At 45.8% G+C, this 55,454-nt stretch carries 61 protein-coding genes, 1 other RNA gene and 1 pseudogene (2 of these 63 cut by a window edge); 25 read left to right on the forward strand and 38 right to left on the reverse strand.

The window, feature by feature from the left end:
* The 4 genes from AC5SLM_RS09705 to AC5SLM_RS09720 all read left to right on the forward strand — a co-directional run.
* A protein-coding gene (locus tag AC5SLM_RS09705) for a hypothetical protein (protein WP_495250753.1) crosses the window boundary here: on the forward strand, nt 1-149 show its 3' portion. It extends 451 nt beyond the left edge of the window; the window shows 149 of its 600 coding nt (coding positions 452-600); the start codon falls outside the window, past its left edge; it ends in the stop codon at nt 147-149.
* A 2-nt stretch (nt 150-151) separates the two neighbouring features.
* A complete protein-coding gene (locus tag AC5SLM_RS09710) occupies nt 152-1,147 on the forward strand; it encodes a DUF262 domain-containing protein (protein WP_495250754.1) in 996 nt (331 codons plus the stop codon).
* Nucleotides 1,148-1,392: 245 nt separating this feature from the next.
* Nucleotides 1,393-2,208 carry a KilA-N domain-containing protein gene (locus tag AC5SLM_RS09715; RefSeq protein WP_495250755.1) on the forward strand — a complete coding sequence of 272 codons (816 nt, stop codon included), beginning with the start codon at nt 1,393-1,395 and terminating at the stop codon, nt 2,206-2,208.
* A gap of 121 nt (nt 2,209-2,329) precedes the next feature.
* Nucleotides 2,330-3,286, forward strand: a complete 957-nt coding sequence (locus AC5SLM_RS09720) for an ORF6N domain-containing protein (RefSeq protein ID WP_495250756.1) — start codon at nt 2,330-2,332, stop codon at nt 3,284-3,286.
* Between the two features lie 96 nt (nt 3,287-3,382).
* Here the strand turns inward: AC5SLM_RS09720 and AC5SLM_RS09725 are convergent, their stop codons facing one another.
* Both AC5SLM_RS09725 and AC5SLM_RS09730 read right to left on the reverse strand, forming a co-directional pair.
* Nucleotides 3,383-3,805: a type II toxin-antitoxin system VapC family toxin gene (locus AC5SLM_RS09725; RefSeq protein WP_495250757.1), complete on the reverse strand. Its 423-nt coding sequence runs from the start codon at nt 3,803-3,805 to the stop codon at nt 3,383-3,385.
* Nucleotides 3,802-4,026: a DUF6364 family protein gene (locus AC5SLM_RS09730; protein ID WP_495250864.1), complete on the reverse strand. Its 225-nt coding sequence runs from the start codon at nt 4,024-4,026 to the stop codon at nt 3,802-3,804. The genes AC5SLM_RS09725 and AC5SLM_RS09730 overlap by 4 nt, the downstream gene beginning before the upstream one ends.
* 100 nt (nt 4,027-4,126) lie before the next feature.
* On the opposite strand from AC5SLM_RS09730, the gene AC5SLM_RS09735 reads away from it, so the two are divergent.
* Nucleotides 4,127-4,456, forward strand: coding sequence for a DHCW motif cupin fold protein (locus tag AC5SLM_RS09735; protein WP_495250758.1), 330 nt, complete (start codon nt 4,127-4,129; stop codon nt 4,454-4,456).
* Between the two features lie 141 nt (nt 4,457-4,597).
* Entirely contained in the window at nt 4,598-5,929 is a 1,332-nt protein-coding gene (locus tag AC5SLM_RS09740) for a dihydrolipoyl dehydrogenase family protein (RefSeq protein ID WP_495250759.1), read from the forward strand.
* On the opposite strand, the gene AC5SLM_RS09745 is transcribed toward AC5SLM_RS09740, so the two are convergent.
* The 11 genes from AC5SLM_RS09745 to AC5SLM_RS09795 form a co-directional block, all read right to left on the reverse strand.
* Complete coding sequence (locus tag AC5SLM_RS09745) at nt 5,930-6,928, reverse strand: metal-dependent hydrolase (RefSeq protein WP_495250760.1); 999 nt, start codon at nt 6,926-6,928, stop codon at nt 5,930-5,932.
* Between the two features lie 100 nt (nt 6,929-7,028).
* Nucleotides 7,029-9,155, reverse strand: coding sequence for an L-lactate dehydrogenase (quinone) large subunit LdhH (gene ldhH, locus AC5SLM_RS09750; protein WP_495250761.1), 2,127 nt, complete (start codon nt 9,153-9,155; stop codon nt 7,029-7,031).
* On the reverse strand, nt 9,152-9,715 hold the full coding sequence (locus AC5SLM_RS09755) for a LutC/YkgG family protein (RefSeq protein ID WP_495250762.1): 564 nt from the start codon (nt 9,713-9,715) through the stop codon (nt 9,152-9,154). Before AC5SLM_RS09755 ends, ldhH begins: the two co-directional genes overlap by 4 nt.
* 144 nt (nt 9,716-9,859) lie before the next feature.
* Entirely contained in the window at nt 9,860-10,588 is a 729-nt protein-coding gene (locus AC5SLM_RS09760; protein WP_495250763.1) for a hypothetical protein, read from the reverse strand.
* Between the two features lie 121 nt (nt 10,589-10,709).
* Nucleotides 10,710-11,321, reverse strand: coding sequence for a TetR/AcrR family transcriptional regulator (locus AC5SLM_RS09765; protein ID WP_495250764.1), 612 nt, complete (start codon nt 11,319-11,321; stop codon nt 10,710-10,712).
* Between the two features lie 208 nt (nt 11,322-11,529).
* Entirely contained in the window at nt 11,530-12,096 is a 567-nt protein-coding gene (locus AC5SLM_RS09770; protein ID WP_495250765.1) for a YceI family protein, read from the reverse strand.
* A gap of 223 nt (nt 12,097-12,319) precedes the next feature.
* On the reverse strand, nt 12,320-13,024 hold the full coding sequence (locus AC5SLM_RS09775; RefSeq protein WP_495250766.1) for an inorganic diphosphatase: 705 nt from the start codon (nt 13,022-13,024) through the stop codon (nt 12,320-12,322).
* A gap of 114 nt (nt 13,025-13,138) precedes the next feature.
* Entirely contained in the window at nt 13,139-13,618 is a 480-nt protein-coding gene (locus tag AC5SLM_RS09780; RefSeq protein ID WP_495250767.1) for an OsmC family protein, read from the reverse strand.
* The gene (locus AC5SLM_RS09785) at nt 13,608-14,780 is read right to left on the reverse strand and encodes a cobalamin-independent methionine synthase II family protein (RefSeq protein WP_495250768.1); all 1,173 of its coding nucleotides are present in this window, start codon (nt 14,778-14,780) and stop codon (nt 13,608-13,610) included. Before AC5SLM_RS09785 ends, AC5SLM_RS09780 begins: the two co-directional genes overlap by 11 nt.
* Before the next feature lie 10 nt (nt 14,781-14,790).
* Nucleotides 14,791-15,606, reverse strand: a complete 816-nt coding sequence (locus AC5SLM_RS09790; protein WP_495250769.1) for a phosphate/phosphite/phosphonate ABC transporter substrate-binding protein — start codon at nt 15,604-15,606, stop codon at nt 14,791-14,793.
* Nucleotides 15,607-15,626: 20 nt separating this feature from the next.
* Nucleotides 15,627-16,751: an acyl-CoA dehydrogenase family protein gene (locus AC5SLM_RS09795; RefSeq protein ID WP_495250770.1), complete on the reverse strand. Its 1,125-nt coding sequence runs from the start codon at nt 16,749-16,751 to the stop codon at nt 15,627-15,629.
* A gap of 307 nt (nt 16,752-17,058) precedes the next feature.
* Here AC5SLM_RS09795 and AC5SLM_RS09800 point away from each other — a divergent pair, with 307 nt between their 5' ends.
* On the forward strand, nt 17,059-19,215 hold the full coding sequence (locus AC5SLM_RS09800) for a heavy metal translocating P-type ATPase (protein ID WP_495250771.1): 2,157 nt from the start codon (nt 17,059-17,061) through the stop codon (nt 19,213-19,215).
* 105 nt (nt 19,216-19,320) lie between these two features.
* On the forward strand, nt 19,321-20,532 hold the full coding sequence (locus AC5SLM_RS09805) for a glycerophosphodiester phosphodiesterase family protein (protein ID WP_495250772.1): 1,212 nt from the start codon (nt 19,321-19,323) through the stop codon (nt 20,530-20,532).
* 34 nt (nt 20,533-20,566) lie between these two features.
* Here AC5SLM_RS09805 and AC5SLM_RS09810 read toward each other — a convergent pair whose 3' ends face one another.
* From AC5SLM_RS09810 to AC5SLM_RS09850, 9 genes are read right to left on the reverse strand one after another with little or no spacing between them, the layout of a single operon-like run.
* Entirely contained in the window at nt 20,567-21,298 is a 732-nt protein-coding gene (locus AC5SLM_RS09810; RefSeq protein ID WP_495250773.1) for a cytochrome b/b6 domain-containing protein, read from the reverse strand.
* Nucleotides 21,299-21,325: 27 nt separating this feature from the next.
* Entirely contained in the window at nt 21,326-22,702 is a 1,377-nt protein-coding gene (locus tag AC5SLM_RS09815; RefSeq protein WP_495250774.1) for a sensor histidine kinase, read from the reverse strand.
* Nucleotides 22,703-22,712: 10 nt separating this feature from the next.
* Complete coding sequence (locus tag AC5SLM_RS09820; protein ID WP_495250775.1) at nt 22,713-23,387, reverse strand: response regulator; 675 nt, start codon at nt 23,385-23,387, stop codon at nt 22,713-22,715.
* A 20-nt stretch (nt 23,388-23,407) separates the two neighbouring features.
* Nucleotides 23,408-23,899 carry a hypothetical protein gene (locus AC5SLM_RS09825; protein ID WP_495250776.1) on the reverse strand — a complete coding sequence of 164 codons (492 nt, stop codon included), beginning with the start codon at nt 23,897-23,899 and terminating at the stop codon, nt 23,408-23,410.
* 1 nt (nt 23,900) lies between these two features.
* Nucleotides 23,901-24,428 (reverse strand): YceI family protein, encoded by a 528-nt coding sequence (locus AC5SLM_RS09830; RefSeq protein ID WP_495250777.1) that lies wholly within the window; start codon nt 24,426-24,428, stop codon nt 23,901-23,903.
* Nucleotides 24,421-25,419 carry a hypothetical protein gene (locus AC5SLM_RS09835; RefSeq protein ID WP_495250778.1) on the reverse strand — a complete coding sequence of 333 codons (999 nt, stop codon included), beginning with the start codon at nt 25,417-25,419 and terminating at the stop codon, nt 24,421-24,423. The genes AC5SLM_RS09830 and AC5SLM_RS09835 overlap by 8 nt, the downstream gene beginning before the upstream one ends.
* The gene (locus tag AC5SLM_RS09840; RefSeq protein ID WP_495250779.1) at nt 25,406-26,974 is read right to left on the reverse strand and encodes a hypothetical protein; all 1,569 of its coding nucleotides are present in this window, start codon (nt 26,972-26,974) and stop codon (nt 25,406-25,408) included. The genes AC5SLM_RS09835 and AC5SLM_RS09840 overlap by 14 nt, the downstream gene beginning before the upstream one ends.
* On the reverse strand, nt 26,949-27,581 hold the full coding sequence (locus tag AC5SLM_RS09845) for an ABC transporter ATP-binding protein (RefSeq protein WP_495250780.1): 633 nt from the start codon (nt 27,579-27,581) through the stop codon (nt 26,949-26,951). The genes AC5SLM_RS09840 and AC5SLM_RS09845 overlap by 26 nt, the downstream gene beginning before the upstream one ends.
* A complete protein-coding gene (locus AC5SLM_RS09850; RefSeq protein ID WP_495250781.1) occupies nt 27,578-28,660 on the reverse strand; it encodes an ABC transporter permease in 1,083 nt (360 codons plus the stop codon). Before AC5SLM_RS09850 ends, AC5SLM_RS09845 begins: the two co-directional genes overlap by 4 nt.
* A gap of 136 nt (nt 28,661-28,796) precedes the next feature.
* Between AC5SLM_RS09850 and AC5SLM_RS09855 the strand changes: the two genes are divergently transcribed.
* From AC5SLM_RS09855 to AC5SLM_RS09870, 4 genes are all read left to right on the forward strand, one after another.
* Complete coding sequence (locus tag AC5SLM_RS09855) at nt 28,797-29,411, forward strand: class I SAM-dependent DNA methyltransferase (RefSeq protein ID WP_495250782.1); 615 nt, start codon at nt 28,797-28,799, stop codon at nt 29,409-29,411.
* Between the two features lie 46 nt (nt 29,412-29,457).
* Nucleotides 29,458-30,366, forward strand: coding sequence for a helix-turn-helix transcriptional regulator (locus AC5SLM_RS09860; protein WP_495250783.1), 909 nt, complete (start codon nt 29,458-29,460; stop codon nt 30,364-30,366).
* A gap of 76 nt (nt 30,367-30,442) precedes the next feature.
* The gene (locus AC5SLM_RS09865) at nt 30,443-31,225 is read left to right on the forward strand and encodes an SDR family oxidoreductase (protein ID WP_495250784.1); all 783 of its coding nucleotides are present in this window, start codon (nt 30,443-30,445) and stop codon (nt 31,223-31,225) included.
* A 61-nt stretch (nt 31,226-31,286) separates the two neighbouring features.
* The gene (locus AC5SLM_RS09870) at nt 31,287-31,628 is read left to right on the forward strand and encodes a nuclear transport factor 2 family protein (RefSeq protein WP_495250785.1); all 342 of its coding nucleotides are present in this window, start codon (nt 31,287-31,289) and stop codon (nt 31,626-31,628) included.
* A 189-nt stretch (nt 31,629-31,817) separates the two neighbouring features.
* Here the strand turns inward: AC5SLM_RS09870 and AC5SLM_RS09875 are convergent, their stop codons facing one another.
* Nucleotides 31,818-32,384, reverse strand: a complete 567-nt coding sequence (locus AC5SLM_RS09875; protein ID WP_495250786.1) for a TetR/AcrR family transcriptional regulator — start codon at nt 32,382-32,384, stop codon at nt 31,818-31,820.
* A 161-nt stretch (nt 32,385-32,545) separates the two neighbouring features.
* On the opposite strand from AC5SLM_RS09875, the gene AC5SLM_RS09880 reads away from it, so the two are divergent.
* Nucleotides 32,546-33,082, forward strand: coding sequence for a carboxymuconolactone decarboxylase family protein (locus AC5SLM_RS09880; RefSeq protein ID WP_495250787.1), 537 nt, complete (start codon nt 32,546-32,548; stop codon nt 33,080-33,082).
* A gap of 16 nt (nt 33,083-33,098) precedes the next feature.
* On the opposite strand, the gene AC5SLM_RS09885 is transcribed toward AC5SLM_RS09880, so the two are convergent.
* Nucleotides 33,099-34,283, reverse strand: a complete 1,185-nt coding sequence (locus AC5SLM_RS09885; protein WP_495250788.1) for an MFS transporter — start codon at nt 34,281-34,283, stop codon at nt 33,099-33,101.
* A 1,019-nt stretch (nt 34,284-35,302) separates the two neighbouring features.
* Between AC5SLM_RS09885 and AC5SLM_RS09890 the strand changes: the two are divergent.
* The 3 genes and pseudogenes from AC5SLM_RS09890 to ppnP all read left to right on the forward strand — a co-directional run bounded on the left by AC5SLM_RS09890 (nt 35,303) and on the right by ppnP (nt 37,124).
* A pseudogene (locus AC5SLM_RS09890) lies at nt 35,303-36,350 on the forward strand (LTA synthase family protein).
* Nucleotides 36,351-36,376: 26 nt separating this feature from the next.
* Nucleotides 36,377-36,736, forward strand: coding sequence for a diacylglycerol kinase (locus tag AC5SLM_RS09895; protein ID WP_495250789.1), 360 nt, complete (start codon nt 36,377-36,379; stop codon nt 36,734-36,736).
* Nucleotides 36,737-36,815: 79 nt separating this feature from the next.
* Complete coding sequence (ppnP, locus tag AC5SLM_RS09900) at nt 36,816-37,124, forward strand: pyrimidine/purine nucleoside phosphorylase (RefSeq protein WP_495250790.1); 309 nt, start codon at nt 36,816-36,818, stop codon at nt 37,122-37,124.
* A gap of 19 nt (nt 37,125-37,143) precedes the next feature.
* Here ppnP and AC5SLM_RS09905 read toward each other — a convergent pair whose 3' ends face one another.
* Together AC5SLM_RS09905 and AC5SLM_RS09910 are read right to left on the reverse strand one after the other, a co-directional pair.
* Nucleotides 37,144-37,530 (reverse strand): DUF6858 family protein, encoded by a 387-nt coding sequence (locus AC5SLM_RS09905; RefSeq protein ID WP_495250791.1) that lies wholly within the window; start codon nt 37,528-37,530, stop codon nt 37,144-37,146.
* Nucleotides 37,531-37,551: 21 nt separating this feature from the next.
* Nucleotides 37,552-38,520 (reverse strand): SLAC1 anion channel family protein, encoded by a 969-nt coding sequence (locus AC5SLM_RS09910; RefSeq protein WP_495250792.1) that lies wholly within the window; start codon nt 38,518-38,520, stop codon nt 37,552-37,554.
* 124 nt (nt 38,521-38,644) lie between these two features.
* Between AC5SLM_RS09910 and AC5SLM_RS09915 the strand changes: the two genes are divergently transcribed.
* The 5 genes from AC5SLM_RS09915 (at nt 38,645) to AC5SLM_RS09935 (ending at nt 42,408) form a co-directional block, all read left to right on the forward strand.
* A complete protein-coding gene (locus AC5SLM_RS09915) occupies nt 38,645-39,238 on the forward strand; it encodes a DUF134 domain-containing protein (RefSeq protein WP_495250793.1) in 594 nt (197 codons plus the stop codon).
* Nucleotides 39,239-39,328: 90 nt separating this feature from the next.
* Nucleotides 39,329-39,907: a LysE family translocator gene (locus AC5SLM_RS09920; protein ID WP_495250794.1), complete on the forward strand. Its 579-nt coding sequence runs from the start codon at nt 39,329-39,331 to the stop codon at nt 39,905-39,907.
* Nucleotides 39,908-39,967: 60 nt separating this feature from the next.
* Nucleotides 39,968-40,304, forward strand: an RNA gene (gene rnpB / locus AC5SLM_RS09925) — RNase P RNA component class A.
* A 56-nt stretch (nt 40,305-40,360) separates the two neighbouring features.
* Complete coding sequence (locus AC5SLM_RS09930) at nt 40,361-41,590, forward strand: putative DNA modification/repair radical SAM protein (protein ID WP_495250795.1); 1,230 nt, start codon at nt 40,361-40,363, stop codon at nt 41,588-41,590.
* Nucleotides 41,587-42,408 (forward strand): TIGR03915 family putative DNA repair protein, encoded by an 822-nt coding sequence (locus AC5SLM_RS09935; protein WP_495250796.1) that lies wholly within the window; start codon nt 41,587-41,589, stop codon nt 42,406-42,408. Before AC5SLM_RS09930 ends, AC5SLM_RS09935 begins: the two co-directional genes overlap by 4 nt.
* Here AC5SLM_RS09935 and AC5SLM_RS09940 read toward each other — a convergent pair.
* From AC5SLM_RS09940 to phnD, 5 genes are read right to left on the reverse strand one after another with little or no spacing between them, the layout of a single operon-like run.
* On the reverse strand, nt 42,340-43,230 hold the full coding sequence (locus AC5SLM_RS09940; protein ID WP_495250865.1) for an HAD-IIA family hydrolase: 891 nt from the start codon (nt 43,228-43,230) through the stop codon (nt 42,340-42,342). The two genes, AC5SLM_RS09935 and AC5SLM_RS09940, sit on opposite strands and share 69 nt — an antisense overlap.
* The gene (phnE, locus tag AC5SLM_RS09945; RefSeq protein ID WP_495250797.1) at nt 43,230-44,039 is read right to left on the reverse strand and encodes a phosphonate ABC transporter, permease protein PhnE; all 810 of its coding nucleotides are present in this window, start codon (nt 44,037-44,039) and stop codon (nt 43,230-43,232) included. Before phnE (AC5SLM_RS09945) ends, AC5SLM_RS09940 begins: the two co-directional genes overlap by 1 nt.
* On the reverse strand, nt 44,027-44,824 hold the full coding sequence (phnE, locus tag AC5SLM_RS09950; protein ID WP_495250798.1) for a phosphonate ABC transporter, permease protein PhnE: 798 nt from the start codon (nt 44,822-44,824) through the stop codon (nt 44,027-44,029). Before phnE (AC5SLM_RS09950) ends, phnE (AC5SLM_RS09945) begins: the two co-directional genes overlap by 13 nt.
* A complete protein-coding gene (gene phnC / locus AC5SLM_RS09955; protein ID WP_495250799.1) occupies nt 44,824-45,612 on the reverse strand; it encodes a phosphonate ABC transporter ATP-binding protein in 789 nt (262 codons plus the stop codon). The genes phnE (AC5SLM_RS09950) and phnC overlap by 1 nt, the downstream gene beginning before the upstream one ends.
* Nucleotides 45,613-45,621: 9 nt before the next feature.
* Nucleotides 45,622-46,563 carry a phosphate/phosphite/phosphonate ABC transporter substrate-binding protein gene (gene phnD, locus AC5SLM_RS09960; protein WP_495250800.1) on the reverse strand — a complete coding sequence of 314 codons (942 nt, stop codon included), beginning with the start codon at nt 46,561-46,563 and terminating at the stop codon, nt 45,622-45,624.
* 145 nt (nt 46,564-46,708) lie between these two features.
* Between phnD and AC5SLM_RS09965 the strand changes: the two genes are divergently transcribed.
* Together AC5SLM_RS09965 and brnA are read left to right on the forward strand one after the other, a co-directional pair.
* Nucleotides 46,709-46,981 (forward strand): BrnT family toxin, encoded by a 273-nt coding sequence (locus AC5SLM_RS09965; protein WP_495250801.1) that lies wholly within the window; start codon nt 46,709-46,711, stop codon nt 46,979-46,981.
* On the forward strand, nt 46,962-47,207 hold the full coding sequence (gene brnA / locus AC5SLM_RS09970; protein WP_495250802.1) for a type II toxin-antitoxin system BrnA family antitoxin: 246 nt from the start codon (nt 46,962-46,964) through the stop codon (nt 47,205-47,207). The genes AC5SLM_RS09965 and brnA overlap by 20 nt, the downstream gene beginning before the upstream one ends.
* 70 nt (nt 47,208-47,277) lie before the next feature.
* Here the strand turns inward: brnA and AC5SLM_RS09975 are convergent, their stop codons facing one another.
* From AC5SLM_RS09975 to AC5SLM_RS10000, 6 genes are read right to left on the reverse strand one after another with little or no spacing between them, the layout of a single operon-like run.
* Nucleotides 47,278-47,709: an ACT domain-containing protein gene (locus AC5SLM_RS09975; RefSeq protein ID WP_495250803.1), complete on the reverse strand. Its 432-nt coding sequence runs from the start codon at nt 47,707-47,709 to the stop codon at nt 47,278-47,280.
* A gap of 1 nt (nt 47,710) precedes the next feature.
* The gene (locus tag AC5SLM_RS09980) at nt 47,711-49,006 is read right to left on the reverse strand and encodes a phenylacetate--CoA ligase family protein (RefSeq protein WP_495250804.1); all 1,296 of its coding nucleotides are present in this window, start codon (nt 49,004-49,006) and stop codon (nt 47,711-47,713) included.
* A gap of 9 nt (nt 49,007-49,015) precedes the next feature.
* A complete protein-coding gene (locus tag AC5SLM_RS09985) occupies nt 49,016-49,450 on the reverse strand; it encodes an ACT domain-containing protein (protein ID WP_495250805.1) in 435 nt (144 codons plus the stop codon).
* Nucleotides 49,450-50,748, reverse strand: coding sequence for a phenylacetate--CoA ligase family protein (locus AC5SLM_RS09990; protein ID WP_495250806.1), 1,299 nt, complete (start codon nt 50,746-50,748; stop codon nt 49,450-49,452). The genes AC5SLM_RS09985 and AC5SLM_RS09990 overlap by 1 nt, the downstream gene beginning before the upstream one ends.
* Entirely contained in the window at nt 50,745-51,281 is a 537-nt protein-coding gene (locus tag AC5SLM_RS09995; protein ID WP_495250807.1) for a 2-oxoacid:acceptor oxidoreductase family protein, read from the reverse strand. Before AC5SLM_RS09995 ends, AC5SLM_RS09990 begins: the two co-directional genes overlap by 4 nt.
* Before the next feature lies 1 nt (nt 51,282).
* Complete coding sequence (locus tag AC5SLM_RS10000) at nt 51,283-53,094, reverse strand: thiamine pyrophosphate-dependent enzyme (protein ID WP_495250808.1); 1,812 nt, start codon at nt 53,092-53,094, stop codon at nt 51,283-51,285.
* A gap of 411 nt (nt 53,095-53,505) precedes the next feature.
* Here AC5SLM_RS10000 and AC5SLM_RS10005 point away from each other — a divergent pair, with 411 nt between their 5' ends.
* Nucleotides 53,506-53,676: a symporter small accessory protein gene (locus AC5SLM_RS10005; protein ID WP_495250809.1), complete on the forward strand. Its 171-nt coding sequence runs from the start codon at nt 53,506-53,508 to the stop codon at nt 53,674-53,676.
* Complete coding sequence (locus tag AC5SLM_RS10010) at nt 53,677-55,311, forward strand: sodium:solute symporter family protein (RefSeq protein WP_495250810.1); 1,635 nt, start codon at nt 53,677-53,679, stop codon at nt 55,309-55,311.
* Here AC5SLM_RS10010 and AC5SLM_RS10015 read toward each other — a convergent pair.
* Nucleotides 55,304-55,454 carry the 3' portion of a hypothetical protein gene (locus AC5SLM_RS10015; protein ID WP_495250811.1) on the reverse strand. Its footprint extends 86 nt past the window's final position, so 151 of the gene's 237 nt are visible here — the last part of the coding sequence; its start codon lies off the right edge, out of view — the gene reads right to left on this strand; the stop codon is at nt 55,304-55,306. The two genes, AC5SLM_RS10010 and AC5SLM_RS10015, sit on opposite strands and share 8 nt — an antisense overlap.

Raw genomic sequence — 55,454 nt, forward strand, 5'->3', positions numbered from 1 at the left:
ATGATTGGTTTGCATTTTTTGACTCTCTTTCTAATGGGAAATCAGAAGTGGGTAATTACAAGGTTTCAGCTGGAGTTTTTCAATCATATGAACATTTAGAAGACTATATTATTGATGGATTCAAAAATATAAAACGAAAAGGAAGATAAGTATGTCACACCAAATTAGACCTTCTGTAACAAATCCAACTATAGCAGACATATTTGAGAAGATAGCTAATAATCAATTAAATTTGTCTCCTGATTTTCAAAGAAAATTTGTTTGGACACAAGAACATCAAGAGCAATTTTTAGACACAATATTAAAAGGATATCCTTTCCCTGAAATATACGTCTGTCAGGGAGAAACTGATACTAAAAAACTTCGAACAACACAAAAAGTAATTGATGGTCAACAAAGATTAACAACTATTAAAAATTATCTTGATGGGACATTTGAAAAACCTTTGAAAATCGTTCCGCCGTATGAAAGTTTGACAGAAGAAGAACAAGAAGATTTTTTAGCTTATCAAATTGTTGTTAGAGATATTGGTAAAGTTGATGAGTCACTAGTTAGAGAAATATTTAGAAGAATTAACCTCACAAAGTTTAAATTAGAAGACATAGAAATACATAATGCAATATATGATGGTAAATTTATTCAAACAGCAAAAGAACTTTCAGAAGAAATTGAATTAGCAAATTTTGGAGTATTCTACGAATCTGAGTTTACGCGTATGGCTGATGTGCATTTCTTTTTACAAGTAATGTCAACAATTGAAAAAGGCTATTACAATCGAGATAGTGAGCTTGAAAAGTGCATTGCAGAGTTTAATGAAGAATATCCTAATTATCATAATATTAAATCAAAAATTCTTAAGGCGTTTTCAATTATTGCAAAATTAGATTTAGAATTGGATTCGATTTGGTATAGAAAATCAAACTTTTTTACTTTGGTCATTGAAATTTGCATGACAGAAAAAATTCCAGATAATTTTAAGCAAAAGCTTTTGGCTTTAGAGCAATCTATTATGCAAAACAAAACAAACAAAGAGAATGAATTTGGAGTTTATTATGGCTACATGTATGCAGGGACAAATAGTCGCAAATCAAGAGTTACAAGGTCAGAAATATTTAAAAAGAATATTTTTTATAATAACGCAATGTAAAAAATGGTGATGTAACTCAAACTTGGCAGATTTTTTGTTTATGATTACTACCAAAAAAAGGAAGTGAAGAGCTAGCATCAAGCCAAGCAAATGAGTCGTGAATACCCTTACATGTAAATCATTTTTTAGGGAAACTCGGCAAGAAGATTTGGCGTGTAAATGTTGCGTTGTGAAGTATTTCAAATTGAAATTTTTTCAAAGTAGTTGAGCGATTCATTGTAGGATGGTGGCCAAAAAGGTAAACCATGGCAAAAATAACAGTACTGAATAATGAGATAACAACTCTAAAAATAGAAGATGAAGATTATATTTGCATAACCGATATAGCAAAATACAAGGACGATGCTCTTGCTAATGACATTATAAAGAATTGGCTTCGCAATCGTAATACCATAGAGTTTTTAGGTATTTGGGAACAGCTTTACAATCCAGATTTTAAACCCGTCGAATTCGACGGGTTTAAAAAAGATGCAGGTCTCAATAGCTTTACGATGAGTCCTACAAAGTGGATAAGTGGAACAAATGCCATAGGGATGGTGGCAAAGTCAGGGCGATACGGCGGTACATACGCTCATAAAGACATCGCTTTTGAGTTTGCTTCTTGGGTCTCTGTTGAGTTTAAACTTTATCTTATCAAAGAGTTTCAAAGACTTAAAAGTGAAGAGCTAAAACAACTTGGTTGGGATATTCGCCGAAATCTCACAAAGCTAAACTACAAAATCCATACCGATGCTATCAAAGAAAATCTCATCCCAAAAGAGCTTACACCTAGTCAGATAAATTTTGTCTATGCGAGCGAAGCTGACATCTTAAATGTAGCACTCTTTGGCATGAGTGCAAAAGAGTGGAGGGATCTAAGCAAAGACAAAAAAGGAAATATCCGTGATGAGGCTAATGTCAATCAACTTGTATGTTTGGCAAATATGGAATCTCTCAATGCGCACTTTATCAGTGAAGGGTTATCACAAAAAGAGAGGCTTCGAAGGCTCAATAAAATAGCAATAGAACAGATGAGAATATTAAGCAGTGAAAATATTAAAACAATAAGCAACCCCAAATGACAAAAACACCCAGCCCAATCATCCACGTCATCGCAAGAACTAAAGCTTCCGTTTCGCAACTCGGCAAAGATAGCACAGTGTGAAAGCGCCAAGCCCCAGCAGCAAAAAGGAGTGTGTTGAAATGGAAAATGAACTACAAACAATAGACAATCAAAACCTACAAGACAAAATCCACACTATCCGTGGACTTCAAGTGATGCTTGATAGTGATTTGGCTGAACTTTATCAGGTGGAAACAAAAAACTTAAATCGGGCAGTAAATAGAAATAGTGAGAGATTCCCGCAAAGTTTTCGTTTTCAGCTTACAGAAGTGGAGTATGAAAACTTGAGGTCGCAAATTGCGACCTCAAGTTCAAAAGAGTCTTTAAGGTTCCAATTTGGCACCTTAGAAAACGAAGAGTCTTTAAGGTCGCAAAATGCGACCTTAGAAAATAGTCGTGGAAAACATAGAAAATATTTACCTTATGTATTTACAGAGCAAGGTGTCTCTATGCTCTCAGCAGTTTTGCGAAGTGAGATTGCTATCAAAGTAAGTATCCAAATCATTGAAGCTTTTGTAAATATGAGAAAGTTTATCTCCAATAATGCCCTTGTTTTTCAAAGGTTGGATTTGTTGGAGCAAAAACAGTTTCGCACAGATGAGAAAATAGATGTTATTTTAAATGCACTAGAAGATAAAACTAAAAAACCAAGTGAGGGAATCTTTTACGATGGGCAAATATATGATGCGTATGCCTTTGTAAACGATTTGCTAAAGAGTGCAAAAAAGGAAGTGGTACTGATAGATAACTATATCGACGATACAGTTTTTACACTTTTTAGCAAATATCCAAACATCAAGTTTAAAATCTATACGGCAACCATTTCAAAACAGCTCAATTTAGACCACCAAAAATACAAAGCCCAATATAAAAATATAGAACTTCAAGAGTTTAAAAAAGCTCATGATAGATTTTTGATACTTGATGGTACAGAGATTTATCACATAGGAGCGAGTCTCAAAGATTTGGGTAAAAAGTGGTTTGCATTTTCTAGGTTTGAGATGGAAGCTTTAGAAGTTGTGGGGAGGTTAAGATAAATGGATAAACAGCTACCAACTCAATTTTTACTCTACAAGGGTGAAAATGGCAAAACCAAACTCGATGCTTTTTTGAAGTTCAATGAAAAAGAAGCTTTAGCTTTTAATGCTTTCCGCATCAATCAAAAACTCATGGGGTTGCATCACGTTGATGGGGGAGTTTTTAAATCCGCTAAGGTCTCGGGTGATGATGATGTCGATGTGCGCATGGGAAGCGCTCGTGTAGATGACGCTGTCTTCAAAGTCGCTGCCTACGTTTTTTACGCTTTCTTGCAAAATGTTTTTGTTCAACGTTGCAATTTCAAACAACTCAAGTAGCGTTTGAATCGCTTCATTGCACTCTTTTTTGCCAAGATGCTTGTGCAAAAGGTAATAAAGCGTCGTCACGGAAGTTGGGCATAAAAAGCCTTCTATTTCTTTTGATTCTATTTTGAGAAAAATCTTTTGTGCCAGTTGACTAAAAGGCTCGCGCTCCATGAGCAAATCTAACACAACGTTAGTGTCAAGTAAAACCCTCATGCGTGCTTCTTTTCAAGGTAGGTAGCATATTCTTCTTCCGAGATTTTCCCTTTAAGGATGCCCTGAAGTTTTGATGTTTTAGAGGGTATTGTTTTGTTGGGATTTTCATGTTTTAGCGTGGATTCAAAAAAGTGCATCACCAATTTTGAGACAGAAGTGTTGTGTTTTTTCGCGTAGGATTTGATGCCATCGATAAGGTTTTGGTCGGCATAAAGGGTGATTTTTTAGTATAGGGTTTTCAGCAAACATCATGTAGAGTTTCTCATTATTAGAACTTGTATGCTCTTTTTCCAAAAAACCCTTACATGCAAAGGAAAACCAATGCAAATGACCCATATCCCTTTTGGTGCAACTGAGTGGAGTAGCATCACGCCAAGCGAACATCGAGGCGAAAGTGGCGTTGCCCTTTGGCGCACCAAACAATGCGGCGCGATTCGCGTGCGGATGGTGGAGTACTCCGCAGGGTACAAGGCCGACCACTGGTGCCAAAAAGGGCACATTTTATTGTGTTTAGAGGGCGAACTTTACACGGAACTTGAAAACGGTGAAGTGCATCTTTTAAAAGCAGGGATGAGCTACGAAGTCGCCGATAACACCATGGCGCACCGCTCCTTCACGCCTTGTGGCGCGAAGCTTTTTATTGTGGATTAGTTTTTTACGCTTTATTGAAGGCGCGCTTGCTGTGTGGCAATAATTTTTTTATGGGCGGGTTTTTGTGTTCTATTGTTCGGTATGATATGCCTTAGTCATCTTAATGCAAAACAAAGAACAGACAACACCAAGGAGTGCACCATGAAAACAGAACACTTTGACACCATCATCGTGGGGAGCGGGACTTCTGCTTATTATGCCCTTGAAGCCTTAGCGTCCCATCAAAAAGTGGCAGTAGTCGCCCCTGAACCTCTTGGCGGTGTTTGTGCACTTAAGGGGTGCCAGCCTAAAAAGTACCTCGTGGCACACCAAGAAGCCCGCAATGCCATCAAAGATTTGCTTGGAGACGGCTTTGAAGCCATGCCAAAAAGCTCTTGGGCGGCGCTCCAATCCCTTAAAAACGCATTTACCGCGTCCGTTCCCCACAGAACCCGCAAAACGCTCCAGTCTAAAGCGCGCTTCATTGAAGGCATCGCCACCTTTTGCGCCCCTGATGCGCTTCGCGTAGGGCAAAAAACCCTGAGCGCAAAACACATCGTGCTAGCAACGGGCTCCCTCCCAAGGCGCAACGCCATCAAGGGGAGCGAACATTTACGCACAAGTGATGATTTTTTAGAAATGCCTAGCCTCCCCAAACGCATTGCCTTTATCGGGGCAGGTGTGATTGCCTTTGAGTTTGCCTATGTAGCGGCGAGTTTGGGCAGTGAAGTCACGGTTGTGCACCGTTCCAACCAACCCCTTAAAGGGTTCGATGAGAGCATGGTGGCGCGCTTTTTGAGTGCGACCAAAGAAGCAGGCATTCGCGTCATTACCAACGCGCCTATCATGGAAGTAACTAAGCAAGGCACCACGTACACGCTCATCACAGAAGAAGGCTTACATGTAAAGGCCGATGCGGTGTTTGAAACCATCGGGCGCATGCCCAATCTCTCGGTGCTAGAGGGTGATGCGGGCAACGTGCAAGCTAGTGCCAAAGGCATTGCGGTTAACGCCCACATGCAAAGCGTGAGCAACCCGCACGTGTACGCCATTGGGGATTGCACCGACACGCCCTACCAGCTTGCCACGGTTGCGGATGAACAAGGCAAAATAGCAGGAGAAAACATCCTCAAAGGCAATCACCGCACGTGGGATGGTGCGTTGGTGGCACATGCGATGTTCACCCACCCGCCCTTAGCGGCCGTGGGCATCACAGAAGAAGAGGCGAGGGAGAAGGGGCTGGATTACGCTATCAAAGAGGGCGAAACGGCCAGTTGGCCCTCCTCAAAGCGCATCGGCGAAACCCACGGAGCATACAAGATGGTGCTCTCTAAAGAGGGTACACTTTTGGGTGCAACGCTTTTGCGGTACAACAGCCCAGAAGTGATTAACCTGTGTGCCATGTTGCTAAAAACAAAGATGCCCATTGCGACGTTTAAGCAAATGGCCTTAGCGTACCCGACGGCTTCGTCTGACTTGAAAAACATGCTTTAACTAGGGCGCTCCTGTGAGCCTTTGGTAGAGTACATGTAAGGCTTCTTTGAGGTTTTGTTTCGCTCTTGGGGCGCGTTGCATTTGCCTTTGGTCGTCCGTGATGTGCCATGAGAAAAGATAACCCCACGTGTGCGGTGGGGCGTCAATACTGCTTCTGATTTCCCCAAAGCGCGCGTCGCTTAGGCGAATGCCCTCGTCTTGTTTTTGGGCCACCCAAAACCCTTTAGAAAACCACGCTATGGTTTTGACATTGTCCCAGTTTTGGTAAGGCTCTAGGAGTTCTTTGTGTTGGGGGATAAGCTCATACGTGATGGCACGCGGGGCTAAAAGCGAATAATAGCCCACCTTTAAACCCTCAGGCGTTTGGGCTAAATGCCTCCACAAAAGGGTGTTAAAAGGCGTTGCCATGGTGGTTGAGCGGTTTACATGTACACCTTTTTCTTTCAAATCTTGGGTAAAGACATGGTGGGCATAACCGTGGGCAACCAAGGAAAAAAGCACATAAAAAGAGCTGATGTAAAGCCCTAAGTGATTGGCTTTTGGGCTTTTTAAAAAAACAGCAAACCCGATGCCAAAAAGCAACGGTAGGGTGTAGAGTGGATCGATGATGAAAAGATTCCCATGGGCAAACCCGTAGCGCGAAAATGGTGCCAAGAGTTGTGTGCCATAAATGGTGAAGTAATCGATAAGCACATGGGTGCCAAAGACGGCAAACACGCCCCAAAACACTTGTCTAAAGGGCATTCTTTCCTGCCAGCGCCATCGGTGGAGAAAGAAGGCAAACAGTAAAGCACCGAAGAAGATAAACCAAATAGAATGAGACTCTCCACGGTGCCAGTATAGCTGCTCAACCCCGTCTAAAAAAGGGTGCGCCAAGATGTCTAAGTCTGGCAATGTTCCTAGTGCCGCCCCTAAAAGTAGCGCCTTTGGTCCCAAAGGTTTGTGCCAAAAGGCGTAAGCAACAGACGCGCCAAGGGCGGCTTGTGTGAGTGAGTCCATGGGGTTCCTGACATTGGTTTTTAAAGGAGAGTAGCAAAATAGTATTAACAGTTAAACCAACCCTCGGTAGCGGGAGCTTGAGGGTTGGCGTGAAGGAGGATTATTGAAACTTATCGACCATCAAATCAGCAGGGTGCATCGCCTTGATGGTGGAGCCTGCTTTGTCAAGCCCGCCGCCAAGTTGGATGAGACAGCCTGGACACTCCGCGCTGACAAATTCCGCGCCTGTGTTGTTGATGTTTTCAAGTTTTCGTTTGAGCATTTGCATGGAGACATCGGACTGCTTGATAGTGTAAGCCCCACCCATGCCACAGCACACGTCACACTCTTTCATATCCGTAATCGCATACCCCGCCGCACTCAACGCCGCTCTGGGTTCTGTTGAAAGCCCGCAGTGACGCTTGGCGTGACAAGAATCATGGTATGTGAGTGTGTGGATGGCGATGCCTTCTTTTGGGGTGAGTTTTTTCTCCTCCACAAGTTTGTTGACAAGTTCTGTAAACATGTAGGCTTTTTGGGCCACCTTGTTGGCTTGGGGGATGAGTTCTTCCATGCCTTGCTCTTTTAAAATCTCCGCCCACTCTTTTTTGAGTGCCGTCGCACAACTGGCACACCCGATGACCACATAATCAGGGTCGTCTTCTAGCAACGTTTTTAAGTTGTGGGCCGCTGATTGGGCGGCCATGTCAAAGGAGCCGCTTCCCCAGTGGGGGATGCCACAGCACGATTGCTCCTCAGGGAAGACGACTTCAACTCCACCTTTATTTAAGACTTTGATGATGTTTTTGCCAGTTTCTGGGTACACGAAATCCAGAGCGCATCCTGCAAAAAATGCCGCTTTGGTTTCGCCCTTGGGTTGTTTGATGGTTTTAAAAAGGTCACGAAACGCTACAGGGGCAACGGTAGGCAAACTGCGGTGCTCGGTAAACCCAGATAAAAAGAAAGGCAAATGGCGAATAAATCCGTCTTTGACAAAGGGTTTTTGGGCGATGGAACCCGCGCGAAGCAAGGAGTGAAACAGCTTGCGGTTGTTGATGACTTGCAAGGCGCCTTTGTAGATAAAGGGCAATCCTTCTTTTTTGGCGACTCGGTGGCGGATTTCCAAAATCAACCCCGCGATGTCAATGTTAGCAGGGCAAATCTCCGTACATTTTCCACAGCCGATGCACAGCCCTTGAATCTTTTCTGCGGATTTAAGTTCGGTAAACCATGCGGTCAAGATTGTCCCAATCCCACCCGTGTAGATGTCGCCAAAAACGTGTCCTGAGACAAGGCGAAACACCGGACATACGTTCAAACAGGCCGCACAACGGATGCACTGAAGCGCTTCTTTAAACTTGGGGTCCGCGGCCATCTTGGTGCGGTTATTATCAAGCAAGACCACATGCACTTCTTTCATGGAGCCATCGGGATTGCGGGTTGGGGCTGAGATAAAAGAGTTGTACGTGGTTGAGAGCTGGCCTGTGGCGCTACGAGGCAGGGCTTTTAAGATATGTTCTGCATCTTCAAAGGTTGGGACAAGTTTTTCGATGCCCACAAGTGCCAAATGGACGTTAGGGAGTGTGGTGGCTAGTCGCCCGTTGCCCTCGTTTTCGGTGATGACAATGGTACCTGTGTCCGCAATGGCGATGTTTCCTCCTGAGATCCCCAAATCCGCCTCAAAAAATCTTTCACGAATCTGTTCGCGTGCTACCTTGACGAGCTTTTGGATGTCATTATCGAGGGGTTTTTGGGTCTCTTCTGAAAAAAGGTCTGAAATCTCTTCTTTGCTAAGGTGGATGGCAGGTAGCACCATGTGTGAGGGGGTGTGGTGCGCAAGTTGGCAAATCCACTCTCCTAGGTCCGTCTCGTTGGACTCGATGCCAAACTGGTCTAGGTGGTGGTTAAGGTGAATCTCTTCGGTGGCCATGGATTTGGATTTGACGATTTTTTTGACACCTTTTTCTTTGCACAAATTGGCGATGTAATCCTTGGCTTCTTTGGGGCTATTGGCGCGAAAGACTTTGATGCCATTGGCCTGTGCGTTTTTGGTGAAGGTTTCTACAACTTCATTGAAATTGCTTGCAACTCCGCCTTTTACGGTAGCGATTTTTCGGCGAAGGGCTTGAAAGTCGATGCCTTCAAAGGCTTTGGCGCGGGTGGCGGGGTAATCCCATCGGTCAAGGATGCCTGCGAGGCTCTTGCTTTGGAGGGCTTCGTTGATATTTTTTGGCATTTGGGGTTTCATTGTTGTACTCCTTCTACTTCTAAATCATCCACGCAAAGAATCACAAGCCTCTCTGGCCCATGCACACCCACGGCAAGTACGCGCTCGATGTCCGCTGTTTTACTAGCCCCCGTGATGAGCGTCATGAATTTGTACTCCCTTGGGTGCATACGTTTAAAAAAATCACCCAAATCGGGAAAGATTTTTGTCGTAGGAAGGATGGCTACATGTATCCAGCACAACGCAGAGGCAAGGCGCTGGGTGACATCTTCGGAGTCTTGGGCCATACCCCCTGTTTCTGCGATTCCCATTTTAAGTTGAGAGATGCCCACCCTTGCACCCTTGGCATTTTGGGCGGTGACATCAAAGCTAAGACCTGGAAACTTTTGAACCATGGCTTTTTTATCGACTTGTTCAAGCAATGGCCCATCCGCCCACACTGCATAAGAACCAGACACATCTTGAATGTTTTCTTCTTTTAAAAAATCCTCAATAAAACCAAGCGCTTCTGTCGTGGTGCCAAAGCGTTTTACCTCGGTATTTCCAGAGGCCTCAGCGCGTGTTTTAAATAATTCAAACATACGTAATCTCCTTTTTTCTTAAGCTACTTTTATCTAAATATTCTAATTATATTTTATTATTTTAGCATGAAAAAGAGATGATGAATTACTGTTGTGGAAAGTTAAATTTTTTAAACGGAGGGTTAAAAATAGGGATATTTTTTGTTAAACGTGCTGCTGCAATAAACCGCTTGTGAGGTGGGATTGAAGTGCTTTGATGTATTTTCCATAGAGTGCTTTGTTGAGTTGTTTGGGGCCCGGAGTTGTGTCGTCTTCGCTTTTTTCTATCTCTTGGATTAAGGTGTCGACGAGATCATTTTTTGCCTCTTCGTCGGCGGTTGTTTCCATCTCATTTTCCGGATTGGCCTCTTTTTGCAAGATGTCATAGATTTCATTCAAATACTGCGAAAATACACCAAGACCTGCTGAAAATGCGCCATTTGAGGCATAAATCTCTTTGAATTTGTCCAAAACATTGTTAACCGAATCAAGGTCATAGGTAAAGGTAGTGTTTTTGCTTGTCGCTGTACCATTGCCGTATTCAACCTCTCCTGAGTAATGGTATTTAACGATGCCTAAAACGCCTTTGAGAATGTCCTCATCCGTCCCTTCGTCTAGCATTTTATTGGTGGTTTGGCTCACGGCATTTTTGAGCGTTGGGGAAGCACTCTCGGGCAAAATAACAACACCTATGCCTCCGCCATTTTCTTTATATTCTTTAAGTTCTGGAATGCTGGCAATGATTTTATTAAGATATTCGTTCAAGCTCGAATCGTAGGGCTTGTTTGAAACAGTGCCAGAAGCTTCCTCTTTGCGGTCTTCGAGTACTTCATAGGCGTATTTATCGTTTTGAATATAGAGCCAATAACCCACACCGCTTTCATGTACGTACATTGTTGCCTCCTTGATAATATGAAATTCAAGCAAAAAATATTCCACCAAAACAAGACAGTAGTAAAACGCGTGCAGGATTTGTAACCCTTACATGTAAAGGTTTTTTTTTGTGTTGTTCGTGCTAGCTTTCGATGCTTTCGATGCTTGCGAGGATGCGTAAGCCTTCGGGTGTGAGGAAAGAGCGCAGGCTTCCTTCGATGTGTCTGACGCCTCCTTTGATGGCGTATTCGTCCATGTTCTCGCCCATGCTTTCTAAAAAAGGATGCCAAAATTGCAAAAATAGCAAGATGGTGTCGCTGAGGTGGTGAATCATATTTTCAAGGGGTAGGTGCATCCAGCCTGCGTCGTGAAAGGTACGGAGCATGGTTTGGATGCGGTGTTTGTAGGCAAGGTTGTCTGTTTTAAACCGCTCTTTAAGTCGCTCATCTCGCGAGAGTAAAAAAAGCAACTCCCTGTAAAAAAAGCGGTATTCCCACGCGATGAGGGCAAATCGTTGGTGTTGCTCGGTGAGGGCTTGGAGTGTTTGAGGAGTAAAAGATGGCTCAGGAAAGAGCTTTTGATGCATCTGCTCATACAGCGCAAAGATAATCTCTTCGCGGTTTTTGTAGTGGTAATGCAAATTGCCAGGGCTCATGCCTAGGGCTGCGGCAATGTGATTAGTGGTTGCTGCTTGGGTGTTTGACGTGTTAAACAGCGCTAAGGCAGTTTCTAAGATACGTTCTTTTGTTTTCATGTGTGTTTCTCCGCGTGCATTGTAGCAAAATGCCAGTTATTCCCATAAAAACGCACTCACTTTTGCGCCCATAAAGAAAGCGTCAAAAACAACCTTCGCCCCTTTTGTGCTTGTGTATCGTGTAAGCGCGCGGGTCAAATCCATAATAGTCGTAGATAATCCCAGGGGCGGCTGCGCCCGTGAGGGTGGGGAGTTTTCTCCCCGTGCCTTATTGGCGTATGCCTTGTGTTTCGATGAAAAGGTGTACGGTTTCATCGACAGCCACGCCGCCAGCTTCGAGTATTTTATTCCACGTTAGGCCAAAATCTTTACGGTTGATTTTTCCTTCCAAAACAAGGGCTATGCGGGTGTTTCCCCAAGGGTCTACGACTTCACCGCTTACTTGTGAAGTGAGCACAACGGGTTTTGTGACGCCTTTGATGCTAAGGTCTCCGTAGATGTTAGCCCCCTCTTGTTTGGTGAACTTAAAGGTGATGGTGGGGTATTTGTCTACATCAAAAAAATCTGGAGAACGCAAGTGGTTGTCCCTGTCCTCATCATCGGTGGTGATTGTGTGTGCTTGGACAACGCCTTCTAGAGTGGCAAATTTACCATCGGTAAGGTCAAAAGTGCCCTTAATGTCAGTAAATTTTCCACGGACATTGCTAATCATCATGTGCTTGACCTTAAAGCCCACTTCTGAGTGGACGGGGTCGAGTGTGTACACAGCTGCCGATGCGAGGCTTGCAGTTAGCGCAAGTGCGGCGAACGTGTTGAGTAAGAACGGCATTTTCATTTTTTATCCTTTTTAGTGTAATTGCTCTAAAATGATAGCAAAGGTTGCTTAAAGTAGATTAGAGTAATTACACTAATCTAAACACCATGGATGTGCCGCAAGAATAGAATCTTTATTTTTTAGGAGTGAGATAGGTTTTTCACAGGGGTTTGCAACCTTTACATGTAAGACACAAAGCCTTACATGTAAAGGTGTTTAGTTATGCAAAAAGCGGGTGAAATAGTTACTTTTTGTAGTTAGCGGCCGCCGCTTTAAGAACGTTCATGGCAACATCAGCATCTTCAAAACCAAGCCCTTTCATGCCGCCATCTGGCCCCTTGTAGTTTGCAAACCAAGTATCGATAATCTGGCTCACGCCCACAAACTCCGCGTCAAGTTGTTGCATGCTTGTGATGTGTGCAAAAGGAGAATCTTTGGTTAAAACCCCAATCAGTTTATCATCTTGCTCACCATCATCAAGCATCTTTAGCACGCCAATGAGACGCACACTGACAACTTCGCCACGGGGCAAGGCTTGGCCTAGCACAAGGACGTCCAGTGGGTCGCCATCGCCCCCTAGTTCTTTTGGTAAAGCAGTGCCAGGAATTGCGCCGTAGTTGCCAGGATACCCCAAATAATGTACCACGCGAGGCTTGTTTTTCTTAAATTCCCAATACACCGCCTTGGGGTCATCCTTGCTCATTTCCCACTTAGCGGAGGTGCCCGAGGGAATCTCGATGACTGCGTTAATGGTGCCATCACTATTGACAGCTTTCATTTCCATGAGATTTTTGGACCCGACGATGGTAAAGTCGTCCTTTTGGGTCATGGAGGAAGCATGGCGCGTCGCATCAGAAAACGCCAACCCACCGATGGTTTTGGCATGTGCGGCACCCCCAGCAACAAGTGCTGTAACTAACGAGACAGAAACAAGAAGCGTTGATTTCATCTAACACCCTTTGAGATTTTTTTGGTTAATGGTAGCAGGTGTGTATTGCCAAATGGTTACCGCAAAGAGACCCATGGAGTGCAAAGGGTTTTGTGTGAGGAGGAATAGTTGGCCTTAGAGCCGAAAGATTTCTGGCTCTATGCGGATGTGCATTTGGGGTGCTAGAAGTGAATAAATGAGAGATTTTGATAAGGCTTGATGACAAAGTGCCTTTACTTTTTCCTCATCATGTTCCGAGTAAATATAGAGTTTTCCTTCAAGCGCTGCGATTCTCGCTTCACCTTCGTAACCGATAACACCTAGAAGTGCAAGAGGGTTTTCCATGGTGCATGTTAGACGCACCTCCATTTCGCTCAGAAGAAGCCGCTCCTTTTTGGCTTCTTTTTTTATTGTCAAAAGGTAGCTGCTGATGAATGAGGCAACGAGGAGTTCCACGCAAGACAAAGAAGTGGCCTTTGCGTCAAACGCGACAATATCATCAACGATAAGGCTTTGATTGCGTGTGTAAAATTTAACCTCATTGGTGGGGGTGACGAACATACGAAAGAGTGAGCGAAAGTGATTTTGTTCGTCTAGAGGAGCGTTAGGCAGCATGTGCACTTCTCAGGAAAAGGGCTGCTTGATAAAGAGCGTTTAGCTTCGCTTCGATAATGGCTTGCGTGTTGAGCGGTCGGTTTGAAAATGTTGCAAAACCACAATCTGGATTGAGCCAAATTTTTTCTTTAGGGAGGTACTGCAAAGCCTCTTCTACTTTAGCAATGATTTCTTCAGGCGTTTCGATTCTGGGTGTTCGAGGGTTGAGCACGCCTAAGCCTAAAATAATGGAGTCTGCAAGAGAGCTTTTTTTAAAAAGTGAAGCAATTTCGCCCGCACGGGGTGTTGAAAATTCCAAGTGTAGTACGTTTGCGCCGGAAGCTTCAAAAACAGGAACTAAGGGCGTATACGGACCGCTTAATAACGTACTCTCATCACTACTCCAATTGCCTCGGCATACATGTAACGCCGAACGAACCTTTTTTTGGTTTATATAATCAATAAGTTCTTGAATCAAGCGTGTTGCAAAACGTAACTCATGGCTAGGGTCTTTTCTCTCCGAAAGCGCAGCACACATGAAGCTTCTAGGTTTGCCGTGCGTAAAGACAACTTCGGTCAACACGGGCTCGTCAAGTTGAATCATGTATGCGCCGTTTTCAACCAATATGTCCACTTCTTTTTTAAGAACCCTTAGGATGTCATCACCCAAAGCCTCTTTAGTTGAATAATGCTTTGCCGAGAGGGCTGGTAGCCACATGGATCGTGTCAAAAGGTAAGGTCCTGGGAGTGTGACTTTCAAGGGCTTTTGTGTGAAGCGTTGCAGGAGCGCTAACTCTTTTGCAACCAAACTTTCACCGTAAGATACTTTGTCGACACAAATGGCATTTTTGATGCTAAAACCAGGTACGTCAAGCTTTGTCAGTATTTCCTCAAAGGATTCTTTGTCATCAATGAAGTCGAGCATTTCAACCATAGACATTAGCTTAACACCTGAGAGTTTGCGCGCAACAAAGGAGCAGTAATTATCCCGTGATAACTCACCACTTGTAAGAATGTCAACACCATTTTTTTCTTGACTTTGAACGATTTTTTGTGTTTGGTTTGCTATTAAGGTTTCAAACTGAGAATCCTCTTTATTTTTATGAAGATACTTTAGGATTTCATTTTCTCTTGGCCAGCTTCCAATAAGACTAATGGGAAACAACGGTAGTGTTTGTTGCATCTTCTAAGGCCTATTCAAAAAAATTCAAACGTTCAACGGCTTCTTGAAGTTGAGCAAACCCTGATGTTCTTCCCTTGACCCATTGTTTGAGTCCTTCCATGTCCATCATCTCTTTGTGTTTTGGATTAGTGTAGTCCATTTTGAACAATACCGCTTCCCATTCTTTCAAACGCGTTTTTGGAAAGCCTTTGCGTACTGTAAAAATACAATGGTCAAATAGAGGAGTTTTCTCAAAACAAACGATTTGTGTTTCGTCAATTGTGCCGTCTTTTTTCCATGCTTCGTAATTTAAATCCACGCAAACGGATGCGTCAATCGTACCATTTTTAAGTGCTTCAAGCGCCTCATGCTCACCACCGACGTGGTCACCGTGCAGTCCGTATCCTATGTTAAAAACAACTTCCTCATACTCTTTGCCAGCAAGCAATCCCTGTTTGGCTAAATGGCCAATGGGAATCAGTCGTGCTTGCGGAGAATCAATTGCGCCAAAGCCAATTTTTTTATTTTTGAGGTCTTGAACGGTTTGAATGCCAGTGTTTGCCCGCGTCAAAAAGACACTTGAGCGATCCTGGTCGGTATCGCGCATGGCACTTTTGGTGCATGTGTGGTTTGAACGAATCACCGAGTCAATCCATGCCAACGGAGAATTCCAGGCAATATCGATTTGCGCGTTTAAAAGTGCATCCACTTGTGTGTGGTAATCTTTATAAAAGAGGCATTCGACATCAAGATGATTTTGACGGAAAAAATCTGCAATAATATCCCAGATAACCGTAACTTTTGGGTCATAAATGACCGCACCGATTTTAATTGATTCGTGATGCATTGTGAACCTTTCTTATGTGCTTAAGGGATTTGTTGACCCGAAACGGCTTTGCCTAACCATATGTTTAAAACATCGACACTTGGAGCCATGATGTGGCTAGCGAAAGAATCTCGCAAGAGTCTCTCGAGGGAGGTTTGTTTATTATAGCTCTTTCCACCACCCACGCGCATGGCAATCGTGGCGCTTTCGATAACGTTTTCAGAAGCAAAAATTCTCGCCGCAATAATTTTCAAAACAGCATCGGCTTCTTGGTCGTCGTAACTTCTTGCTGCTTCAAATGCCAGAGTTCTCGCCGCAATCATTTTTGTATACAAGCGACTCAGGTGGATTTGTACTGTTTCAATATGGCTCAATGAAAGGTCTTGGGCATATTTTCGCGTGGTCGCATGGTGGAGGGCTTCTTGGTAAATATCAGCGCTAAGCCCGCTATAAACTGAAGCTAAGCCTGTGAGAAAAAAGGAAGCGACCGTTGTGAAAACTTGTTCGATTCCACTGCCGTCTTCTCCTATCTTGTACCCATTGTCTAAAAAGAGGTCTGTCATTTCCATTGGACATGAAGCATTGGCGCGCATGCCAAGACCATCCCATTGGGAAAATAAAAATTTAAGCCCTTTTGTTTCAAGGGGAATGACCCAGTTGTTTAGTTTTTCCCCCTCTTTTGCTGGTGATAAAACCAAATAATATGAAGCATAATTTGCTGATGTGACCATGCTTTTAGTCCCATTCAAAGTGACACCAGTGGAGGTATATTCTGCTGAGATTTCGGGCTTGTAAAAATGTGTTCCTGTGCCCAGTTCACTGTATGCGAGTGCGAGTAATTTTTTGTTTTTTACGACGTCTTTAAAAATCTTCTGTTTTAGGGATTCGTCACCGTGATTGTTGATGCACATTAATGCGACGTTGTGCATCATGTAGCATAAACCAACAGTTGCAGAACTTTCTGCTAATGCCATGCACACTTGTGCATGCTCGCTTAAGCCTTTCCCTTTTCCACCGTATGTTTCGGGAACGAGAAGTGAAAAGTAACCTTCACTGCCTATTTTGTCGAAAATCTCTTTGGGAAAAACTGCGTCTTCGTCAAGCTGTGTGGCTTTTGGGGCAATCTCTTTGAGAGAAAACTGTTTTGCATGGTTGTAAAAATCCATAGGGGGCTCCATATAGTGAAATTTGTATAGCAACAACCTGTTGCCTACTAACATGGGTTCGTGCGGTATGTTTTTGGGATAATGTTTATTTTTTAACTTGGGCAGGAGTATAACATATTGAAATAAATAATCAAGATAAACAGGAGTGTTTTTTGGTCTTAATTACTTATTTTGAATGTTTTGTTGCCTCCCAAACACCTTTACATGTAAGCCTTTTAGCTCCTCCTAAGGGGGATTGAACTATGATTGCATATTTTAATAATCATTACCATTTAAAAAATGGTTTGGTTGTAACTGAGGTTTTTCTATGTCCGCACCCCTTTACATCAAAAGTCAAACTCCCTTTCGGTTGCGTTTAAAATCCGCTGTTTTTGCCCACGAGGCTTCCGTGGAAGAAATCATGCATGCCCTTGAGGGCAGGGTGCTTTCCTGCCGGGTCAACACCAAGTGCACCTCGCTCATCCTTTACGTGGACCAAGCACATAGCACGGTTGAGCAGATTTTGAACATCCTTGGAGGCATGGACAACATGCTTTCTCTTCCTGGGGCGCAAAACACAGATTTGGCCAGCAGGTGTGAGTCTAGTTGTGCGGCTTGTACGGCGCGTCACCACGCTCCCGTGGCGTTTAAGCGTCGACTGGTGGAGTTTGGTTTGCTCAGTGTGTGCGCGGTGGGATGGTTTGTAGCGGAGCATGTTTTTGGGGTGATAATCGTGGCGACACCCTTTTCTCTTGTGGCAGTGGTGTCCATTTTTGCGGCCTTACCTTTGCTAAAAGAGGCCTATGGGGACATTAAGGCAGGGCGTTTTAGCCTTCAAAGTTTTATGTCTGTGACCTTGCTCGGGGCGATTTTTGGCGGCGAAGCGATGGCGGCCTTTGAGATCATCTACATCTTGCGCGGGGGCATGTTGTTAGAAGAGTGGACAGCAGAACGCTCACGCCGAGAGATTCACAAACTGGTGGAGCTAGACGTTAAAAATGCTTATGTGTTAGTGGATGGCTTGGAGCTAGAAGTGGCGCTAAGCGATGTGCGCGAGGGCGACACGGTCGTGGTGCGAAGCGGAGAGAAAATCCCCGTGGATGGCGTGGTGGTTTTTGGTGTGGCAGAAGTGGACGAAGCGCTCATCAATGGGCGCAGTGAGCCAGCGGTGCGGGAAGAGGGCGATGAAGTGTTTGCCAATACGTTGGTGGAAAAAGGACGCATCGGCATCCGCGTCAACGCCATGGGACAAAACACTTACATCGCGCGGATTTTAGCTAAAGTGGAAGCTTCCCTAGCGCAAAAATCCCCCAGTGAAGTGGCTGCGGATAAGCTTGCGTCGCGGCTTTTACGCCTTGGGACGGTGCTAACGGCGGGGACGTTTTTACTCACTGGCTCGGCGCTTCGGGCGTTTTCGGTGATGATTGTCATGTCGTGTCCGTGCGCGACGGTTTTGGCGGCCAGTACGGCCATCAGCGCGGGCATTGCACGGGGTGCAAGGGAAAACATCCTCATCAAAGGCGGGCAATATCTTGAAAAAGTGAGCCAAAGCAAAGTGTTTTGCTTCGACAAAACAGGCACACTCACCACAGGCAAACCCGTTGTTTCAGCGGTGCATTTAGCCAAAGGGGTGGATGAAGCGACCTTGTTTGAGTACGCCGCCCTTGCCGAGTACCGCAACACTCACCCCATCGCCAAAGCTATTATTAGTTACGCTAAAAGCATCGGGGTTGCTCCTGAGGCGTACTGGCACTGCGATGTTTTCCCCGGACTTGGGGTCAAAGCTTCTCATGATGCTTCGCGGGTGTACGTGGGCAACGAAAAGTTTTTTGCCCACCACAAGCTTTCGCTAAGAACTCTAAAAAGCCACGCTAAAGCACATTTGGAAGCGGGTGAGACGGTGGTGTACGTGGCAAGCGACAAGGAAGTCCTTGGGTTTGTGGCCTTTACCCACGAGGTGCGCGAGGGCACAAAAGAGATGCTTGAGGGCTTAAGGGCGCGTGGGGTAGAACACCTCATTCTCCTCACAGGCGATGCGCCAAGTGTGGCGGACACCTTTGCTAAGGCGTACGGGTTTGATGGGGTGTACGCAGATTTGATGCCTCAAAACAAAGCCGACATCGTCCAAGAACTCAAAGCCAACTACGGCAACGTGGTCATGGTGGGCGATGGCGTCAATGACACCTTGGCCATGAGTAAGGCCGATGTAGCTATCGCCTTTGCGTGCGGCGGAAGCGAAGCGGCTATCGAGGTAGCCAATATCGCCATCACCGATAGCAACCCTGCGGATATCGTGAAGTTGTATGACCTAAGCTTCAAAAGTCTCAACGTGGTCAATCAAAACTACTGGATTGGCACGGGCACGAATCTTGTGGGCGTTGGTTTGGCAGCAGTCGGACTGCTCTCGCCTGTGGCCGCAGGGGCGATTCACCTTGGGCACACGGTGGGGATTATGGCAAACTCGTCTAAGATTGCCTTGCGTTAGCCTTACATGTAAGCCCTTTTCAAGCAGTGTTACTTGTTGTCTCCTTTTTGTTATAAATCCGTGACATAATGGCCGGTGAAAAATCCATTTTGTGAGGAGAGGAAGATGAACATAACACGTGCATTTTTGGCGGTGGTCGTGCTTGCCACGGGAGTTGTTGCGCAAAATACAGTGGTGCAAGTAGGCCCAAGACCGTATTATCTGGTGGATGACATGGACGCGGGGCCGTTAAAAACCTCCCTCCAGCAATGCAAAGTGCGCGAGTTTAAAAAATCTGATTTTTCCATCGGACACCGCGGGGCGAGCATGCAATTTCCTGAACACACCAAAGAAGCTTACCTTGCCGCAGCACGCACGGGCGCGGGTATCATCGAGTGCGACGTGACCTTCACTAAGGACAAAGAACTGGTGTGCCGCCATTCCCAGTGCGACTTGCACACCACGACCAACATTTTAGCCACGCCGTTGGCGGCGAAATGTTCTGAGCCTTTTAGCCCTGCAGACCCTGCCACAGGCAAAAAAGCAACGGCGAAATGTTGCACCAGCGACATCACTCTTGCCGAGTTTCAAACCCTTCAGGGAAAAATGGACGCGGCTAATGAAAATGCCACAACACTCGAAGCATACATGAATGCCACACCCAGTTGGCGCACCGACCGTTACGCTTCCACGGGCACGCTCATGACCCATGCGCAAAGTATTGCGCTGTTTAAAGAACTTGGGGTAAAAATGACACCTGAACTTAAATCCGCCAGTGTCGCCATGCCTTATGAGGGGAGCTACACCCAAGAGAAATACGCGCAACACATGATTGATGAGTACATCAAGGCGGGCGTGAAACCCTCTGACGTGTTTGCCCAATCTTTTGATTATAAGGACATCTTGTATTGGCTTAAGCATACGCCTGAATTTGGCAAGCAAGCGGTATTTTTGGATGAGACTTTAGACCCAAAGGACGGGTACGCTAAAGACATCGCGGAGCTTGATGGTTTCAAAAAAGACGGCGTGAAAATCATCGCACCACCTCTTTGGGCGTTGGTGAGCTTAGATAAAAACGGCGCTATTGTGCCATCAACCTACGCAAAAGCCCTTAAAGCGCGCGGGCTTGGCATCATCGCGTGGTCGTTGGAGCGCTCAGGTTTACTAAAAGATGGCGGCGGTTGGTACTACCAAACCATCAAAGAAGCCACCACTAACGACGGCGACACCTTTGTGCTTTTAGACGTGCTCGCACAAGAAGTTGGGGTGATGGGTGTTTTTTCTGATTGGCCGGCCACGACGACGTATTATGCAAACTGCAAAGGTCTTGTCCGCTAAGGATTACGGGGAGCTTTTGGGCTCCCTTTTTGGCTTACATGTAAAGCTTGAAAATCTTCGTAGATGCGTACACCTTGCTTTGATTTGCATGGGCGATGAAGAGATTGCTTTTATCAAAAAGAAGCGAGTGTAGGGCAAATAACGTGCATACTATCCACACGAGAGCCCATAGTTTTTGAACAACGGTTGTCTTTACATGTACAGGTTCTTGCGTCTTTTTGTAGCCGTGTAGCATTGCGTCAATGCCATCGCTTTTTTTTATAAATTTATCAATCAACGCGCCGCTTACATGTAAGACAATCACTCCTAATAATACGTTTGCAAAAAACTCATGAGACTCTTTAAAAATCTTCATCTTTGCAAAAGGCGAAGAGTGTAAAAACGATAAAATTCCATGATTTTCTTCCGCACCATAAACCAACAAGCCTGTAATGACGGTAAAAAAAGTAAGGACTATCATCAAAACGATGGCATAGCTTGACGCTGGATTGTGTCCCACGTACTCTTTTGTTTTTACAAAAGCCGACGCAAGATACTTTTTTAAATCACCCAAGGTAAAATTAAAATCTCTAAATTTGGAATATTTTGGCCCCATAAATCCCCAAAAAACTCTAAAAAGCATCACGATTCCAAGTGTAAGACCAAAAGCTGCGTGGTAACCAAGCAAGGTGTCAAAATCGCCCAAGATGTAGCTTGTGGCAAAAAAGAGTATAAGTAGAACATGAGCCACCCTGTTTGCAACTGGCCAAATATAACTTTTTGTCATTGGTTTCTCCATAATGTAGATAAACGTCTATATGTCATTGCCGCTATCTTTTAGGTTTTTTGTTTCCAAATCTTCTGTGGATAAGGTGACTTTTGTTCCTTCGCCAAGGGTGCTGTGGATGTGTATCGCGATTTCATGCATGGCGAGGATTTTTTTGACGATGGACATGCCTAGGCCTGAACCCCCTGTGTGTTTTGACCTGCTTTCATCCCCGCGGTAAAATTTTTCAAAGATATTTTCTACTGTTTGTTCAGACATGCCTATGCCAAAATCTTCGATACTTAGCAACAGCGTGTCTTGATGTTTTTCCAGGCAGATAAAAATTTTAGAGTGCGCATGGGAGTAAAAAATACTATTTTGCAAAATATTTTTGATGGCAATTTTGAGGAGATGTTCATTGGCATACAGCGAAATGGCTTCTTTAATCTCAGCCTCCAATGTGCACTGTTTTTTTTCTGCCAAGGGTTTAAGTTCATGGATAACCTCGAGAAGTATTTCATCAAGATAGACCATCTCTTTGATGTTTTGTGGCGCGGTGGTGTCTAACTTTGCCACAAGAAGCAAGTTTTCTATCATCTGCTGGACACTTAATACCTCGTCCAAGGTGCTTTTGAGTACGTTTTTGTATTCTTGTGGTGGACGGTCATGTTTTAGCGCCACTTCCAATCCGCCTCGCATAATTGTCAGGGGTGTTTTGAGTTCATGAGAAACATCGCCAGTAAACTGAGAGATTTGAGTGTAGGCTTTGTCTACCCTGTCTAAAAGTTTATTGACTTCGTGAGAGATTTCATCGATTTCATCATTTGTTTTTCTTGTTTGCACCCTTTTTGAGAGGTTTTTGGCACCGATACTTTGAATTTCTTCCAAGAGAAGTTCAATAGGGCGAAATGCTCTCGAGATAAGAATATTGCCAAAAAGAACGGCAAAGAGCAGCACGATAGGAACAATAAAAAGGATGATATACCTCAGGTTTGGAAAAAGCTCTTCCATTTTTTTAGGAATGCTCACGAGCTGTATGGTGTAATCTATCTGTTCATGAGAGAATGCTAATGTTACCACCACTCTATCGCTAGCAAGTTCGAAGAAGATTTTATCTTTTTCAGGCGGGGTTTTAAGGGGTATATTTTCCGGAAAATATTGTGTTTTAAACACCTCGTCCGCTTTGACAACTTTGATAAAAAGAGGCCTAAAATCAAACTCTTCAACCTCTTCCTCTAGGGAAGTATGTTTAAAATCTATATGGTGTACGACAATATCATCCTTGACGTCCAAGATGATGACTTTGAGCGTGGCTTCCATCTTATCGTGTATCGCATCTTGTAAAAACTTTAGAAGAATCCCCCCAAAAAGGAGAAATAAGAGTGCTTGCACAAGCAGATAATATAGAAGTAATTTAAACTTCAATGATTTTCTTTTAGTCATCATTGAGGCAAAATCCCATGCCGCGAACAGTTTTGATGAGCTTGGGCTCATAGCCCTTGTCTATCTTTGTTCTCAAGCGGTAAATATAAACATTGACAATATTGCTGATGCTCGTTTCGTTCAAATCACGCATTGCTTCGTTGATTTTTGTCTCTGAGAGTACGTGGTTTTTGTGGCGCATCATGTATTCTAAAAGAGAAAATTCTTTTGCGGTGAGCTTGATGGTTTCGCCACGCCGCTTGACTGTTTTTGTGAGCAAATCCATTTCAAGGTCAGCAAGGGAGAGTTGTGTGGAAACCCCTGTCTCTTGATGGCGCAGTTGGACTCGAATGCGCGCTAGGAGTTCGGAAAACGCGAAGGGTTTTGCCAAATAATCATTGGCCCCTTCGTTTAGCCCATGGACTTTATCTTCGGTCGTGTCTTTTGCGCTTAAGATAATAATAGGCGTCATGTTATTGTTTGCGCGTAGCATCTTGCAAACGGAGATTCCATCAATATGTGGAATCATAATATCTAATAAAATAAGGTCGTACACATTGGTGCTAGCCAAATAAAGGGCTTCATCTCCACTGCCACTAATGTCCACAGTGTACCCTTCTTCATTGAGCCCTTTTTTCAGAAACTCTGTGATTTTAATGTCATCTTCTACGATTAAAAATTTCATCATTTATTTTACTTCAAACATTGTTATTTAATCCTTGAAACATCTTTAAAACCGATGCTATTAAGCATGGCTTTTATTTCCGCTTCGCCCCTCATAAAATGGATATGCGCAATAGTGTTTTGCTCAATTTTAATGACGGTGAGGGCATTTGGTTTTTGCGGGAACAGCTCTTTTTTTTCATAAATTAACAGCACAGGGTAGGGGTACTCTTTCATCTTAGGCAGCGCAAACATTTTTGTCACAAATAATGGCATCTCATGAATATCTGAAATAAATAGCGCCTTGTGCTCTTGTAAAAAAGAGGTTGGCTTGCTTTGTAGTAACGTGTTAAACAACACTGCCACCTCTTTTTCAAAAGCAATAAACAAAACCGCATAATCACGGCTATTTACTTGGTGCACCTTGTCAAATTGGTCAGGAAGGCTAAAAGGGGGTATTGCCTCTCCTGTATTGAGTATTTTTGTATGGCCAAAAATGCAAATTGACACCAGTGTAAACACAAGGCGCAGCACCATGTTATCTCCTTTGTAACTGAAGATTTACACGAATGTCCACCTCGTCTCTAACGGTTAAAAAGAGCAACGTGGGTGGCGCGATTTCGTATTCGCTCATCTTGACTGAGAATGTGGCATTGAGTGTAAGCTGTTCGTCTTTTTGTTCTATAGCAACAGGAATGGTTACTTGTTTTTGGACACCGTGAAGCGAAAGAATTCCAATTGCATCGTACTTTTCTCCTTCTTGTGTAAGCTTGTGTAGTGTAAAAACTACCTTCTCATATTTTTTGTGTTCCATTGCTTTGTGCATATTCTCATCTCTGCCTTGCTTGTCTGAGACAAAGTCAAGAACGTGAAAAAAGACTTCACCACGTAAGGAAGTCACAGGCTCTTCCATGGTAAAAGTTGCATAAATTTTTTCCGTATAGGGCTCTATGGATGAGTCACCAAAGACTTCTGTATGGGCCTGAATACTTCCTTGTACGAGTTGCAATTCTCCTCCATAAAGGAAAAATGGAACCACAATGAGCACTAAAAACTTTTTAAACACGATACACCTCCTTGGAAATTTTGTAATTTATTTTTTGACTTAAAAGATAGATAAATACCACCAAAAAGCAAAGGGGAAGATAAATAATCCACTGCTCTAAAGCCACCAGTAATCCAGCCCCTGAAGCCACCCATCCGATGAAAATCATATAAATACCGATGCTTTTTAAATCAAGGTTTCCTACAAGATGTTGCAAGATAGCTACGTTGTAGTAAGAGATAACAAGCGGGTAGACTAGACTTAATAACCACGCTTCATGAAGAAAATAAAACAAATAAGAAAGAGCAAACAGCACCAAAATACTTATAGAGGTTTGATGCTGGTTTGATTTTGAAAATATGCCAAAAATAATCCCAATGAGGTGAAAGCTAATAATCTCAATATGATACCCGCCGCGCCACAAGGGGATGGTAATATCGCGCGAGAGGGTTTCAAACAACGCCGAATCTAAAAAAACCCAAAACCCCATCATGAGTAAAGAGTAGCCTCCTGTGCTTTTTATAACAAAACCCTCTTTTGTGCACTTTTTGCAGTATTTGATTCCAAAATAAGAAAGCATCGCACCTGCACTTAACACAACACCAAGCAAGGTTCGTGAAGCGGGGTTGGTCGCAAAAAGTAAGGTTCCAACAGTGTAAGCTAACCCCAAGGAGAAGAGCAAATCAAATGCACTTCTTCCTTTGAGCGTATGGATGATGAGTGGTGCCATGCCACCAACACTAAAGCCCAAAAGAAAGAGTGTGATGATGGTAAAGTGTGGGTAAGCTAACGTTATAAGGAGTTGCAAAAAAAGCAAGGCATAGACTTTTTTTTCCGCCCTGAGGGCCACATGGGAGCTTACGTACGAGCCTATCATGCCGCCTATGGGCAAAGGAGCGATGGCTAAAAGATTGGAGTGAAATACTTCAACAATGCCAGTTTGCGCAATGAGAAGATAATAACAAAGTTCAAAGCCTACAAAAAAAACAACGGCGGGATTAATGGGTAGCATAGTGTTCCTCCTTTTGGTAAAAAAAACCTATATAGATGCTCGCAAAAAGATAATCAAAGGCGAAGATGCCAAAGGCTTCGATTCCTAGCCTTGAGGAGAGGTAGAGGGCAAGAAAAACAGACCCCACAAAGAAGCGTACGATGACGCTTAGGCGTGTGATGATGGCTTGATGTAGCGGGTGCCTTAGGGCGCTATAGTGCATCACCCCTGTTGTCATTACAAAAGCAAAGACGACGTACTCGTAAGTGCCTCCGAAGGAAAAACCTAGGAGCGGGTAGAGTGCGCCTGCAAAGAAAAAGAGAAAAAGGCCTCCGAAGCCATCGGCTAACAATCCAACTAGATTGTATTTTTGTAAAAGATTGTATTTTTCCTTTACATGTAAAAAGCTCAACAAAGAGAATAGGGTGATAAAACCAAAGAGTGAACGCAATGACCAAAAAAACTCTGTTGTAAACAAAGAGGTGTAGCCTGCTTGCACAAAGCCAGACAAGCTTAAGACCAGAAACATTCCGAGCATACCAAGTAAATAGGTAAAAACAAATCTACGGCTAAACAATGCTTTTGCAACATTCCCAAAAAGACTCAGGGTCATAAAAAGCACGCCTATACCCATCGCCACATGGGCGTGGGCAACGACGAGGTCATTTCTGTGAAAAATCCAACGGATGCTTTCTATAAATAGAAGGTTTCCTTCAATATCAACAAACAAAAAAGCAAGGATAGAGATAAGCAATAAGTTTTTTGAGTGCGGTTCGATGTTTGCATCGTGAAACCAGCGGTACAATAAAGGCACGTACAAAAAGGTGAGCCACTGAAAAAACCACTCTGCCTCATAGCTCAGCGGGCCTACAACAATGCGATACAGCACTGAGGAGAGGTAAAAAACCGTAGGAATAATCCAGCAAACATGCCAACGTGCCCGAAAGGCCGAAACGGACAAATACTTAAAGATAAGATAATAAACAGGGATGAGTGTTAGGCTCATCCCAAGTGTGTTGTCTCCGTGTGGTCCGCTAATGGTTGCTTCAACTTGCCCGATGTTAGGATTCATCAAAATCAAAAGGGCAAAAGGGGCTACGACCACAAAGGCCAAACTGACTTTAATCCACAAGGGTTTTTTTTCATACAAATTGATGTAGCGGTACAGACTTGCGATATAAAAAACTCCCGCAAAGGCGAGTAGGGCATTGAGGCTATAGTGAAAGTCGTAAAAGGCGAGGTCTCTTTTGACGCCCATGAGCAAGGAGAGCGTCATAATGGTTAAAAATACGTACCAAAAAATCGTATAAATCTCTAGCAACCTTACGCTTTTTGCATCGTAACCCACATCTTTAACAATAAGAAAAAAAGGAAGGTACGAGAGCATGAGTGGGATGAAGCCATACAGCATGAGCGAGATGTGCGCTGAGCGCAAATTGCTTGGATTTAGCATTTCTGAGTCCACAAACATGCCTAAAAGATTAAGGGAATAGATGATCCCAAAACTAAGCCCAAGGGCAAAAAAGCCCACAGAAAAGTAAAAATGTTTTTTAGCGATTGCTTGAAATTTTTCCATCACAAACCTCATAAATAGTATCAGCACATGTGGCTAGTTTTGTGTCGTGTGTTGCCACAAGAACCGTGGTGTTTTTCTTGGTTACTTCCTTGAGCAATGCAAAAACCTTGTGAGAATTTTTGGAGTCCAAGTTCCCTGTTGGCTCATCTGCAAAGATGATTTTTGGGTCATTGGCCAATGCTCTGGCGATAGCAACCCGCTGCCTTTGTCCTCCCGAAATCTCATGAGGATACTTTGAACTTATCTCTTTAATGCCCAGTCGTTCTAGGGTGTGTTCGATAATCTTATGCTCCTTATGGTCCATAGCAAGGGCGATGTTTTGCGCCACGCTAAGGTAGCCAATTAGGTAGTGAAACTGAAAAACAAATCCGATATTTTGACGTCTAAAGGCATCAATATTTTTGATCTCTTTGCGCGATTGATTGCAAAGGTGTAGCTCACCTTGTGTGGGCATGAGCAGTGTGGAAAGGATGGATAAAAGTGTAGATTTGCCACTGCCACTCTCGCCAATAAAGCTTACAAACTCCCCTTGTTTGACATGCAAACTTACATCGCGCAAGGCGGTATCTTGGCCATAGTGATGGGTAATATGCTTGGCCACTATCACTGTTTTCCTCCTTGGATTAAGATGATAGGGTCGATTTTTGAAGCACTATAAGCAGGAAGCAGTGCTCCTAAAACGGTGATGATAAGTGTCGCAACAAAGATTTCAAAAGAGAGCCAGGCACTTATCTCGCCGTTGATATAGCCTTGAAACATTGCTGTGTTTTTGATGGCATAAAGAAGGATATTGGCAAGAAAAAAGGCACTTAAAAATGAGAAAACACCAATGAGCACACTCTCAATAAACAGACCAAAACTTATCTTTTTTGCACTAATGCCAAGGGCTTTCATGATGCCAAACTCTTCTCTTCTTTCATTGACGGTGATGCTCATCACCGAAGCGATTCCCAAAAGGCCCATAATGAGTGCGATAAAAGAGATGACGTTAGAAGAGGTGTTGATGATTTTAAATTGGTTGTAATTTTCTACAAAGTGTTGCGTCGATTTGGCTTCAATTTTTTGGCTTAGTTTTTGGATGTTGGAGAGAACTGCGTCGCTATCTGCGCCCAAATCGACATTGACCAAAAGCATGGAGGCTGATTTGTTAAAGATTTCTCCCGCATCTTGAATACCCATGACAATGCCGCCATTTTCAAAACCAAGGTCACTCTCAAACACCCCGCTAATGGTAAATATTTTATCTGCAATCTTGACTTCCTTGGGGTGGTTTAGCTGGGTTTTGATGGTTTTTCCGACGATAACTTCGCCAGCTTTTGGGTAATCCCCTAAAAGCAAAGTGTAATTTGAAAACCTGTTAGAAGAGGTTCCATAAATGGCAACGATGGGCAAATGCTCAACAGGACTTGCCCCAACAATCAGCGCCGCAACCTTGCTCACGCCCACTACATGCTCTATTTGGGGGATAATTTGCATGTCCACGTTGCTAAAAAAGGTATCTGAAATCTTTGCTTGTGTCACGATGATGTCGCCATCTGAGTTGAGGATGGAGGAGTACATGGAGATGACGCCATGAGAGATAGCGGTGATTAAAAAAATGGCAATTAAAGAAAAGGTGAGACTTGCGTAAATGAGCATAGTTTTTAACCTACTGGCCCTTAAGGCTTTTAGCGCGTTTGCTACCACAGAACAACCTTGTGTTTGATGGTGGCAGTATAAAAAGTTAGCGTGAACGTCACATGAAGGGTATATGAATTTTTGTTCATAATCGAAAAAAAAGGAGCCGCGCGTGCTATACTCTCACTTTTACAAAAGGAAAACCATGCAACCTTCAAGAGATTATTTTCACAAAAAAGCCGAGCATTTTGGTAAAAATTCAGGGCACACGGATAACGTCAGCGCCATCGCCGAGGGGATTTTAAACACCTTTGTTTATGAGCGTACCGCGACGCATGTGATGGACTTTGGTTCAGGCACGGGCTTGCTCACCCAAAAAATCGCCCCCCATGTGCGCAAAATCACCACCGTGGATGTTTCGCCTGCTATGAACGCGCAACTCAAAGCCAAGCTAGAGCACTTTCCTTGCGAAGTGGAAATGCTCGAATGCGACCTTACATGTAAAGAAATTGAAGCGGAGTTTGATAGCATCATCTCCTCCATGACCATCCACCACGTGGAAGATGTGGGCGCACTGTTTGAGAAGTTTCACCGCTTGTTAAAAAACGGCGGAAGCATCGCTTTGGCGGATTTGGAGAAGGAAGATGGCTCCTTTCATAGCGAAGACACGGGCGTGTTTCACTTCGGGTTTGAGCTTGAAACTTTCAAAACATGGGCCGAACAAGCAGGCTTTGAAGAGGTAGAGATTGGCATCGTCACCGTGGCTAAAAAACCCGCCAAGGAGTACCCGATATTTTTATTGACAGGACGGAAGGGGTAGGGATTTTGTATTGCTTAAATGGCTCTACATGTAAAGCATAGACACTATGAAAATTAACCGTTTATTTGAGATTACGACCGTATTGCTCAACCGTGGAACACTCACAGCACGGGAACTTGCCGAGCATTTTGGTGTCTCAACACGAACGATTCTTCGTGATGTGGATGCCTTGGCACTCTCAGGAGTTCCTGTTTTGATGAAAAAGGGTTATGGTGGTGGTATCTCTCTTTTAGAAAACTATGTGATGAACAAAACGTTGATGTCGGAACACGAGAGTGAAAGCCTCTTGTTCGCCGTTAAAACCTTGCAGGCAACGCAGTATCCAGATGTGGATAGTGTCCTTGAGAAAATGGGTGCACTTTTTAAAAAGGCGGCACAACATGACTGGGTTGAAGTTGATTTTTCGCATTGGGGGAGTTTGCCCAATGAAAATAATAAATTTAGAGAGATTAAAAAGGCTTTATTAACGCGAAAAGTGATTTCTTTTGAGTATGTCAATGCTGAAGGTGAGCAAACGAGCCGTTTGGTTGAACCTCAAAAGCTAGTTTTTAAAGCCAACGCATGGTATTTAATCGCGTATTGCACCGCCAAAGAAACGCTACGAACTTTTCGCATTTCACGGCTGAAAAATCTCAAAATCACGACAGAAACCTTTCAAGAAAGAATCTTTGAAGCTACGACAACGAAGACCTTAGAAGCATTTACCTCTCCAAACATTGCTTTAAAACTGCGATTTAATGCCACAGTTCTTAACCGTGTGTATGATGATTTTTCAGATACATTGATTGAAAGAAGTGAAGATGGAAGTGTGATGGTCGAAGTCTCTTTCCCTGAGGGAGAGTGGCTGTATGGGTACCTTCTCTCCTTTGGTCCGTGTGTGGAAGTGCTTGAGCCAACATACTTTAGAGAAGAACTTGCGACAAGGCTTGCTAAAACACTCACACTTTATTCATAGCTTTTTATAACATGACACACTGTTGTCGTATTCCTTTGTCTATACTTTGAAATCTAAAGAGAGAAGAGAGGAAATTATGGATGATGTAAGCAATGAATTTAAAGGTAAGCGTATTCTTGTCACAGGAGGCACCAAAGGTATTGGTGAGGCGATTGTGAAACGTCTTAAACAAGCGGGTGGAACGCTTATCACGACAGCGCGCTCAGAGCCTAGCGATATGTCAGGATTAGACTTATTTATAGAAGCAGATGTGAGTCAAGCCAAAGGGTGCGAAACAATCGTTCAAAAAGTAGTGGAGACTTTTGGTGGCGTGGATGGTGTGATTCATAATGTTGGAGGCTCATCAACGCCAACAGGAGGCGCACTCTCTTTAAACGATGATGATTGGATTGAGACTTTTAATGCCAATTTATTTGCAGCGGTTCGTTTGGATAGAGCGCTACTGCCCTTGATGCAAGCACAAAATTCGGGTGTCATCATTCACATCACATCGATTCAACGCAGGCTTCCTGGTGAGATGACCATGCCATATTCTGCCGCCAAAGCGGCTTTGACAAATTACAGCAAGTGCCTTGCCACCCAAGTCGCCCCTTACGGGATACGTGTCAATACCGTCGCACCTGGATTTACGGAAACAACGGCTGCAAAGCGGCTCATTGAGCGTATGGCGAAGAACCTAGAGACGAATTATGAAGGTGCACGAGAAGCATTGATGCACTCTCTTGGAGGCATCCCGTTAGGTCGCCCTGGTCGTCCCGAAGAGGTCGCTGAGTTGGTTGCGTTTTTAGCATCAAATCGTGCTTCTTACATCACAGGGTGTGAGCACATCATTGATGGTGGGACGCTTCGTAGTCTTTAGAGCTTTGCTTTAAAGACGTGTAAAGAGTTCTGTAAGAACTCTAATAAAAAAGGAGAAATCAATGTCAACACATCAACTACCACACCTTATTTCAGCGTTTGTTCGCGCCAATAATGAGCATAATTGCGATGCGATTCTTGCATGTTTTGCTAAGGATGCACTCGTTCAGGATGAAGGAAATGATATTCAGGGCATCGATGCTATTCAAAAATGGCTAAAAGAGAGTATTGAAAACTATCAATTCACGCTAGAGGTATTGCATTTGAGTGAAAATGAGAATGAAACGGTACTGAGCGCACAAGTTTCAGGAACATTTGATGGAAGCCCGATTCCTTTGGATTATCATTTTACGATTTGTGATGAAAAAATTGTGAGATTGAGTATTCGATTGATGGGTGCTTGATAGGAGTTTACATGTAAGGAAAAATCCTTACATGTAAAGCTATTTTTGAAAGTGCTTTAGCGATAAAACGGTTCAAGTGTTCAGGGGGCTGTTTAAAAATTTTATGTCCTCTTGAGACTTGGCTTGCTCAACTTGCTAGGAGGTGATGTCATTAAGCTCTAAAAAAAAGGGCACAGTTGGAAGATTGCCTCACCTTTTTCCTTCAACACACCTTATCAATTCCTCTACCACATCCACATAATCTTGCTCTTCTCCGCTGGCTTTAGCCGAGAGGATGGCGCCTTCGAGGGTCGAGGTGATAAAAAGGGCGAGTTTGGTGGTGTCGCAGGGGGCCAGTTCGCCTGAGGAGATGGCTTTGTCGAGGATGGTTTTGACGTTGGCACGAAAGGTGGCGTAGATGGTGTGCATGAGGGTGTTAAAATCCGCGTCGATATTGGACATCTCTTGGACGATGTTGGCAATGGGACATCCGCGTTTAAAATCCCGCGTGGACGTGTCGCGCAGTTTTGCGTAAAAGGTCTCTAAAAAACCGCCCTCATGCGTGGCAACGTAGCCGTAGCGTTCGTCAAATTTTTTCAAAATCGTCTCTTTAATCGCAGCAAGTGCCATCTCTTTTTTGTTGGCAAAAAAATGATACATGGAGCCTTTGTGAACACCTGCTTTGGCAAGGATGGCGGCAAGGGATGCTCCTTGAAAACCCTGCGAATAGACCTCTTCAAATGTCGCTTCAATGAGTTTTTGGCGTGTTGATTCCACGGTGGCTCCTTGTGTTGTTGGGAGGGATTATAACATAGTTGGCGCAACTTGACTAATCGGTCAAATCGCGTTAAAATTAGTTGACTGATTGGTCAAGTCAAAAAAGGTGCGTTACTCGAGACGCTCAATGCATGGATACCATTACTTAAAAAGGAAAAGTCATGCCACTAATTACAACCGTGAAACCTGAAAATGCCACCGGCGAGCTTGCAACGCTGTATGAAAAAATACAAGCCATGCGCGGACGCGTAAGTAACACCGCCCAACTCTTTAGCGCAAGTCCTGAACTGGTTAAGCAGCAAATGGCCTTTGTAGAGTACTACATGCTCAACCAAAAAAGCCTTTCCATGCCCCTTTTGGCGTGCATGCGAATGCTCATTTCAGACAAAAACAATTGCACCTATTGCATCGATTTTAACGCGTCTATTCTCATCAATATGCTTGGTTGGACACCTAAAGAGGTCGAAGCCGCGCGCGCAAACCCTCAGGATGCAAAACTAGAAGAAAAAGAAAAAGCGATGCTTTTGTTTGTGCTCAAAGCCGTCCGCACTCCTCACGATATCACCGCTTCGGACGTGCAAAGTTTGCGTGAGCTTGGCTACAACGACGGAGAGATTTTAGACGCGACCAACCACGGTGCGAGGATGGTCGCGTTGGACATCATCTTTGACGCGTTTAAGATTGAAAAAGACTTTTAACCCTTACATGTAAGGGTTAAAAACGTTTCATAATCTTCCCCAGTACCACAAGCAAGACCGTGGCACAGGTGGTTAAAACACCTAAAAGTACGAGGGCAGGGAAGATACCAACGTGTTCAAAGATGTAGGCAAAGGAAAAGGGCGCAAGGGCGGCGGCGATGATTTTGTAGCGGTTGAGTTTGCCGGTGAGGTGGCCGTACCCTTGCGTGCCAAAAATGGCCAGCGGCAAAGCACCTCGCGCCACATAGTTGATGCCCTGGCCCGCGCCAAAAAACGTGATGAACAGCGTTGCAAAAAGCACACTTACCCCACTTAAAAGCATGAGCCACACGCCCAAGGTGAGCAGTCCGTAAGACAAAAGTGCAGAGTGGAAAGGGGAGATTTTGCGCGCTCCTAGCATCTCTAGCACGCGCGCACCCACTTGAAGCGGCCCTAAAAGCAAGCCCAAGGAGATGGCCAACGAAGTTTCAACGCCCAATGCGTTTAAAAGCCCCACAAAATGGGTCTGAACCGCGGCAGTGGGGATGGCGATGAGTGCAAACGAAACACCTAAGAGCACAAACGCCGTGCGTTTATCCCCCTCTAAAACAGGGGATTTTTCAGTTTTCACAGGAATAAATCCGCCCACGCCACGTCCAAGCACCCACCAGTGCAAAGGCGCACAAAGCAAAAGGTGCAAAAGCGCCAAGATCCCATACACTTCCCGCCAACTCAAAAACCCCAAAAGCCAGCCCACTAACGGCCAAAAAATAGTCGAAGCAAACCCCGCAATAAGCGTAATCTGCGTCATGGGAAGCCGCGCTTTGTCCTTGGCGATTTGCGAAAACGCCACAAACGCCGCCTCGTACAACACAAGCGTAGCGCTCATCTGGGTAAAAAGCATGGCAAGTACGTAGCCTAGCTTGGTTTCCACCAACGCCAAAAGCCCAAGCCCCAGCGCCGCTAGCAAGGAGCCCGCACTCATGATGATGCGCGCGCCGTACCTGTCCAAACTTCGTCCCGCCCACGGTGCGATGAGTCCGCCCGCCAAAAGCCCAAGGGAGAAAACCCCAAACACAAAACTTTTGCTCCACAAAAAATGCCGCTCAAGTTCCAAAGAGAGCAGGGTGAATGCGTACAACAAGGTGCCATACCCAATGGTCGTGGTCACACCAAGTCCTAATACAGAAGCAACGGTTTTTTCAACAAAAAAAGGGCGCATGGAAGCTCTTGAAAGAAGATTTTAGCAAGTGTAGCGGGTTTTTCTTTACATGTAAGACTTGTTGGTTTTTTATGTGTCGAAACAAAAATACATTGCCTCTTGTTGTCTTTTTCGTTTACCGTTGGGTGTTAAGATTCCAAAAATCAAATGTGGAGTTATAAATGAATCTTATAAAAGAGTTGATAAAAACCTACCTTCTATTTTTCTTTATATTTTTTTCAGGAAGAGTAGTTTTGTATGGTTTGTATGCCCAGAGATTTGAAGAGATAACGCTTTTTGAATCCCTCCTAAGCTTTCTCTATGGGTTAAGGATGGACACGATTACGATTTCTTATCTTTTGATATTTCCTGTTTTACTGCTCACATTGACTCCCAAGCGCACGGAGTTGTTTGTTTCAAAACTCCTAAGTACGTATGTGTTAGTGTGCCTTTTGACGCTCATTTTTATTGAAAATGCAACGTTTCCATTTTTTTCCGAGTATGATGTGCGGCCAAATTATCTTTTTCTGGAATACCTCAAGTACCCAAAAGAAGTAGGTTCGTTGATGTTTAAAGAATACAAGTTAGAGCTTTTGCTTTCTTTTGCGATGATGGGGCTTGCGGCGCGCTTGTTTTTAAACTCCACTGCTATCAATTTTTCCAACGCTTTTAACGTGCCTTACCGCACAAGAATCCTGCTCTTGCTCCCTCTTTTGCTTGTGCTGTTTGTGGGGATTCGCTCCTCTTTTGGGCACCGAGCAGCCAACACGTCCGATGCTTTTTACAGCACCAATCGCATCATCAATGAAATCACTAAAAACTCTATGCATTCGGTTGCGTATGCTTACTATAGCAGTAAAAAACATGGAAGCAAGAGCATCAAACGGTATGGAAAAATGGAACTTTCGGAAGCCTACAGCCTTGCTTCACAGATGCTTAACATTGGTTTTGATGACCCAGCACATCCTTTTAACAGAACAGAAAAGACACAATTTCCCTCCACTGGGCCAAAAAATTTGGTCGTTTTTATTCAAGAGAGCATGGGTGCGCAATTTGTAGAATTTTCTGGTGGCGCACAAAATATGACACCCACTATGAATAAGCTTGGAAAAGAGTACCTTGCTTTTTCAAATCTTTATGCCAATGGAACACGAAGTATCCGTGGGCTTGCTGGACTGAGTTCTGGTTTTTTGGCGGTACCTGGCGAAGGGGTTGTGAAAAGAACAAAGTCCCAAAATGATTTTTTTACCCTCTCCTCACTCCTTGAACCCCACGGGTACAAATCAAGCTTCATTTACGGAGGTGAAGCACGTTTTGACAACATGAAAAGCTGGTACCTTGGCAATGGTTTTGACAGGGTCATCGAACAAAAAGACTTTGAAAATCCAACCTTCACGAGCACGTGGGGGTGTTTGCGATGAAGACCTTGTTATTAAGGCAAACGCGCTATTTAAAGAGCACTTTCAGAAGAATGAGCGGTTTGTTTCTGTTATGTTTAGCCAGTCCAATCACTCGCCCTTTGAGATTCCGGAAAATAAAATTGCGTACGTCAAAGGTGTCCCAAGACAAAGCGAGGAAAATGCGATAAAGTACGCCGATTTTGCCATTGGAAGGTTTTTTGAACTTGCCCAAAAAGAAGCCTACTTTAAAGATACCGTGTTTGTTGTTGTGGCTGACCATAACGTTCGTGTGCATGGCGACGAGGTTGTACCAGTTGATATGTTTCATATCCCCGCGGTTATTGTGATGGAGGGTATGGTGCCACAAAACTATGCAAAACTTGCCTCGCAGCCCGATGTGCTAGCAACCGCGCTGGATCTATTGGGCTTGGAACTTTCCTATCCCATCTTGGGTCATAGCATCTTTTCAGATGACAAAAAAGAGGTCGCCTTGATGCAGTTTAACGACACCTATGCTCTTAGGCACAAGGATAAAATAGCTATCATTGCCCCTGATATTCTCCCTCAAACGTATACTTATGCAAACAAAACCTTGACGTTAGCAGCACATGACAGTGTGCTTGAACGCTCAGCCATCGCCATGGTTACGGTTTTGGAAGACATGTACGATAAAAAATTATACCGATAGGTTAGCCAACAAAAAAGGAAAAAGCGTTGAGAAACCAGCCAAAATATCACTTTTTGAAAAACACATCCTATGCGCTTCATGGGCTTGTAGACATTGTAAAAAACGAGACCTCTTTTAAGATTGAACTGCTGTTGTGCGTGGTTTTGATTCCTTGGATTATTTTTTACGATGGAGAGCTTGTCTATAAACTTTTTTTATTTACCTCTCTTTTTGGCGTATTGCTTGCAGAAAGTATTAATAGTGCCATAGAACGTGTGGTTGATTTGGTAACGCTTGAGCATCATCAAATGGCAAAAAGAGCCAAAGACGTTGGCAGTTCTGTCGTTTTTTTATCCATTGTTTTATTTCTCGCTACATGGGGGAGCATTCTTTATCGTACTTTTTAGCTTCATGTGGTTTTGCTTTACATGTAAGACCTTAAAGCACTTCATGGTACACTTTTTCTCTATTTTTTAAGGAGTACGTATGGATACATTTGAAAATGTAAGTGTTGTTAAAAAGGCCAATGTCTATTTTGAAGGCAAGGTGACAAGCCGCACGTTGGTGTTTGCGGATGGGAGTAAAAAAACCCTAGGCGTCATGCTTCCTGGAACTTATAGTTTTACCACCGGGGCGGCTGAAGTGATGGAGATTCTTGTGGGAAATTGCGAGGTGCATTTGGGTAAAAATACCTTACATGTAAGGGCGGGAGAGTCGTTTGACGTGCCCGCACTTAGCACGTTTGAGATAACATGCCCTGAGGTTGTGGATTATTGTTGTTCATTCGTAGAATAAAGAGGGGAATCCCCCTCTTTTAGGCTGCTAAGCCCTTTGCCCAAGACTCCATGAGTGTGTGGAGTTCTTCCTTGGGTGCTTCAAGAAACTCGACGATAAACGTCTCTTCAAGTTCGCACACACCGATGCTTCGTGGGCGCGCGGCGAGGATTTTGGTATCAGGGATGGCTGGCCCAAAACAAAAAAGGATGTTTTGCGCATCTTTGAGTCCCGCCACCATAGGGCCATCGAGTTTTTTGGTGTGGCTGTAGTGGTCAAAAACCCCAATAAACGCCGCAGTAGGGTGGTTTTCTATCTTCTCTTTAAAATACGCCAAGATTTCTGGCACGCTTTTAAAAGCGGTTTCATCTTTGTCGATTTCCAAAGAATACACAGGGTATTTGTCCATAAAAATACTTTTTTTCATAATTTTCCTTTACATGTAAGATTATTCTTGGATGCAAATTTCACGTTTTTGCATGTGAATGAGGGTTTGGTAAATGACGATGCAAATGACTACCGTAGTGACGCCAATCATCCCATAGGATAAGAAAAGTAGAGCCGCATCGTGCGTGGAAGCGTACATGCGCATGGCGGCGATGGCCATGGCGGCAAGGGGAAACACAAAGGCCCACCACGAGATGAAAAACTTGATTTTGACAAAGTTTTTGTACATAAACCCAATGAGCAGTGTAAAAAACAGCGCCAAGTTAAAAAGAACATGGGCAAACACATCGATGTGTTCAAGCATCCGCACATACGCGATAAACCCGACCGCAGGAGGCGCGATGAGGATAAACAGGGTCGGCATGAACTTGGTGGCTAGCTGATTGTGAAAGATGATGCGGTTGAGCAAAATGGCAAAAACCACCACCCAAAAAAAGATACCGACACTAAAGAAGTACATGAGCACTCCTTGCCCCGCAAAGCCAACCCCTGCGATGGGCACAAGCACGTTGCCTACGATGGGGATGAACCACGCAGGGTTAGAGTGGTCTAGTTCTTGGTTGTGGTTAATCCAAAAGGCGATGGTGTGCATGGTGAGGTAAAAATGCAAGGCCGTCCCAGGGTACCAAAACAACGCCGAAATAGAAGGATAATGCTCTTTATAGATAATAGCAAGCATGAGCATGGAGATGGAAACTGCCGCAAAAAAATTGATGCGCACGGGGTGGGCAAATTCGTTTTTGACCGCCATGGGGTAGCGCAGGTATTTGGTGAAGTACAGCAAGGCGATGACGCAAAACAATCCTGTCGTCACTACCATCAGTACACTCCCAATAAGATGAGGAAAATGGAGCCATTCTCCCGCCTTTTGGTACATAATCGTCAATCCGCTCATCCCCATGACAATGGCAAACATCATGATGGGGAAAAACTTCAGCCGTTCTTGGTTGGTCGCACACACTGCTTCCATACGTTACTCCTACACACAATAAAATTTCGCGAAGCATACTCTTTTTGTGAACATATGTCAATAAAAAATCTGCTACAATACCGCAGAAGAATACCTACTAAGTAGGTGCAAAAAAAGGAAAACCATGGGAAGACAAAAGATAGAACGCGCATGTTCGTTTAAGCCTCTTTACACGCTATTTGCCCCCGAAAACGTCGTGGCGGAAGGGGAGATGGAGCTCAATAGCGACGAGATGGAAGCCATTTACCTCATGGACTATGAGTCCATGTACCAAGAAGACGCGGCCAGCTTGATGAACGTTTCGCGCCCCACCTTTTCGCGCATCATCAAAAGCGCGCGCACCAAGATAGCCACGGCATTGGTGCGGGGCTATCGGATGCGGATTGTAGATACTAAGGACAAATTTATCGTCGCCTTGCCCGTGCTTTCACAGACGGATTTTTCCACTTTTCCCAACACTGCCCCATGGATGGCGCTGGTACAGTTGGCCAACCAAAAGGTCGTTGCGGTCACCTTTGTGCCAAACCCCGCCGCTTCGCAAAAACCCAGCGCGTGCTTGCCCGACTTTCTCAAATCCCATGGGGTGAGCTATTATTTGGGGGCAAGGGTTGGCGAAGGGCTCAAAAACATCCTCCTTGCGCGCGGTATCTTTGTGAAAAAAATCCCCCCACTTGGCGCACTTGAAGAGATTCCCACGCACATTTGTAAGTGTCTTTAGCCTCGACCATGTTATAATCCTCCTTTTGCAAGAAGGGTGTAGGCGCCCTGTGTTGTTTTGAGGAACGCACCCTCTTTTTTAAGGAGCATCATGGAGTTTTTGACCCTTTTTCTAGCGTTTATCATCCCTCTTGCTTGGACGCCAGGCCCTGTAAACATTACCTTGGCGGCGGTGGGAACAACTAACGGATTTAAACAATCCCTTAAGTTGATTTTGGGCCTCAATGTAGCGTTTATGCTCCAGTCTCTTGCTACAGGCTTGGGCCTTGCGCACCTTTTTTCCCTCTACCCCTCAAGCTTTCTTGTCATCAAAACCATTGGTGTTGCCTATCTTTTGTACTTGGCCTATAAGATTTCACAAATGCAACTTAAAGACAAAAAGATTCCCCTTGGTTTTATCAATGGAGTTGTCCTAAGTTTGCTCAACCCCAAAGTCTACATGACCCTTGTTTTGATGTTTACGCAGTTTAAAAACCAGAGTGAAACCTTGGGTGGGATTTTGGTTCTTAGCACACTAGCCATGTCTTTTTTCTTTGTGGGTAATACACTGTGGTCTTTGTTTGGGTCTAGTTTGAGAAGATTTATTGCAAACGAGACTGTCTTTGTGCTGCAAAAATACCTGTTTGCCCTTTTGCTTTGCGGTGTTGCGGTTTACATGGTGCTGCATTAGTACCCATCGCCTTTGAAATTTTTGGGGACATAAAGCAACCTGTGCTATAATCCCGCTTCTATGGTAGGGCAGGTGGCTGCTTGGGGTTCTCACGCCCCAAGAGGAAAGTCCGGGCTGCAATGAAGTAAGGTTCCATCTAACGGATGGCCGGGGTAACCCGAGGGACAGTGCAACAGAGAGTAGACTACCCTTACATGTAAGGGAAAAGGTGAAACGGCGGGGTAAGAGCCCACCAGCGTTTTAGGTAACTAAAATGGCTTTGTAAACCCAACCTGCAGCAAGAAGGGATGGTTTTTTGCTTCATACTCACAAAACCCTTCGCTAGAGCGTCTTGGCAACATGACGCGTAGATAAATAGTCACCCACGACAGAACCCGGCTTACGTCCTGCCATAGAACCTTTCATTTTGAAATCAAATTTCCCCTTGCGTTTGTTCTTGGGTACACTCTCGCCATGGCAAAAACTCTTTTTGAAAAAATGGCGATTTTAAGTGACAGCGCCAAATACGATGTCAGTTGCAGTTCCAGCGGGAGCGACCAAAAAGGCGCGAGTCTTGGCAAGTCCCATGCAAGCGGGATTTGCCACAGTTTTAGTGCTGATGGGCGGTGTATTTCCCTCTTGAAAGTGTTGATGACCAACGTGTGTATTTATGAGTGTGCGTATTGCATCAACCGCGCGAGCAACGCCATCCCGCGCGCGGCCTTTACACCCCGTGAACTAGCAAACCTTACCATCGACTTTTACAAGCGCAACTACATCGAAGGGCTGTTTTTAAGTTCAGGCATCATTAAAAGTGAAAACCACACCATGGGCTTATTACTCCAAACCTTGGAGATTTTGCGTTTTGAGTACGGTTTTGGGGGCTACATTCACGTCAAACTCATCCCAGGATGTGACACCGAACTCATCGAAAAAGTCGTCGCACTGGCCAGTCGGGTGAGTTCTAATATCGAACTGCCTAGCAACCGCTCCCTTGCTCTTCTTGCCCCCAATAAAACCAAAGAAAAAGTGATGCAACCCCTGCGCGCGGCGCGAGACATCAGCTTACAAAAAAGTGCAGTGCCCATTCCCATGAGCACCCAACTCATCATTGGCGCCACGCCCGAGAGTGATTTTGACATCTTGCGTTTAAGCAGTGCGTTGTACGAAAAAGCGTTATTAAAACGGGTCTATTACAGCGCGTACATTCCCATCAATGACAATGTTTTACTCCCTTCCACCCTTACCGCGCCGCCATTGTTGCGGGAGCATCGGCTCTACCAAGCGGACTGGTTGTTGCGCTTTTATGGGTTTAGCGCCGAAGAACTGCTAGACGAAGCGACCCCAAAACTAGATACCGAACTTGACCCTAAAACCTTTTGGGCCTTGCGCCATTTGGAACATTTTCCGGTGGAAATCAACACCGCGCCTAAAGAGGTTTTGGTGCGCATTCCGGGCATTGGGGTGCGGGGCGCTTTGAAAATCTTGCACGCTAGAAGGTTTAGAGCTCTTGATCACGCCACGCTTTCGCGTCTTGGTATTTCTCTTAAACGGGCCAATTATTTCATTACATGTAAAGGGGCGTACCAAAAGGAGGTGCCTTTGCGCGAAGACCACCTTCGGCGCGCTCTTTTGGGGCCAAAAAAACGCTTACAACCTAGTTTATTTGACTGGTACCAAGGCGTGATGGGAGGCGAAGTGTGACCGTGGTGTATGAGGGTACGGCGGAGGGGTTTTTGAGCCTTGTGTTTGAGGTGTATGCCCACAAACTTTCCCCCACGCACATCCTTAGGGCCCATCCCCAGAGCCTTTTAGAAGTGCATGAAGTTAGAAGCGACCAAGCGCGCGCAAGGCGCGTGATGGAGGGGATAAAACGCACTTTTTCGCCTTTACATGTAAGGGAAATTCAGCAGGTCTTGCTGTGCGATACACTTGCCTTTGAACTTCCTCTTTTAGAGACCATTAAACTGGGCTTTAAAAATCCAAAACACCTTGATGACCCCACCCTTGAGCCCGTGTACAAGGTGCAAAAATGGGCCAAAGCGTACAGCCGTGCATTGCACTGCATGAAAGGGTTTGTGCGTTTTGAGGAGGTGGAGGAGGGGGTGATGTATGCCAAAATCCAAACAGATTATAATCTCATCGCCCCTTTGGGGTGGCACTTTGTGGAGCGCCTTGGGGCACAAAAATTCATTTTGCACGACGTAAAACGCGGACTTGCTTTTGTGAGCGAACACAAAGAGGTATACGCAGTTGCCCACGTGGAGGCGCCAAAGGTGAGTGAAAACGAGCTTACATGTAAAGGGTTATGGCAAACCTTCTTTAACCACGTTTCCATCCAAAACCGCACCAATCCCAAACTCCAACGGGCCTTTGTACCGCTAAAATACCGCACGTATATGAGTGAGTTTGAAACCAAACACCACGTTGATGCACAATGCGCCAGCGTGGCTTTACATGTAAGTGCTAAGACGCACGTCGGGAAAGATGCCGCTTTGGTGCATAAAGGGCAAGGTCTCTAGGCCTTTAAAAAACCCGTACCCTTCGATGAGTGCGCTTTTCATTCCCATAGCATTAGCGCCCAAAACATCGGTGTGGAGGGTGTCGCCTACCATCATCACCTCAGACGCGTTGATGCCCCAGCGTTTTTTGGCAAGGTGCAACGCGTAGGCAAAAACGTTGTTAAAAGGTTTGCCCACAGCGTGTAAATCGCTAAACAAGGAAGCGGGCTCAAGAAGGGTGTAAAAGCCCGGTTGTTTGGGAAAAGCACCATCTTCTGTGGGTGCGGTGAGGTCGGGGTTGGCGACCCAAACGGTGCGCGGTCTTTGGCGCAACGCCTCACACCACTTGGCGTGCAAGGTTTCATCCCAACATCCGGTGCTTAAAAACAAAAACCCCTCGCTCTCCCAAAACCCTTCGTCTTCTTGAAAACTGACGCGCAAGGGCACTTCCATCTCGTGGCGTTCGCCGATGATGCCCCAATGGGTGGAGGAAAAGGGCAAAAGCGACCACAGGACTTCGCGGCTTGAGACGATGTCGTGGGGTTCAAAAGCCAAACCCATGGCTTCAAGCTTGTCGCACAGGTAAGACTTGGGGAGGGTGGCGGAGTTGGTGAGCATCAAAAAAGGAAGCCCGCGCTCTCGAAGGCGTTTGAGTAACTGTTGCGCCCCTGGAATAGCCTTTGTGCCCACATTGAGCACGCCAAATGCATCTAAAAAAAAGCACCCCGCTTGGTCTAAAAGGGTGTCAATATCCTTTACATGTAAGGGAGTTTTTAAAGCACAAGCCTCAGGGAGATGCCCACGCACCCCCTCGTACAGTGAAAAAACAGCGCGTGAATCCATCAAATAATCATCTTTCTAACCTTTGCAGAAATCGCCTCAGAGACGATAACCGTGCCTAAAATCACGACCACAATGAGGCTCACTTGTGGCCACGCAAGGGTATTCATGGAGTGTTGCAATTGTAAGCCAATCCCCCCAGCACCCACCAAGCCTAAGATGGTGGATTCGCGGATGTTGATGTCCCAACGAAAGAGCGAAATCCCCAAAAAAGAAGGCAAAACCTGCGGAATGATAGCATAATCAATCACCTGCATGCGCGACGCGCCTGTGGCCGATACCGCTTCTACGCTCACGGGATTAATCTCTTCAATCCCTTCGTACAAAAGCTTCGAGACAAAACCAATGGAACGCAACGCGATGGCTAAGATGCCCGCTAGTATTCCCGGCCCTAAAATAGCCACAAGCAACAACGCCCAAATGAGCGAGTTAATGGAGCGCGACGCTACGATGATAAACAGCGCAATAGGCCGCACAAAACGCACCGAAGGGGTAGTGTTGCGCGCGGCAAAAAAGGCTACAGGAAAGGCGATGATGATGCCAAGCAATGTCCCAAGGGTCGCGATGTTGAGCGTGTCCCACAGCGCGCCATAAAGGGAGTGGATGTAGCCCCAGCGTGGTGGAAACATGCGCGAGAGCAAGTCCGCGGCTTGTTCGGGCGCGTCATAAACAAAAACCCAGAGGGTATTTTCGGTCATGAGGTTCCAGCAAAACACACTCAGCGCGACCACAGCAAACCAACCGCCCCAGATAATCCACGCTTTTTTGCTCATGCGGCGTTGCCAGAGCTTTTCTTCTTCTAACTGACCCATTTGCGTATCCATCCTGAAGCGTATTCGCAGGCCATGACGATGAGAATGATGACGATGAGCACTGCGCCCGCGGAGTCGTATTCGTAGCGGTCGATGGCAGTGTTAAGGGTCGCTCCAATACCCCCAGCACCCACGATGCCAATGACGGCAGATTCGCGAAAGTTGATGTCAAACCGATAAAACGAAAGTCCCACAAGGCGTGGCATGACTTGGGGCCAAATGGCGTAATGAAACCGCTGAAACCATGACCCGCCTGTGGCACTGATGGCTTCGAGCTGGCGCGGGTCGATTTCCTCGATTTCCTCGGCCAAGAGTTTTCCTAAAAAGCCGATGGTCGCATAGGTGAGGGTTAAAAACCCCGCAAACGCTCCAAAACCAAAGAGCGCCACAAGAAAGATGGCCACGATGATTTCTTGCATGGAGCGGGAAAAAGCGATGAAACTGCGGCAAAAATAGTAGATAGGTTTGGGGGAAATATTGCGTGCCGCGCCCATCCCAAAGGGGATGGAAAGCAAAATACCTGCAACAGTAGACGTGACCGTCATGGTGAGGCTTTCGATGATGCCAATCTTGATGTCTCCAAAACGGGAGGTAAAATCAGGCTGCAAGAATCCTTGCACAAAGCGCGCACCCCGCTCTAGTCCTTCGTACGCCCGCAGCCAATTGACTTCAACGCTTCCGATGCCTACAATCAGGTATGCTAACGCGGCTACGTAAAGGGCGATGCGCCATGAGGCACTGGGGATGATGTAATGGGGCCGTTTCCACGTGGTCGGGTAGCGCACTAGGCCACCTCTTGTGAAACTTCAGTTTCTTGGGCAGTGAGGGTGTCCCAGTTTTCATCCCCATAGATGGCGGTGAGGGCTTCTTCGTCTAGGCGTTCTGGGCTACCATCAAACACTACGCTTCCTCCGTGCAAGCCGATGATACGGTGGGTAAATTGCATGGCAAGGGGCACGTCGTGGATGTTGATAATGGCAGGCAAGCCACGCTCAAAGCAGATTTCTTGGATGAGGCGCATGATTTGGCGTGAGGTTTTGGGGTCAAGGCTTGCCGTGGGTTCATCCACGAGCAAAAGGTCAGGCTGTTGCATGAGCGCTCTTGCGATGCCGACCCGTTGGCGTTGGCCGCCTGAGAGTTCATCGGCGCGTTTGTTGGCGTGGTCCATGAGTCCGACGCGTTCAAGCAAACCAAAGGCCATTTGGATGTCTTTTGCGGGAAAACGGCGCAAAAACGTACGCCAAAAGGGCAGGTAGCCCAGTCTTCCGGAGAGGACGTTTTCCATGACGCTAAGGCGTTCTACAAGAGCGTATTCTTGAAAAATCATCCCGATGTGTCGGCGTTGTTCGCGCATTTTGCCGCTGGAGAGGGCGCTTAGAAGGGTGTTATCTAGCCAAATCTCTCCGCTTGTGGGGTCGATGAGGCGGTTGATGCAGCGAATGAGCGTGGATTTACCCGCACCGCTTGGGCCGATGAGTCCGACGATTTGCCCTTTTGGAACCTCAAAACTCACCCCTTTAAGTACGAGGGGCGAGTGTTTGTACTGCTTGGTGAGTCCTTCAATGCGTAGCAAGAGAGCGCCTTATTTGCACGTATAGGAGACGCCCATAGCCGCATCGATTTGACGAATAACTGCCCAATGGCCCTTGAAGGTAATGGGTAAGAATTGTCCTTCAGCCTTGAACTCGTTTTGAAGCTTGGTGCCTTCCCATTTGAAGCTAAAAAAGGCTTCTTTGATTTTTTCTTGAAGCTCAGGCTTGAGGTTGTACGCTACGCCATAGCCTGTAGTGGGGAACGTGCCTGATTTGTAGATGGTCTGAATTTGCTCAGGTTTAACAACGCCACGGTCCATCATGCGCTTCATGACAGAGTTAGCAATGGCGGCAGCGGGGTAGTCTTTATTGGCAACACCTAGGACGGAGTTGTCGTGCTTACCAGAAAAAACAGGCTCATAGTCGCGCTCGGCTTTGAGTCCATATTCCGCTTCCAAGAGAGCAGAAGGGGCTTTGAAACCGGAGTTTGAGGTTTGTGAAGTGAAGGCAAGTTTTTTACCTTTAATGTCTTCAGGTTTGGTGATGCCTGAACCTGGGAAGGTGATGATTTCCATCTCGTAACCAAAAGAACCGTCTTTGGCTGCCATCATCGTAAAAGGACGAAAGCCAGCACACGCCACGGCGATAGGGTTAGAACCCGTGTTAAAACCCGCTACATGTAAACGGCCTGAGCGCATCGCTTCGATTTGCGCGGCGTTGGATTGGACGGGAAAAAACTGCACTTTTTTGCCCGTAACTTTTTCCATGTGGGTTAAAAATTCAGACCACACATCTGCGTACACCGCAGGGTCTTCAACAGGTGTATAGGCAAACACAAGCGTGCTAGGGTCTAGCCAACTTTTGGGGTCAGTAGGGATGTCGGCAATCAAGTCACCGTCATTGTCGCTGTAGCGTGGGTCTAGCTTAAACTCCGCATGCGCGGCACTAAGGCCAAGCAAAAGCGCCACAAAAAGGGTTGCAAGTCGTTTCATTGTTCGTTCTCCCGAGGATAAAATAATGGAGAAAGTGTAGCGCTAAGGGATTACGAGGCGGTTACATGTAAGGAGGGCATAAAAGCGCTTCGCATGCATCTGCGTTCTAGAAATTCATTAGATACAAATATGGTATAATTTTGGCATGAAATTCGAATTTGATAAGCAAAAAAGTACCATCAATAAGTCAAAACATGGTATTGACTTTATCGAAGCACAAGCGTTGTGGGAAGATCCTTATTCTTTTGAGATTCCCTCTACACACAGTGAAGGCGAAGAAAGATATTTGGCGCTAGGCCGTATTCAATCTAAGCATTTTACGGCGATTTTTACCTATCGGGAAGATAAGGTTAGAATTATCTCAGTGAGAAGATCGAGAGAAAAGGAGGTAAAACTGTATGAAAGCATCAGAGCTTGATAAAATTTTTGACGAGGGACAAGAGGATATTTTGGAGTATTTTGATACCTCAAACATTAAAATGATAAACGAGGAATCAAAAAGGGTAAATATTGATTTTCCTGCCTGGATGGTAACCTCCTTGGACAAGGAAGCAAGGCACATCGGGGTAAGTCGTCAAGCGGTTATCAAAATGTGGTTAGCTGAAAAGTTACAAAGTTTAAATTCCAAGGTGCGCACACAATAATCATCGGCAACACACTACGCTTTCCCAAATGGGGTTTACATGTAAAGAACCCTTACATGTAAACCCTCTCTCACAAATCCTCAGGCTTCAACAATTCCACATCTTCGCTCAACAGCGCCACCATTGCTGCTTGAAACACATCCTCATCAATTTTAAAGATAAAAATCCCAAACTCTTTTTCGTTGATCGTGTAAGTGTAGCGGATGTCCACGTTAACAGAAGCGAGGATGCGCACAATGCGGTTGAAGCTGCCAATGTGGTTGTTGATTTTTACCCCCAAAACGTAGGAAGATTGGGCCATGAAACCCTGCTCTAGCAAGACTTCTTTGGCACGCGCCACTTCAGGAGTGAGCAAGCGCAAGAGGCCAAACTCAGTGCTATCAGCCAGTGTGATGGAGGTGAGTGAGATGCCCTCATCCTCCAAAAGTGAGGTGATAGCCAAAAGCTCTCCTGAGCGGTTTTCTACAAAAACAGTGAGTTGTTCGAGTTTGTACGACTCCATCTTAGCTCCTTTGGTCGATGACGCGCACGGCTTTACCTTCGCTACGCACGATGGACTTGGGCGCGACGAGGCGGATGGCAACGTTGATGTAGAGGTGGTTGAGCAAGGTGCGTTCACACTCTTTTTTGAGCCGTTCGAGTGCGGCCACGTCGTCTCGCATGAGCCCTTCGTCAAGCTCTACATCCACTTCGAGTTTATCAAGGTGCCCTTTTTTCTTGGCGATGATTTGGTAGTTGAGGGTCACCCCTTGCACACAAGAGAGCACGTGTTCGATTTGAGAAGGGAAGACATTGACCCCGTTGATGACAAGCATGTCATCACTACGCCCCGCGATGCTCTCAATCCGCGCCAAGGTTCTGCCACACGCACAAGGTTCGCGGGTGAGGCTCGTGATGTCACCCGTGCGGTAGCGGATGATGGGCAAGCCGTGTTTGGTAAGGGTGGTGATGACAAGCTCACCGCGTTCGCCCTCAGGCACGGGCTTACATGTAAGGGGGTCGATGATTTCAGGGTAAAAATGGTCTTCATGAAGGTGCAATAAAGCGCTATGTTTACAGCTTCCCGCCACCCCTGGGCCGATGATTTCAGAAAGGCCGTACACTTCGTGGTAATCGATGCCCCACGTGGTGGCAATCTCTTCTTTGAGCCCAACGCTTGCAGGTTCCGCGCCAAAAAAGCCCACTTTTAGGCGAAAATCTTTGTGCAAATCATACCCTTCCGCTTTGGCAAGTTCGGCCATGTGTAAGGCAAAAGAGGGTGTGCCGGTGATGGCGGTGGCGCCGAAGTCTTTGAGCAAAAGCAACTGGCGCGACGTGAAACCCGTAGAGCTAGGCACCACGGCGATTTTCATGCGTTCTGCGGCGGTGTGAAACCCAAGTCCACCCGTGAAAAGGCCGTAGCCTGTGGAGTTTTGTAAGATGTCACAACAGGTTAGTCCGCCCATGGTAAAGATGCGCCCGACCACTTCGGCCCACACATCCATGTCATGCTCGGTGTAGCCCACAACGGTGGGTTTGCCCGTGGTGCCACTGGAGCTGTGAATACGCACAATCTGGTCCATCGGCACGGCAAAGAGCCCAAAAGGGTAGTTGTCCCGCAAGTCTTGTTTTTTGGTAAAAGGCAAGCGTTCAAGGTCACCAAGTGTGGTGATGTCGTTTGGGTGAACGCCTGCGTTGTCAAAAGCATTTTTATAAAAAGGCACGCGGGTGTACACGCGCTCAAGGGTCTCTTTAAGGCGAGAGAGTTGTAGGGCTTCTAAGGAAGCACGCTCAAGGGTTTCGTCTTTACTGGGGGTCATTCTTTCCCCTTACATGTAGAAGTGTTGGGCTTGGATGATTTCCACACCATGGGCGATGAGCGCTAAAACGGCCTCGTCAAATTGCTCTTTTGGAACGCTAAAGATGAAAATCCCACTGCTAGACTCGTAAAAACTATAGCAATACAAGATGTTTATCTCTTTGGCACTAAGCAGCGAAACAACACGGTCAAAACTTCCCACCACATCATCAATCCGCACGCCAAACACATCGGTGAGACGCACGCTTAAGCCGTGGTTTTCTAGGACAACTTTGGCTTTTTCAGGGTTGTCTACGATGGTTCTAGCCAGCCCAAAGTCTGAAGAATCTGCCAGTAAAATGGACTTGATGGAGACACCGCCTTGGCTGAGTGTTTTGGTTAAAAACCCAAGTTCGCCTGGTTTGTTTTCTAAAAAAACGGAGAGTTGTTTGATGGCATAAGACATTACAGGCTCCTTTTGTCGATGACGCGCACGGCTTTGCCCATGCTACGCTCAATGCTACGCGGTTCCACAAGCTTGACTTTGGCGTTGATGTAGAGGTTGGAGAGTAGGGCGTGTTGGATGTGCTTTTGGAGTTTTTCTAGGGCTCCTAGGCTGTCCATGGGCATGGCTTCGGTGACTTCAACCATCACTTCAAGCACATCAAGGTACCCTTTTTTATCGGCAATGATTTGATAGTTTAGGCTGATTTCATCGATGCAAGAGAGCACGTGTTCGACTTGCGAAGGGAAGACGTTGACGCCATTGACGATGAGCATGTCATCCACGCGCCCCATCACGCTGTGCATGCGCACATGGGTGCGTCCGCAGCGGCAAGGGGTCGGGTCAAGGGCCGTGATGTCGCCCGTGCGGTAGCGGATGATAGGCAAGGCTTGTTTGGTGAGGGAGGTGATGACAAGTTCCCCTTTTTCGCCGTACGGTAACACTTCGCCTGTTTTTGGGTCGATGATTTCAGGGTAAAAATGGTCTTCAAAAATGTGCAACAAAGGAGACTCTTTGCAGCTATTAGAGACGCCTGGGCCGATGATTTCAGAAAGGCCGTAGATTTCGTGGTAGTCGATGCCCCACACCTGCGCCACCTCTTTTTTTAAGCCTTCACTGGTGGGTTCGGCTCCAAAGATGCCGCATTTGAGTTGAAAATCCTTGTGCAAATCATACCCTTCTTCTTTGGCAGCTTCGGCCATATGCAGGGCAAAAGAAGGGGTGGAAGTGAGTACGGTGGCACCAAAATCTTTCATGAGTAAGAGTTGGCGCGACGTAAAGCCCCCAGAACTTGGCACGACAGTGGCCCCCACGGTTTCTGCGCCGTTGTGCACGCCAAGACCGCCTGTAAAAAGGCCGTACCCGTAGGCGTTGTGTACCGTGTCTTCGGAGTTGACGCCACACATGGTAAAGACCCGCGCCATCACTTCATTCCACACGTTCATGTCTGAGCGCGTGTAGCCTACGACAGTGGGTTTGCCTGTGGTGCCGCTAGAGCTGTGGATGCGCACCACCGCGTCTTGTTTGACCGCAAACATCCCAAAGGGATAGTTGTCTCTAAGGTCTTGTTTTTTAGTAAAAGGCAACTTGGAGATGTCCGCCATAGAGCGGATGTCTTTAGGTACTACGCCCGTGTCTTCAAAGGCTTCGCGGTAAAAAGGGACATTGTGATAGACCCGCATGAGGGTTTCTTGGAGACGTTCAAACTGTAACGCGTGCAAGGCTTCGCGAGGCAAGGTTTCTTCTTTGGACCAAATCATGCGCTCTCCTTGGCGTCGTTAATGGCTTGGTGCAAGACAGCGATGTTTTTTTCTGCTAACTTGGCATTCATCTTCGTGATAGCCTGTTCGATTTCCTTACATGTAAAGGGAAAATTAGGGTCTTTGGCGAGGGTGAATCCTAGCATGTACACATTGAGTGCATCAATAGGAAAGGCTTTGTTTCGGGCTTTTGAAAAGGCATCGGTGTGATACACTTCGTATGCTACGGCAGGAAAATCTGCGGTGGCATTGACGGCAACCGTGCCTGATTTGGGTTTGAGGTAGTGGAGGTTGCGCAAGGCTTCGGTACCTTCAAGAGCGATGAGCAAATCTGCTTGGCCTTCATCAATAGCCGGAGCGTAAAAATCCCCAAGCTTGACGTAGCATGACACGGAACCACCCCGTTGGCTCATGCCGTGGTTTTCCGTGCCAAGGCATTTTTGACCCACTAGTGAAGCGGCGATGCTGAGCACCTTAACCAAAAACACCGCGCCTTGTCCGCCCACACCCGCAATCACAATCTGATATTTCACCTTACACCTCCTCTTTTTCAACAAATGCATCCACAGGGCAAATGGCATCCAAGCACGACGAACAACCCGCACACAAGAAAGGGTCAATGGCCATTTTCCCGTTTTCATCATAGTGCATGGGCGGGCATTTAAAGGCCGTGATACACCAGTCACATTCTACGCAAAGGTCGGGGTCAACTTCTACAAAAGCACGGCCAAGTTGCCCCTCAACCTTCTCTTTATCTAGCACACAAAATTCACGCACAACCGCCACCACTGGGCCTGTGGCTTTTTCATACGCATCTTTAAGTGAGCGGACAAAGTTGATGGTCTTGGAAAGTTCTGCTTCGTAAACATACTCATGGCACGCTACACCACACCCTTCCACGATGCGCTTGATGTCCACGTGGGCAGGATTGCTGCGCTCTGGCGTGGTTTGGCGTCCTGTCATGGCGGTGGTGGAGTTGTCTAAAATGACAAGCACAAACCGGTGGTTTTGGTACACGGCGTTAATGAGTGGCGCGACGCCCGAGTGGGTAAAGGTGCTGTCTCCAATGGTCGCTACTACGGTTTTTTTAGGGTCGGCCAGTGCAAATCCGCTCGCCATGGAAACACTGCCCCCCATGCACAAAATAGAGTCAATGGCACCTTGGTTAAGACCGAGGGTGTAACAGCCAATGTCGGAGGGGTAGATAGCGTGTTCTTTTTTAAAGACATCGGTGATGGCATAATGCACGTCGCGGTGCGGGCACCCTGGGCACATGTTGGGCGCACGACGGGGGAGTTCACCGGTAAACTTTGGGCTTTGGTAGGGGTTTGTTTTTTTGACAATGCCCACCTTTGCTAAAGCTTGCATCACTTTGGCTTTGGAGAATTCATCGATTTCATGGACGTGTTTGGTGAGTTTGCCGTAGAGTTTTGGGGAGCTGAGTTGCTCCTCGATACAGGGGTAACTCTCTTCAAAAACCACCACTTTGGTGTACGCGTTAAAAAGGCTTTCAAGCTCAGTTTTAGGGAGGGGGTAGGGCATGTCAAGCTTCAAAACGTCGGCTTTGATATGTTGCTCCGCTAGGGTTTCACGCACATAGCCATCTCCTGTGCCACTGGTAAGAAAGAGGAATTTTTCACCCTTAAGGGCAGCCACTTTGGGAGCGATAAGCTCTTTCCAGTTCCATGCTTTGATGTGTTCAAGGCGTTCAAGTTGTTCAAGGCCTTGGCGAAAGCGTCCCGCAGGAGGCACAGCCGCCCAACGGGGAATATTACGCTCAAAATTTCCCTCTAAGGGCGCGACACTTTGCCCTTCATCTACTTCACAAATCTCTCTAGCATGGCACACGCGCATCACGGGGCGGAGCATCACCACGGTTTCAAACAGGTGTGAAATCTTTGTGCCAAGTTTGACCATATCATAAGCCTCTTGGGGTGTGGCAGGGTCAAGGACGGGAATGCGCGCAAATTTGGCAAAACTGCGGCTATCTTGCTCGGTTTGGGAGGAGTAAAAGCCCGGATCATCGGCACTAATAAGAAGCATGGCACCTTTAAGACCAATGTACGAGGCACTCATGAGCGCGTCGCTAGCGACATTAAGCCCCACTTGTTTCATGGTGGCACAGGTGCGTTTACCTGCAATCGCCCCTGCGTAGGCCACCTCAAACCCCACTTTTTCGTTGGTTGCCCACTGGGCGTACGCATCAAGCTTAAAGTGCTGTTTATACTTTTGGAAGTTGGCCAAAATCTCGCTTGAAGGGGTGCCCGGATAGCCTGAAACCATATCAACGCCCGCATGGATGAGTCCAAGCGCGATAGCGTCGTTGCCCATTAATATCTGTTTCATAGATGATTGCCTCGTGGTAAATTGGCACTGCCTTATCAAGACCTGTTCGCTCATTCTCGGTTTGCCATCCTTGGCAAACCTCCGAGGGTTTTCGGCCAACGCTCGTCCTGAGCGTTTTATGGCCTCAAAAATCCGCTCATAGATCTTGATAAGGCAGTGCTGTAAAATCGTGTTTTCAAGGTTAGTCAAACTAACTTTACAAAGTGCTTATTTTTTAAGGATTTTTCTTTACATGTAATAATAAGTTACAAATTTACATTTCTTTTAAGAAAGCCTCCAAAAAGATGAAATTCCTTAAAATGGGATTTTTTTACCCGTTTAGTTTAAAAAAAGAAGGGAAAAAAGAGGGGTTAAAGATTACTTCAAGAAAAATCGGCCAGAATAGACCAAAATTTGACAAAAAGGGTGCGCATGGGCGTTTTTGACTTTGGCGTGGGCGCGGCGTTTTGGCTGACGGTGTTTAGTACACTGTTGTGTGTTGGCTATGGGGCGTGGCGATGGAATAAGGACGATGACACGGCGGTGGATGTGGCATTGCAAAGCTGGGCAAGCGAAGAAGATGCCATTGAGGGGGATTTGTAAATGGGTATGATTGAAAATGTGGTCATCATCGCCTATTTGGCCATCGTGGGGTATTTGGGCTTTTTAGGCTTTAAAAAAACGAAAAATACGACCGATTATCTCCTAGCAGGGCGCGACACCCATCCTTTTGTGATGGCGTTAAGTTACGGGGCGACGTTTATCTCCACCGCGGCCATCGTAGGCTTTGGCGGTGTAGCGGCGTGGCTGGGGAGTTCGCTCCTTTGGTTGACCTTTTTTAACATCTTCGTGGGGATTTTCATTGCCTTTGTCTTTTTGGGCAATCCTACGCGCAAGATGGGCATTCGCTTGGGTGCGCACACCTTTCCTGAGTTGCTGGGAAAACGCTTTGACTCGAAGTTTATCCAAGTCTTTGGGGGTGTGCTGATTTTGCTCTTTATGCCCTTGTATGCCTCGGCGGTGCTCATCGGTGGGACGCATTTTATCGCAGCCTATTTTCAAGCCGATTACCACCTTTCCTTACTTGTATTTTCCATCATTATCACAGGTTATGTCATCGCAGGAGGGCTTAAGGGTGTCATGTTTACTGACGCGCTCCAAGGGGTGATTATGTTTGTGGCCATGGTGCTTTTAGCTATTTTTACGCTAGATTCTTTGGGCGGCTTGAGCGAAGCATACGAAAAGCTTGGCGTCGTATGGGAGGCAACGGTAGCTCCTTTGGCAGACGTAAGCATGAAAGAGCTAAAGCCTGGCAGTGCGGATTTTATGATGAAACTTTCCATGTTGTGGGGGTTTAAGGGGTGGGCGAGTATGCCCGATTTTCTCTCCCAAGGCTGGCTTTTTGTGATTACCTCCATCACTCTAGGCGTGGGCATTGGCGTGTTGGCGCAACCCCAGCTTGTGGTGCGCTTTATGACGGTACGTAGCAAGCAAGAACTTAACCGCGCGGTGCTTATTGGTGGGGTGTTTATCTTTGCCATGACGGGGATTATCTTCATCATCGGAGCCCTTAGCAATGCGTGGTTTTATGAATTTAACGAAGGTAAAAATGCCTTGCAAAGCGCGGGTGGGGTGAATCAAGTCATTCCTTATTTTATCAACACTGCTATGCCCAAATGGTTTGCCTTTATCTTCTTGTTCGCACTCATTTCAGCAGCCATGAGTACGCTGTCTTCCCAGTTTCACACCATGGGAACGGCAGTGGGTCGGGATGTGTATGAGCAGTTGTTTAAAAAAGAAGGCAAAAGTTCCATGCTTATTACCCGTACGGGCGTGGTGGTGATGATTGTCTTTGCGGTGGTGCTTTCGTACCTCTTTGAAGACCAGCCCGCTATCATTGCGCGAAGTACGGCCATCTTCTTTGCCTTGTGTGCAAGTATCTTTTTACCCACGTATATTGGCGGACTGTTTTGGAAGCGCATGACAAAAGAGGGGGCTATTGCTTCCATGCTCTTTGGTCTTGTGGTGTCGAGTTTTTGGTTGGTGTTTGTGCATTTTAACGAAGCCAAACACCTTGGGATTGCTAAGGCATTGTTTGGGGTGGATTCGTTGCTGAGTGGAAAGATTATTTTTGTGGATGCCCTTGTGGTGGCACTGCCCATCTCCGCCGTGGTTGCCGTGGTGGTATCGCTCATGACAAAAGCCGATGAGGCAGCACTAAAGCGAAGTTTTAGCTAGCGTGGCTTGCGAGGTATTTTTTTGTACGCTTAAGCTTGACAAGTTCATTGTCAAGCTTCCCCTTTCGCGTTTCTAAAAGCGCGATAGCCTCTTTTGTGAGTGCTGCTGCTTCTTCGAGCTCTTCTTTACATGTAAAGGTGGTG

The organism is Sulfurospirillum sp. HTRB-L1 (assembly GCF_059415125.1).

Coding starts and splice junctions, on each gene's coding strand:
- AC5SLM_RS09710 (WP_495250754.1), top strand. CDS start 152: ATGTCACACCAAATTAGACCTTCTGTAACAAATCCAACTATAGCAGAC.
- AC5SLM_RS09715 (WP_495250755.1), top strand. CDS start 1,393: ATGGCAAAAATAACAGTACTGAATAATGAGATAACAACTCTAAAAATA.
- AC5SLM_RS09720 (WP_495250756.1), top strand. CDS start 2,330: ATGGAAAATGAACTACAAACAATAGACAATCAAAACCTACAAGACAAA.
- AC5SLM_RS09725 (WP_495250757.1), bottom strand. CDS start 3,805: ATGAGGGTTTTACTTGACACTAACGTTGTGTTAGATTTGCTCATGGAG.
- AC5SLM_RS09735 (WP_495250758.1), top strand. CDS start 4,127: ATGCAAATGACCCATATCCCTTTTGGTGCAACTGAGTGGAGTAGCATC.
- AC5SLM_RS09740 (WP_495250759.1), top strand. CDS start 4,598: ATGAAAACAGAACACTTTGACACCATCATCGTGGGGAGCGGGACTTCT.
- AC5SLM_RS09745 (WP_495250760.1), bottom strand. CDS start 6,928: ATGGACTCACTCACACAAGCCGCCCTTGGCGCGTCTGTTGCTTACGCC.
- ldhH (WP_495250761.1), bottom strand. CDS start 9,155: ATGAAACCCCAAATGCCAAAAAATATCAACGAAGCCCTCCAAAGCAAG.
- AC5SLM_RS09755 (WP_495250762.1), bottom strand. CDS start 9,715: ATGTTTGAATTATTTAAAACACGCGCTGAGGCCTCTGGAAATACCGAG.
- AC5SLM_RS09760 (WP_495250763.1), bottom strand. CDS start 10,588: ATGTACGTACATGAAAGCGGTGTGGGTTATTGGCTCTATATTCAAAAC.
- AC5SLM_RS09765 (WP_495250764.1), bottom strand. CDS start 11,321: ATGAAAACAAAAGAACGTATCTTAGAAACTGCCTTAGCGCTGTTTAAC.
- AC5SLM_RS09770 (WP_495250765.1), bottom strand. CDS start 12,096: ATGAAAATGCCGTTCTTACTCAACACGTTCGCCGCACTTGCGCTAACT.
- AC5SLM_RS09775 (WP_495250766.1), bottom strand. CDS start 13,024: ATGAAATCAACGCTTCTTGTTTCTGTCTCGTTAGTTACAGCACTTGTT.
- AC5SLM_RS09780 (WP_495250767.1), bottom strand. CDS start 13,618: ATGCTGCCTAACGCTCCTCTAGACGAACAAAATCACTTTCGCTCACTC.
- AC5SLM_RS09785 (WP_495250768.1), bottom strand. CDS start 14,780: ATGCAACAAACACTACCGTTGTTTCCCATTAGTCTTATTGGAAGCTGG.
- AC5SLM_RS09790 (WP_495250769.1), bottom strand. CDS start 15,606: ATGCATCACGAATCAATTAAAATCGGTGCGGTCATTTATGACCCAAAA.
- AC5SLM_RS09795 (WP_495250770.1), bottom strand. CDS start 16,751: ATGGATTTTTACAACCATGCAAAACAGTTTTCTCTCAAAGAGATTGCC.
- AC5SLM_RS09800 (WP_495250771.1), top strand. CDS start 17,059: ATGTCCGCACCCCTTTACATCAAAAGTCAAACTCCCTTTCGGTTGCGT.
- AC5SLM_RS09805 (WP_495250772.1), top strand. CDS start 19,321: ATGAACATAACACGTGCATTTTTGGCGGTGGTCGTGCTTGCCACGGGA.
- AC5SLM_RS09810 (WP_495250773.1), bottom strand. CDS start 21,298: ATGACAAAAAGTTATATTTGGCCAGTTGCAAACAGGGTGGCTCATGTT.
- AC5SLM_RS09820 (WP_495250775.1), bottom strand. CDS start 23,387: ATGATGAAATTTTTAATCGTAGAAGATGACATTAAAATCACAGAGTTT.
- AC5SLM_RS09825 (WP_495250776.1), bottom strand. CDS start 23,899: ATGGTGCTGCGCCTTGTGTTTACACTGGTGTCAATTTGCATTTTTGGC.
- AC5SLM_RS09835 (WP_495250778.1), bottom strand. CDS start 25,419: ATGCTACCCATTAATCCCGCCGTTGTTTTTTTTGTAGGCTTTGAACTT.
- AC5SLM_RS09840 (WP_495250779.1), bottom strand. CDS start 26,974: ATGGAAAAATTTCAAGCAATCGCTAAAAAACATTTTTACTTTTCTGTG.
- AC5SLM_RS09855 (WP_495250782.1), top strand. CDS start 28,797: ATGCAACCTTCAAGAGATTATTTTCACAAAAAAGCCGAGCATTTTGGT.
- AC5SLM_RS09860 (WP_495250783.1), top strand. CDS start 29,458: ATGAAAATTAACCGTTTATTTGAGATTACGACCGTATTGCTCAACCGT.
- AC5SLM_RS09865 (WP_495250784.1), top strand. CDS start 30,443: ATGGATGATGTAAGCAATGAATTTAAAGGTAAGCGTATTCTTGTCACA.
- AC5SLM_RS09870 (WP_495250785.1), top strand. CDS start 31,287: ATGTCAACACATCAACTACCACACCTTATTTCAGCGTTTGTTCGCGCC.
- AC5SLM_RS09880 (WP_495250787.1), top strand. CDS start 32,546: ATGCCACTAATTACAACCGTGAAACCTGAAAATGCCACCGGCGAGCTT.
- AC5SLM_RS09885 (WP_495250788.1), bottom strand. CDS start 34,283: ATGCGCCCTTTTTTTGTTGAAAAAACCGTTGCTTCTGTATTAGGACTT.
- ppnP (WP_495250790.1), top strand. CDS start 36,816: ATGGATACATTTGAAAATGTAAGTGTTGTTAAAAAGGCCAATGTCTAT.
- AC5SLM_RS09905 (WP_495250791.1), bottom strand. CDS start 37,530: ATGAAAAAAAGTATTTTTATGGACAAATACCCTGTGTATTCTTTGGAA.
- AC5SLM_RS09910 (WP_495250792.1), bottom strand. CDS start 38,520: ATGGAAGCAGTGTGTGCGACCAACCAAGAACGGCTGAAGTTTTTCCCC.
- AC5SLM_RS09915 (WP_495250793.1), top strand. CDS start 38,645: ATGGGAAGACAAAAGATAGAACGCGCATGTTCGTTTAAGCCTCTTTAC.
- AC5SLM_RS09920 (WP_495250794.1), top strand. CDS start 39,329: ATGGAGTTTTTGACCCTTTTTCTAGCGTTTATCATCCCTCTTGCTTGG.
- AC5SLM_RS09930 (WP_495250795.1), top strand. CDS start 40,361: ATGGCAAAAACTCTTTTTGAAAAAATGGCGATTTTAAGTGACAGCGCC.
- AC5SLM_RS09940 (WP_495250865.1), bottom strand. CDS start 43,230: ATGGATTCACGCGCTGTTTTTTCACTGTACGAGGGGGTGCGTGGGCAT.
- phnE (WP_495250797.1), bottom strand. CDS start 44,039: ATGGGTCAGTTAGAAGAAGAAAAGCTCTGGCAACGCCGCATGAGCAAA.
- phnD (WP_495250800.1), bottom strand. CDS start 46,563: ATGAAACGACTTGCAACCCTTTTTGTGGCGCTTTTGCTTGGCCTTAGT.
- AC5SLM_RS09965 (WP_495250801.1), top strand. CDS start 46,709: ATGAAATTCGAATTTGATAAGCAAAAAAGTACCATCAATAAGTCAAAA.
- brnA (WP_495250802.1), top strand. CDS start 46,962: ATGAAAGCATCAGAGCTTGATAAAATTTTTGACGAGGGACAAGAGGAT.
- AC5SLM_RS09975 (WP_495250803.1), bottom strand. CDS start 47,709: ATGGAGTCGTACAAACTCGAACAACTCACTGTTTTTGTAGAAAACCGC.
- AC5SLM_RS09980 (WP_495250804.1), bottom strand. CDS start 49,006: ATGACCCCCAGTAAAGACGAAACCCTTGAGCGTGCTTCCTTAGAAGCC.
- AC5SLM_RS09985 (WP_495250805.1), bottom strand. CDS start 49,450: ATGTCTTATGCCATCAAACAACTCTCCGTTTTTTTAGAAAACAAACCA.
- AC5SLM_RS09990 (WP_495250806.1), bottom strand. CDS start 50,748: ATGATTTGGTCCAAAGAAGAAACCTTGCCTCGCGAAGCCTTGCACGCG.
- AC5SLM_RS10000 (WP_495250808.1), bottom strand. CDS start 53,094: ATGAAACAGATATTAATGGGCAACGACGCTATCGCGCTTGGACTCATC.
- AC5SLM_RS10005 (WP_495250809.1), top strand. CDS start 53,506: ATGGGCGTTTTTGACTTTGGCGTGGGCGCGGCGTTTTGGCTGACGGTG.
- AC5SLM_RS10010 (WP_495250810.1), top strand. CDS start 53,677: ATGGGTATGATTGAAAATGTGGTCATCATCGCCTATTTGGCCATCGTG.